44 protein-coding genes and 1 tRNA gene (1 of these 45 running past the window's edge) are annotated in these 57,671 nt (G+C 63.6%); 30 read left to right on the forward strand and 15 right to left on the reverse strand.

Translation table 11 applies throughout. From position 1 onward, the window contains the following. Nucleotides 1-1,077, reverse strand: the 5' portion of a protein-coding gene (locus MON38_RS13530; RefSeq protein WP_241936703.1) for a J domain-containing protein. It extends 66 nt beyond the left edge of the window; the window shows 1,077 of its 1,143 coding nt (coding positions 1-1,077); its start codon is at nt 1,075-1,077; its stop codon lies off the left edge, out of view. Between the two features lie 147 nt (nt 1,078-1,224). Here MON38_RS13530 and MON38_RS13535 point away from each other — a divergent pair, with 147 nt between their 5' ends. Genes MON38_RS13535 through MON38_RS13545 form a run of 3 tightly spaced genes read left to right on the forward strand, consistent with a single transcriptional unit; the run spans nt 1,225 to nt 3,297 of the window. Then, entirely contained in the window at nt 1,225-1,602 is a 378-nt protein-coding gene (locus MON38_RS13535; RefSeq protein ID WP_241936704.1) for a phage holin family protein, read from the forward strand. 11 nt (nt 1,603-1,613) lie between these two features. Continuing rightward, nucleotides 1,614-2,543 carry a hypothetical protein gene (locus MON38_RS13540; protein WP_241936705.1) on the forward strand — a complete coding sequence of 310 codons (930 nt, stop codon included), beginning with the start codon at nt 1,614-1,616 and terminating at the stop codon, nt 2,541-2,543. Beyond that, on the forward strand, nt 2,515-3,297 hold the full coding sequence (locus MON38_RS13545) for a geranylgeranylglyceryl/heptaprenylglyceryl phosphate synthase (protein ID WP_241936706.1): 783 nt from the start codon (nt 2,515-2,517) through the stop codon (nt 3,295-3,297). The genes MON38_RS13540 and MON38_RS13545 overlap by 29 nt, the downstream gene beginning before the upstream one ends. A gap of 11 nt (nt 3,298-3,308) precedes the next feature. Here the strand turns inward: MON38_RS13545 and MON38_RS13550 are convergent, their stop codons facing one another. After that, the gene (locus MON38_RS13550) at nt 3,309-3,695 is read right to left on the reverse strand and encodes a hypothetical protein (protein ID WP_241936707.1); all 387 of its coding nucleotides are present in this window, start codon (nt 3,693-3,695) and stop codon (nt 3,309-3,311) included. Nucleotides 3,696-4,077: 382 nt separating this feature from the next. Here MON38_RS13550 and MON38_RS13555 point away from each other — a divergent pair, with 382 nt between their 5' ends. Together MON38_RS13555 and MON38_RS13560 are read left to right on the forward strand one after the other, a co-directional pair. Further along, nucleotides 4,078-6,051, forward strand: coding sequence for a T9SS type A sorting domain-containing protein (locus MON38_RS13555; RefSeq protein WP_241936708.1), 1,974 nt, complete (start codon nt 4,078-4,080; stop codon nt 6,049-6,051). A gap of 111 nt (nt 6,052-6,162) precedes the next feature. Then, nucleotides 6,163-8,157, forward strand: coding sequence for a DUF5723 family protein (locus tag MON38_RS13560; protein WP_241936709.1), 1,995 nt, complete (start codon nt 6,163-6,165; stop codon nt 8,155-8,157). A 63-nt stretch (nt 8,158-8,220) separates the two neighbouring features. On the opposite strand, the gene MON38_RS13565 is transcribed toward MON38_RS13560, so the two are convergent. Further along, a tRNA-Thr gene (locus tag MON38_RS13565) sits at nt 8,221-8,296 on the reverse strand. Nucleotides 8,297-8,441: 145 nt separating this feature from the next. On the opposite strand from MON38_RS13565, the gene MON38_RS13570 reads away from it, so the two are divergent. Then, a complete protein-coding gene (locus MON38_RS13570) occupies nt 8,442-8,882 on the forward strand; it encodes a hypothetical protein (RefSeq protein ID WP_241936710.1) in 441 nt (146 codons plus the stop codon). A gap of 34 nt (nt 8,883-8,916) precedes the next feature. Here the strand turns inward: MON38_RS13570 and MON38_RS13575 are convergent, their stop codons facing one another. After that, complete coding sequence (locus tag MON38_RS13575) at nt 8,917-9,642, reverse strand: hypothetical protein (RefSeq protein ID WP_241936711.1); 726 nt, start codon at nt 9,640-9,642, stop codon at nt 8,917-8,919. Between the two features lie 178 nt (nt 9,643-9,820). On the opposite strand from MON38_RS13575, the gene MON38_RS13580 reads away from it, so the two are divergent. The 3 genes from MON38_RS13580 to MON38_RS13590 all read left to right on the forward strand — a co-directional run bounded on the left by MON38_RS13580 (nt 9,821) and on the right by MON38_RS13590 (nt 13,848). Further along, a complete protein-coding gene (locus MON38_RS13580) occupies nt 9,821-10,090 on the forward strand; it encodes a DUF4834 family protein (protein WP_241936712.1) in 270 nt (89 codons plus the stop codon). A gap of 215 nt (nt 10,091-10,305) precedes the next feature. Beyond that, nucleotides 10,306-12,843 (forward strand): YfhO family protein, encoded by a 2,538-nt coding sequence (locus tag MON38_RS13585; protein ID WP_241936713.1) that lies wholly within the window; start codon nt 10,306-10,308, stop codon nt 12,841-12,843. 81 nt (nt 12,844-12,924) lie between these two features. Continuing rightward, complete coding sequence (locus MON38_RS13590; protein ID WP_241936714.1) at nt 12,925-13,848, forward strand: 1-aminocyclopropane-1-carboxylate deaminase/D-cysteine desulfhydrase; 924 nt, start codon at nt 12,925-12,927, stop codon at nt 13,846-13,848. Between the two features lie 18 nt (nt 13,849-13,866). On the opposite strand, the gene MON38_RS13595 is transcribed toward MON38_RS13590, so the two are convergent. Both MON38_RS13595 and MON38_RS13600 read right to left on the reverse strand, forming a co-directional pair. Beyond that, entirely contained in the window at nt 13,867-14,352 is a 486-nt protein-coding gene (locus MON38_RS13595; protein ID WP_241936715.1) for a hypothetical protein, read from the reverse strand. 120 nt (nt 14,353-14,472) lie between these two features. Continuing rightward, complete coding sequence (locus MON38_RS13600; protein ID WP_241936716.1) at nt 14,473-15,672, reverse strand: glycosyltransferase family 39 protein; 1,200 nt, start codon at nt 15,670-15,672, stop codon at nt 14,473-14,475. 220 nt (nt 15,673-15,892) lie between these two features. Here MON38_RS13600 and MON38_RS13605 point away from each other — a divergent pair, with 220 nt between their 5' ends. Beyond that, nucleotides 15,893-16,528, forward strand: coding sequence for a DUF4230 domain-containing protein (locus tag MON38_RS13605; RefSeq protein ID WP_241936717.1), 636 nt, complete (start codon nt 15,893-15,895; stop codon nt 16,526-16,528). 24 nt (nt 16,529-16,552) lie between these two features. Here the strand turns inward: MON38_RS13605 and MON38_RS13610 are convergent, their stop codons facing one another. Further along, the gene (locus MON38_RS13610) at nt 16,553-17,059 is read right to left on the reverse strand and encodes a regulatory protein RecX (RefSeq protein ID WP_241936718.1); all 507 of its coding nucleotides are present in this window, start codon (nt 17,057-17,059) and stop codon (nt 16,553-16,555) included. A gap of 158 nt (nt 17,060-17,217) precedes the next feature. Here MON38_RS13610 and MON38_RS13615 point away from each other — a divergent pair, with 158 nt between their 5' ends. Beyond that, entirely contained in the window at nt 17,218-19,863 is a 2,646-nt protein-coding gene (locus MON38_RS13615) for a DUF5686 and carboxypeptidase regulatory-like domain-containing protein (protein ID WP_241936719.1), read from the forward strand. Nucleotides 19,864-19,953: 90 nt separating this feature from the next. On the opposite strand, the gene MON38_RS13620 is transcribed toward MON38_RS13615, so the two are convergent. From MON38_RS13620 to MON38_RS13630, 3 genes are all read right to left on the reverse strand, one after another. Next, a complete protein-coding gene (locus MON38_RS13620) occupies nt 19,954-20,181 on the reverse strand; it encodes a PID-CTERM protein-sorting domain-containing protein (protein WP_241936720.1) in 228 nt (75 codons plus the stop codon). A gap of 92 nt (nt 20,182-20,273) precedes the next feature. Beyond that, entirely contained in the window at nt 20,274-24,716 is a 4,443-nt protein-coding gene (locus tag MON38_RS13625) for a DUF4394 domain-containing protein (protein WP_241936721.1), read from the reverse strand. 163 nt (nt 24,717-24,879) lie between these two features. After that, complete coding sequence (locus MON38_RS13630; RefSeq protein ID WP_241936722.1) at nt 24,880-26,325, reverse strand: amidohydrolase family protein; 1,446 nt, start codon at nt 26,323-26,325, stop codon at nt 24,880-24,882. 262 nt (nt 26,326-26,587) lie between these two features. Here MON38_RS13630 and MON38_RS13635 point away from each other — a divergent pair, with 262 nt between their 5' ends. Next, nucleotides 26,588-29,182: a bifunctional UDP-N-acetylmuramoyl-tripeptide:D-alanyl-D-alanine ligase/alanine racemase gene (locus MON38_RS13635; protein ID WP_241936723.1), complete on the forward strand. Its 2,595-nt coding sequence runs from the start codon at nt 26,588-26,590 to the stop codon at nt 29,180-29,182. Between the two features lie 293 nt (nt 29,183-29,475). Continuing rightward, nucleotides 29,476-30,882, forward strand: coding sequence for an alpha/beta hydrolase family protein (locus MON38_RS13640; protein WP_241936724.1), 1,407 nt, complete (start codon nt 29,476-29,478; stop codon nt 30,880-30,882). 313 nt (nt 30,883-31,195) lie between these two features. On the opposite strand, the gene MON38_RS13645 is transcribed toward MON38_RS13640, so the two are convergent. After that, the gene (locus MON38_RS13645; protein WP_241936725.1) at nt 31,196-32,095 is read right to left on the reverse strand and encodes a carboxypeptidase-like regulatory domain-containing protein; all 900 of its coding nucleotides are present in this window, start codon (nt 32,093-32,095) and stop codon (nt 31,196-31,198) included. A gap of 286 nt (nt 32,096-32,381) precedes the next feature. Here MON38_RS13645 and MON38_RS13650 point away from each other — a divergent pair, with 286 nt between their 5' ends. Beyond that, nucleotides 32,382-32,975, forward strand: a complete 594-nt coding sequence (locus MON38_RS13650; RefSeq protein ID WP_241936726.1) for an OmpA family protein — start codon at nt 32,382-32,384, stop codon at nt 32,973-32,975. Between the two features lie 186 nt (nt 32,976-33,161). Beyond that, nucleotides 33,162-34,595: an alpha/beta hydrolase family protein gene (locus tag MON38_RS13655; protein ID WP_241936727.1), complete on the forward strand. Its 1,434-nt coding sequence runs from the start codon at nt 33,162-33,164 to the stop codon at nt 34,593-34,595. 87 nt (nt 34,596-34,682) lie between these two features. Here the strand turns inward: MON38_RS13655 and MON38_RS13660 are convergent, their stop codons facing one another. After that, nucleotides 34,683-35,513: a carboxypeptidase-like regulatory domain-containing protein gene (locus tag MON38_RS13660; RefSeq protein WP_241936728.1), complete on the reverse strand. Its 831-nt coding sequence runs from the start codon at nt 35,511-35,513 to the stop codon at nt 34,683-34,685. 287 nt (nt 35,514-35,800) lie between these two features. Between MON38_RS13660 and MON38_RS13665 the strand changes: the two genes are divergently transcribed. From MON38_RS13665 to MON38_RS13725, 13 genes are all read left to right on the forward strand, one after another. Next, nucleotides 35,801-36,076: a FeoA family protein gene (locus MON38_RS13665; protein ID WP_241936729.1), complete on the forward strand. Its 276-nt coding sequence runs from the start codon at nt 35,801-35,803 to the stop codon at nt 36,074-36,076. A gap of 5 nt (nt 36,077-36,081) precedes the next feature. Then, nucleotides 36,082-38,238: a ferrous iron transport protein B gene (feoB, locus tag MON38_RS13670; RefSeq protein WP_241936730.1), complete on the forward strand. Its 2,157-nt coding sequence runs from the start codon at nt 36,082-36,084 to the stop codon at nt 38,236-38,238. 257 nt (nt 38,239-38,495) lie between these two features. Continuing rightward, nucleotides 38,496-39,746 carry an efflux RND transporter periplasmic adaptor subunit gene (locus MON38_RS13675; protein ID WP_241936731.1) on the forward strand — a complete coding sequence of 417 codons (1,251 nt, stop codon included), beginning with the start codon at nt 38,496-38,498 and terminating at the stop codon, nt 39,744-39,746. 12 nt (nt 39,747-39,758) lie between these two features. Next, nucleotides 39,759-41,237: a TolC family protein gene (locus MON38_RS13680; protein ID WP_241936732.1), complete on the forward strand. Its 1,479-nt coding sequence runs from the start codon at nt 39,759-39,761 to the stop codon at nt 41,235-41,237. Next, entirely contained in the window at nt 41,234-41,962 is a 729-nt protein-coding gene (locus MON38_RS13685; RefSeq protein ID WP_277881471.1) for an ABC transporter ATP-binding protein, read from the forward strand. Before MON38_RS13680 ends, MON38_RS13685 begins: the two co-directional genes overlap by 4 nt. 133 nt (nt 41,963-42,095) lie before the next feature. Then, nucleotides 42,096-43,358: an ABC transporter permease gene (locus MON38_RS13690; RefSeq protein ID WP_241936733.1), complete on the forward strand. Its 1,263-nt coding sequence runs from the start codon at nt 42,096-42,098 to the stop codon at nt 43,356-43,358. Nucleotides 43,359-43,510: 152 nt separating this feature from the next. Then, nucleotides 43,511-44,713 (forward strand): ABC transporter permease, encoded by a 1,203-nt coding sequence (locus MON38_RS13695; protein WP_241936734.1) that lies wholly within the window; start codon nt 43,511-43,513, stop codon nt 44,711-44,713. Nucleotides 44,714-44,762: 49 nt separating this feature from the next. Then, the gene (locus tag MON38_RS13700) at nt 44,763-46,001 is read left to right on the forward strand and encodes an ABC transporter permease (RefSeq protein ID WP_241936735.1); all 1,239 of its coding nucleotides are present in this window, start codon (nt 44,763-44,765) and stop codon (nt 45,999-46,001) included. Nucleotides 46,002-46,082: 81 nt separating this feature from the next. After that, nucleotides 46,083-47,288: an ABC transporter permease gene (locus MON38_RS13705; RefSeq protein ID WP_241936736.1), complete on the forward strand. Its 1,206-nt coding sequence runs from the start codon at nt 46,083-46,085 to the stop codon at nt 47,286-47,288. A 241-nt stretch (nt 47,289-47,529) separates the two neighbouring features. Then, a complete protein-coding gene (locus tag MON38_RS13710) occupies nt 47,530-48,231 on the forward strand; it encodes a head GIN domain-containing protein (RefSeq protein WP_241936737.1) in 702 nt (233 codons plus the stop codon). Between the two features lie 153 nt (nt 48,232-48,384). Next, complete coding sequence (locus MON38_RS13715; protein ID WP_241936738.1) at nt 48,385-49,827, forward strand: sigma-54-dependent transcriptional regulator; 1,443 nt, start codon at nt 48,385-48,387, stop codon at nt 49,825-49,827. Nucleotides 49,828-49,999: 172 nt separating this feature from the next. Beyond that, nucleotides 50,000-51,310, forward strand: coding sequence for a sensor histidine kinase (locus MON38_RS13720; RefSeq protein ID WP_241936739.1), 1,311 nt, complete (start codon nt 50,000-50,002; stop codon nt 51,308-51,310). Between the two features lie 120 nt (nt 51,311-51,430). Then, complete coding sequence (locus MON38_RS13725; RefSeq protein ID WP_241936740.1) at nt 51,431-52,795, forward strand: ammonium transporter; 1,365 nt, start codon at nt 51,431-51,433, stop codon at nt 52,793-52,795. Nucleotides 52,796-52,903: 108 nt separating this feature from the next. Here the strand turns inward: MON38_RS13725 and MON38_RS13730 are convergent, their stop codons facing one another. The 3 genes from MON38_RS13730 to MON38_RS13740 all read right to left on the reverse strand — a co-directional run bounded on the left by MON38_RS13730 (nt 52,904) and on the right by MON38_RS13740 (nt 55,473). Beyond that, nucleotides 52,904-53,611, reverse strand: coding sequence for an SAM-dependent methyltransferase (locus tag MON38_RS13730; protein WP_241936741.1), 708 nt, complete (start codon nt 53,609-53,611; stop codon nt 52,904-52,906). Further along, the gene (locus MON38_RS13735) at nt 53,611-54,393 is read right to left on the reverse strand and encodes an alpha/beta fold hydrolase (RefSeq protein ID WP_241936742.1); all 783 of its coding nucleotides are present in this window, start codon (nt 54,391-54,393) and stop codon (nt 53,611-53,613) included. The genes MON38_RS13730 and MON38_RS13735 overlap by 1 nt, the downstream gene beginning before the upstream one ends. Before the next feature lie 168 nt (nt 54,394-54,561). After that, on the reverse strand, nt 54,562-55,473 hold the full coding sequence (locus MON38_RS13740) for an NmrA family NAD(P)-binding protein (RefSeq protein ID WP_241936743.1): 912 nt from the start codon (nt 55,471-55,473) through the stop codon (nt 54,562-54,564). 142 nt (nt 55,474-55,615) lie between these two features. On the opposite strand from MON38_RS13740, the gene MON38_RS13745 reads away from it, so the two are divergent. Beyond that, nucleotides 55,616-56,011 (forward strand): winged helix-turn-helix transcriptional regulator, encoded by a 396-nt coding sequence (locus MON38_RS13745; protein ID WP_241936744.1) that lies wholly within the window; start codon nt 55,616-55,618, stop codon nt 56,009-56,011. A gap of 168 nt (nt 56,012-56,179) precedes the next feature. Next, nucleotides 56,180-57,568 (forward strand): carbohydrate porin, encoded by a 1,389-nt coding sequence (locus tag MON38_RS13750; RefSeq protein ID WP_241936745.1) that lies wholly within the window; start codon nt 56,180-56,182, stop codon nt 57,566-57,568. Nucleotides 57,569-57,671 lie beyond the last annotated feature (103 nt).

Genomic DNA, 57,671 nt, shown 5'->3' on the forward strand with positions numbered 1-57,671 from the left:
CTCGCAGGCGGCCGTCGAGTCGCCGGTGTGGGCGGCCAGCTTGCCGAGCAGGAAGTGCGTGCGGCCATCCTTCGGATTGGCCCGAATCACCTCGAAATAGTCGTTGCGGGCCGCATCGTAGCGCTGCAAAGCCGTGCGGGCCACGCCCCGCAGCTGCACATAGTGCCAGAGCTGGCCCCGGCCGGCGCGCTGGCGCTGGGCCAGGCCAGCTGTGAAATCGGCTTCGGCTTTCTCCGCTTGTTGCAAATCGAGCAACCGGACCTCGCCGCGGGCCAGCCGGGCGGCGCTGCGGGTGCTGTCAAATTCCAGCGCCTTCGTGAAGCTTTGCTCGGCGGCTTCGGGCTGGGCCAGCCGGGCCTCGCTGCGGCCCAGGTAATAATAGGTAGCGGATTTATCTTGAGGGGATAAATCGGCGGTTTGCAGGGCGGTCAGGAAATCGGCCCGGGCGGCGCGCGGGTCGCGTTGGAGCAGCAGCTCCAGCTCGCCGTGGTGGCGCAGGGCGGGCGCGTAGTCGGGCCGGAAGTGCAGGGTTTCTTCCAGAAAGCTATAGGCCGCGCCGAGGTTGCCGCCAGCGTAGGCGCGCAGTCCGTTTTCGTAGTTGCTGCGGGCCGAAACCCGGTCCATGGTCACCTTCACCGTCAGGGCAACGAGCACGATGCCGCCGATGAACAGCAGCGTCAGCAGCCAGTCGCGGCCGTTGAAGCGGGGCTGTTGCTTGGGGATGCGCTGGTAGTGGCGCTCGCGGCTGCCGGCCGGCGGGCGGGTGCGCAGGGGCGCGGGCGGCGGCATGGGCACGCCGTACACGTGCTGCGTGGCGGGGCGCTGCTGCTGGCGGCGGCGCTCTTCCTCCAGCCGACGGGCGGCCTGGGTGAGCTGGAAGTCGTAGGTGGCGCGCTTGCCGGGGTCGCCCAAAACGCCATACGCCACGGCTACGGCTTTGAACTGCTCTTCGTAGCGCACGTCGCCGCCGTGCTTATCGGGGTGGTACTGCACCACCAGGCGGCGGTAGGCCCGCTTGATGTCGGCCGCCGAAGCGGTGGAGGCCACGCCCAGGATTTGGTAATGATTCTGACTCACGCTGGGCTGCAAACACAAAGCACGCCGCAAAAGTCAGCCGCGCCGCGCAATTTTCCGTAGACCCGGCACTGGCCGCCGCATTTTTAGGCTTCCCGCCCAAAGCAGCCGCGCCAACCTCTTCTTCCCGCCACTTCTATTTCGCGCCGTATGTTTTCCGACGACGACCCCTCCAAAACACCCCGCAACGACAGCCTGATTGGCAACCTGACCGGCTACCTCGACACCCGCATCGACATCGTGCGCCTCGAGCTGCAGCAGAAAGCCTCTTCCGTCCTCGTCAGCACCATTCACGGCGCGGCCCTGGCCATGCTGGGCCTGCTGTTCGTCATTTTCGTGAGCATCTTCGCCGGCCTGGCCCTCAATTCGGCCCTCGACAGCCCGTATTGGGGTTTCGGCGTAGTGGCCGGGTTCTACCTCGTGCTGCTGGTGCTCGTGCTGGTGGGCGTAGACAAAGCCGCATTCCAGGGCATCGCCAACAAGGCGCTCAAGGACACCATCTATAAATCCGACAAACGTCAAGCTTAAGCCCACCTGCCATGAGTGAGTTGCAAAATCCCCTCTTCGACGAAGAAAAAGAATTTCTGGAGCGCAAAAAGCTCGAGTACGAGCGTGCCCTGCGCGGCGATGTTGAGCACATCAAGGAGCAGTCGGCCACAATCGGCAAGGTGGCCGCGGTGGGTGCGGGCCTGGCCGGCACCATCTGGCTTATCAGCAAAGCTTTCGGTGGCAAAAAGCGCCGCCCTGAAGGCAAGCACCGGCCCGACGGCCGGCCCGAGCCGAAAGGCAAGGAAAAACCGCAGCCCAAAGACAAGCGCAAGTCAGCCGCCGCTTCGGCCATGGTTTTCATCGACCATTTCGAGGACGGCGACCACGAGTTTGGCGGCGGCGTAGCCCGGCCGAGCTCCACGCCGCAGTCGGCTCCCATCACGGCCCAGCCGGTTGGCGCGCTGTCGAATTCCTTTTCGCGTCCGGCCGAGCAAACGTCGGCTCCCAAACCGGCCGCTCCGGCTCCCGCGCCCAAGGCGGCCGAAAAGCCCGCGCCGCCCAAGCCGGCCCCCGCACCGGCCAAATCGGCTAGCGCTGACGAAGACCCATTCCAGGATTTGCCCTATGACGACAGCCGCCGCCTACCCGCTTCGAAGTCGTTTGACAAAGATTCGAAGGATGCCAAAGGCGTGCCTACGCCGGCCATGGCGGAGGCGCCGAAGCATTCGGTAGCTCGCGTGGTAGGTTCAGTGTTGCAGCAGTTTCTGCAGTCGGATACCGGCAAGGTACTGGTGGCTCAGGCGGGCGCATTGGCGCTGGCTGCCGTGACAAAAAAGGCGGGTGAGTTTTTCCCGGCCGACAAAAATGCCGACCTTGCAGACTCCACCGACGTGACCAAGGCTCCGGCCGATGCCGCGCCGGTTGCTTCACCAGCTCCTTCTGCTTCTCCGGATGCGTCCAAATCCCCCCAGTCTGTATGATGCGCTGCTAACCCGTCGGGCGCACGGCCGCAAGGCGCTGGCTGTCCTGCTCGACCCTGATAATCTGGATGAAGCCAGCCTGCTGCACCTGCTCGCCCTGAGCGAGGCGCACCCGGTCGACTACTTTTTCGTGGGGGGCAGCCTGGTGCTAAGCGAGCACCAGGCTGCCCTCATCACGTTGATAAAAGCGCACTCCGACGTGCCGGTGCTGCTCTTCCCCAGCCACAGCATGCACCTCGACGGGCCCGCCGATGGCCTGTTGCTGCTCTCGCTCATCTCGGGCCGTAACCCTGATTTTTTGATTGGCCAGCACGTGGTGGCCGCGCCGCGCCTGCGCGCCAGCGGCCTGCAGCTGCTACCCACCGGCTACATGCTCGTCGATTCGGGCCGGCAAACCACCGCTTCTTATATGAGCGGCACCACGCCGCTGCCGCACAACAAGCCCGGCATCGCGGCCTGCACGGCTATGGCCGGCGAGCAGCTGGGCCTGAAGCTGATGTACCTCGACGGTGGCAGCGGGGCCCAAAACCCGGTTTCCAGGGAAATGATTGCTGCCGTACGCGCGGCTGTAGAAACGCCCATTATCGTGGGGGGTGGGCTGAACTCGGGCGAGAAAGTGTACGCTGCGCTGGCCGCCGGGGCCGATGTGGTAGTCGTGGGCAACCACATCGAGGCCGAGCCGGAGTTTTTGGGTGAGGTGGCCGGCGTGGTGGCTTCGTTCAACCGGGCAGCGGTGCCCTTGGCTCGCAACTAATTAGGCGGCACTTACGCCGGATACTTCCGCTGCCTGTGTGCGGCACGGCAGTCCAGGGTGCGATTGAGCCGCACCAGCAGCCAGGCCGTGCCGCCGGCCGCCAGCAGGCCGCCCACCAGCGCCAGCCCGAAAGCAATGCCTGGAGCCATGCCAGCGGCGGCCAGCAGCGAAATCAACAGGCTGGCCCCAATAAGCGCGAGCGGGCCGCGCAAACCCGTGTCGAGGTTGCGCACCAGGCCCCACAGCGCGAAGCCGCCAAATAGCAGCACCAGGCCGGTACCAACCCAAACGCAGGCATCGGCCTGCTGGTGGCCGTCGAGCTTCAGGGCCCAGCCCATGGTTGTGAGGGCCAAACCGAGCAGGATAATTAGCCAAGCGGGGTTGACCAGGTATTTCATAAAACTAAGCGGCCGGGGGCACTATGCAATTCAAGTGAAAAAGAGATGCAAGGTGATGCCTGATTCAGCTTTATAAAATACCTGGAAATAGGTATTTTATCCCATTTAGCGAATTTCAATTGGGAAGCTGCGTGCGTGCCGTATGGTCATTTGTTGGGGGCTGCACCGAGCCGTCAGGGTAGCGCAGTCATAATAGCCGGCGGCGCAAAATACCCTGAATTGGGTATTGCTGGGGGAAAGTCTGTGGCAGTAATGGGTTGATTATGAGAAAAATACCTGCTTCTGGGTATTGTAGGTATGTCGGGTAGCGCGAAATTTTGTGGTTGCAAATGGGCCCTTATGCAGCGGGTTTCCACTATTCAATCACCTTATCGTTTCAACCATGCAACAACTTTATACAACTGCGCGCGCCACCTGGGCCCGCATCATTACGGGCAGCGCCGGGCTGCTGCTCCTGGCCGGGCTGACCGCCACCCCCGCCACGGCGCAGCAGCTCAACTACGACTACCTGAACGGCCAGAACCTGGCCGGCGCCTACCAGGACCTCGGCACCACGGGCACGGCCATTGCCGTGGCCAACGCCGACGATGCCAACTCGGCCGCGCAGCCCATTGGCTTCTCGTTTGGGTTTAATGGCCAAACGTTCACGCAGTTTGTGTTGAATACCAACGGCTTTGTGAAGTTGGGCAGCGTGGCTCCGACTTCGGCGGCCAATTTTCTGCAATACGCCCAAACGGCCACCGTGAACGGCCAGACGGTGTTCCCGGGTGGCCCCATCGGAGGCTCCGACACCACGATGGTGAACGTGCTGGCGCCCTTTGCCACCGACCTGGCGGCCGCTGCCAGCGGTGGGGCCGAGTTTCGCGTGGCTACCACCGGCACGGCTCCCAACCGGATGTGCACCATTCAGTGGAAAAACGTGCACGACAAGCCGCGCCGGGCTGCGGCCGCCGACACGACCATTGTGGGCACGCAGTACGAAAGCTTTTCCTTTCAGGTGAAGCTGTACGAAACCAGCGGGCAGATTGACTTCGTGTACGGCGCGGCCACGGCCGGCAGCGGCACCGACAACTTCCGCACCGCCGTGGTGGCCATCAAGGGCCGCTCGGCTCAGGCGGGCAACCTGCTGACGGTCAACAAAGGCTCGACCGGATTGTGGTCGGTGGCCAAGTTTTACAGCACCAGCACCTGGCTGAACGTGCGCCGCAGCGTGCTGCCCGATGCCGGCCGCACCTTCCGCTTCCGTGCCAATGCCACCCAGGATGCCGCCGTGAACGCCGTGTTCACGTTGGGCCAACTGCCGGTGGGCACGCCGCACGCCGTGCGCGCGTCCATTCGCAACGTGGGCACCCAAACGCTGCTCAACCTGCCCGTCCGCCTCGATGTGAACGGCCCGGGCCGCCCGTCGGGCTCCGCCGGCACCACGGCTTTCACCTTCAACAACACCCAAACCATTGCCAGCCTGGCGCCCGGTGCCTCCACTGTGGTCACCTTCGCGGCCTACACGGCGGGCACGCACCTGGGCACTAACACCATTATGGTCAGCCTGCCCACCGATGCTTACCCCGACGGCAACGTTGGCTCCGAGCCTCAGGTGCAAACCAACAACTCGTACAACTACGGCCCGCCGGCCGTGGCCACTTCGGGCCTGGCCATTGGCTACTACGGCTTCGACACCCGCCCGGGCATCACGGCGGTGAAGTACAACGCGCCCCGCGCCACCACGCTGCTGTCGGTGACGGACTTTATGCCAGCCGATGGCAACTCGACCGGCCAGACCATTTACGCCGTGGCGCTGGATGTGAACGGCAACATTCTGGCCCGCACCGTGGACTACAACGTGCGCGCCGGCGACCTGGGCAACACGGTCACTTTCACGTTTGCCACGCCCGTGGCCCTGCCGGCTGGCGATTTCATGGTGGGCATTGCGCAGCTGGGCAGCCCGGTGGCGCACTATCCGGTGGGCCGCCTCTTCGAGAGCAACCCACGGCCGGGCTCGTTCTACGACCGTAGCACGGTTACGAGCGGCGCTTTCAATGACGTGTCGACGCGCGGCTTCGGGCCGTTCCTGATTGGGGCCAACACCACCAACTCGGTGCTGGCGGCCACCGAAGCAGCCCCGGCCGTGGTATTTGGCCTGCTGCCCAACCCGGCGCACGACGCGGCCCAGCTGCAGCTGGCCACGGCCGCGCCCACGGCCCAGGCCGTGCAGGTCCTCGACGTGCTGGGCCGCGCGGTGCGCACCCTCACGCTGGCAGCCGGCGCTACCCGGGCCAGCCTGCCCGTGGCGGACCTGCCCCGGGGCCTGTACCTGGTGCGCGTGGGCGCCACCACCCAGCGCCTGGTGCTGGAATAGGGTTGTGGGCGACTGTTGTAGTTTCTGATTTCACCTGATTTCTGCCGGGCCCCCGCCGGGCGGCGCAAGCCGTTGGGCGGGGGCTTTGAGCAGCTACTCCTTTTTTCTGCGATGAATAACTCGAATTTTTGGCTGCGGCACCTGCCGGGGCTGGCGGCGCTGTGCCTGCTGGGCGGGCTGCGCCCGGCCGCCGCCCAGGGCTGGACGGGCCTGGCCCAGAGCAACTACGGCGGCACCAACGCGCTGTACCTGAACCCGGCCAGCCTGGCCGACTCGCGCCACCGCTTCTACCTGAACGTGGTGGGCGTGGATTTCAACTTCTACAACTCCTACCTGCAGCTCGACCTGCCGGGCCCGGCGCGCGAGTTCATTGATGGCACCCGGCCGTTTCGGAAAGAATACCTGAACGAGCAGCTGGCCGGCCGGCCGGTGTTTGCCAGCATCACGGGCGAAGGGCGGCTGCCCTCGCTGCAGCTGGCGCTGGGGCCCCGGCAGGGCATTGCCTTCACCAACCGGGTGCGGGCCTTTGTGCAGGCCAACAACGTGAGCGAAAGCCTGGCGCGCCTGGGCCGCTACGGCTTCGACCAAGCCGACGAACTGGGCCTGGCCGACCGCCTGCTCACCGATAACCGGTTTGTGCTCACGGCCGGGGCCTACCACGAATTTGCCCTCAGCTACGCCCGCACTCTCACGGCCAACCAAACGCATTTCTGGAAAGCCGGGGCTACCGTGAAGTACCTGGTGGGCCTGGGCGGCGGCTACCTGCAGAACGACGGCACCAGCTACCAGGTATACGACAGCGACAGCATCCAGGTGCAGTCGCGCAACCTGAGCTACGGCTTCGTCAATCCCGACCTGTACAACCAGAAAGGCTTCACGGCGGGCAGCCTGTACGGGGCGCAACAGCCGGGCCGGGGCTTTGGCCTCGACGTGGGCGTGACCTACGAATGGCGGCCGGATTTCGAGCAATACCAGTACCGCATGGACGGCAAGGACTGGACCGACAACTCGCGCAACAAGTACCGCCTGCGCGTGGGCTTGGCCCTCACCGACTTGGGCAGTATTTCCTACAACAACGAGCAGTACGTGCACCAGGCCAAGCTGGCCAACACCCGCACCGTGCAGCTGGGCCAGCTCGATACGGTGAAAGTGAACAAGGCCGACGACCTGGCCCCGGTACTGCAGCGCCTGGTAGGCCTCGAAAGCCAGAGCCGCCGCTTCGGCAGCGCGCTGCCCACCACCGTGCGCCTCAGCGCCGACTACCGGCTGTTGAAGCACCTGTTTGCCGGGCTGCTCTGGACGCAGAACCTGCTGCCGGCCACCACCGTGGGCCAGCGTAGCATCAATAGTCTGGCCCTCACGCCCCGCATCGAGTTCAGCCACCTCGAAGTGGCCACCCCGGTGCTGCTGGCCAACAACTACCGCAAAGTGCAGGTGGGGGCCATGCTGCGGCTGGGCCCGCTGGTGCTGGGGTCCGATAACATCGGTGGCTTGTTTGGCCTCACCACCACTACCGGGGCCGATTTATACCTGTCGCTGGGCTTTGCCCTGCACCGCCACAAGCTGCACGACAAAGACGGCGACCAGGTGAGCGACAAGCTCGACAAATGCCCCAAAATAAAAGGCCCCTGGGAGCTGAAAGGCTGCCCCGACACCGACGGTGACCTCGTGCCCGATGCCGCCGACGAATGCCCCAGCGTGGCCGGCCTGGCCCGCTTCAAAGGCTGCCCCGATACCGATGGCGACGGCATTCCCGACAAGCTCGACGCCTGCCCCACGGTAGCAGGACTGGTTGAGAAAAACGGCTGCCCCGCCACCGGCGCGGCGCCGGCCAGCCCCGTGGTGCCAGCCGATTCTACCGCCAGGCCCATTGCCCCGTCTCCCGTTGCCCCAGCCGAGCCTGCGGAACCGCAGCCTGCAGTACCGACGGCTACGCCAGCTGCTGAGGTTCCGGCCAGCCCGCGCCCAGCTGCTCCGTTCAGTCCCGCGCCGGTGGTTCCGGCCCCTAATACGGCCGCGCCGGATGCCGATGGCGACGGTATTCCCGATGCCCTCGATGCTTGCCCAGCGATAGCCGGCCCGGCCGATAAAAAGGGCTGTCCATAAAAAGGGGCGGCTCCAAAACAAAAAGCCCCGAGAGTGCGAGTGCACTTTCGGGGCTTTTTGTTTTGGAGCCGATTATTGGACTCGAACCAACGACCTGCTCATTACGAATGAGCTGCTCTACCAACTGAGCTAAATCGGCTTGTGCCCGACCAACGGTTTTGGAAGGGGCTGCAAAGATAAGCACCGCGCCGGAAGCCACGCAACCGCATTTGCAGAAAAATTTGACAACCACGCTTCAGCCGTCGCGTTTGAAACCGCAATCCATCATTTCTGCCCTGTTGCTTATGAAACTGCTTCCCTCCCTGGCCGCCGGCTTTGCTGGTGCCATTGCCCTCACGGCCCTCCACGAAACGGCCCGCCGCCTGCGCCCCGCCGACGCACCCCGCATGGATGTGCTGGGCATGCGCGGCCTGCGCAAGCTACTCGGCAAAGCCGATGCTCCGCAACCCGACGACGACACGCTTTTCGACCTCACGATGGCCGGCGACATTCTTAGTAATGGCTTCTATTACACGCTGGTGGGTAGCGGCCGGCATGCCTTGGCCCGTGGCCTGGCGCTGGGGTCGCTGGCAGGTGTAGGCGGGGTGCTGCTGCCCGGCCCAATGGGCTTAGGGGAAGCGCCCACCAACCGCACACCCCAAACCCAGGCCATGACGGTGGCGTGGTACACCGTGGGCGGGCTGGTAGCCGGAGCCGTGGCCCAGGCGCTGCGAAAGCACCGCTGAACCTGCCGGTAATATGCTGCCGGAATGCTAGCTGCTACTGGCTGCTGGTGCAGCTGTTGTAACGCCGCACCAGTTGCGGCAGGTTCTTCGGTTGGTAGCGCTTGGCCTGCAGGTCGGGCATGAGGGCGGGGCAATCGGCAAAGTAAGTGGTGGCCTCCTTGGGAAAAACCCATTGGCTGGCGATGACGAAGTTGGACTGACCGCGCCGTCGCAGCAGCAGCGCCACGCCGGTGCCGCCGCGGGCGTCGACCGCATTCAGCGGTGGGTACTCCCGCGTGTTGAGCGAATATGGGAAGCGTGGAGCAGCTAGCGCGGGATGCGATGCATGAGTCCCATTCGGGGCGCTACCGCTGGAGGAAAACGCGGCGGCCATGCGCCCCTGCCGCTCATTGTAGCTGCGCAGGTAGCGGTATTGGTACAGCTCGGCCGGGCCGCTCACCAACTGGCGCAGAAACAGCGCCTCGGGAGTGCTGCCGGTGCGCCCCAGGTTCATCGTAACCGCTATATATCGCACCGTGTCCTGCTCAGTAGTATAGCCATAGGCCTTGAGCGTTCGGGCATCGAGCAGTTGGCGCTGGCTGCCCTGGGCCGTAATAAAATCGACCTGCCGCTGCTGCGCCGTGGCATCGTGCAGCACAATGGCCCCGCGCAGGCTGTCTTGCCCGGCCGTGATGATGTAACCGGGGGCAATATTCTGGCCGAAGGCGGCCCGACCGGCCAGGAGCAGGACCGGTACTACCGAAGCGCGGGAGAGCGACATAGGAACGAAATGAAAGGCGAACCGTTTGGGGAAAGGAAACGGCTGCCAAGCTAAGCAGAAAATCGGGCCAAAGCAGTTGGGCTCGCTGGGCCGGCCGACGTTGCCATAAAGCAATTGCCTTCTGGCAACGTCAGCCGACACTGGCCGTACTTTGCGGCCAGGTTTACGTTTTTGGTATATGAAATTCTGGCTCATCTTCATTCTGATTTTTTTCGCGGTTCGCTACTTGTTGCCCATCGTGCTGCGGTTGGCGCTGGGCAGCTTCGTGCGTAAGCAGATGCGCAATAGTGGCTTCGTGGTGCCACCCCAGGGCCCGGCGGCCGGCAGCGGCCCGGCCACGCGGCCCGGCGAGGTACGGGTGGACTACGTGCCACCCACGCCGCCCGAGCGCGACAAGGCCAGTGGCTTCAAAGGCGGCGAATACGTTGATTTTGAAGAGGTGAAATAATTGCAGCGCGAAGGATTGGAACGTCATGCGGAGCGCAGCCAAAGCATCTCTAACGTGCAAGTAATTATTTACTCTCGCGGTATAGATGCCTCGGCTGCGCTCCGCATGACGTTCTTCTTTTTCCGTTCCTGTGGCTTCTGCTTTTCTCTTCTAGCAGCTTCGCGCGGTTCTACTGTACCTTCGGGGCCATTTTCATTTTCCCCCGAATTGCCCTGATGGCTGCTGTTGTTCCTGTTGCTTCTGTTTCGCCCGTGCCGCTGTGGCGCCGGGCCGTGCCGCACGTGCTGGCGGTGCTGTTTTTTGTGCTGCTGGCCTGCCTGTACTTTTCGCCCATCGTGTTCGATGGCAAAACGCTGGCCCAGCACGACATCACCCAGTTTCAGGGCGGCGCGCACGAAGCCCAGCAATACGCGGCCGTGATGGGCAAGGAGGCGCTCTGGACGAACTCCATGTTCTCGGGCATGCCCACCTACCTTATCAGCCTGCACTTCCCGGGCGACTGGTCGGGCTACCTGCAGAAGGCCCTCACGCTGGGCCTGCCCGCCGTGGTAGCCAACCTGTTTCTGGCGCTGCTGTGCGGCTACATTTTGCTGGTGGCGCTAGGGTTGCGGCCGTTGGTGGCGGTGGCGGGCGCGGTGGCGCTGGGCTTTTCGAGCTACAACCTCGCCATTCTGGCCGCCGGCCACAACACCAAGAGCATGGCCCTGGCCTACGCGCCGCTGGTGCTGGGCGGCCTGCTCGTGACGTACCGCCGCGACAAGTGGCTGGGCGCGGTGCTCTTCGCCGTGGGCCTCACGCTGAACGTGCACGTCAACCACCTGCAAATCACCTACTACCTGCTGCTGCTGGCCGCTATTTTTGTGGTGATTGAGCTGGTTGCTGCCGCCCGCGCCGGCCGGCTGCCCGAGTTCGCCAAGCGCACTGCCCTGCTGGGCCTGGGCGCGGCGTTGGCCGTGGGCGTGAGCTTCGGCCGCCTCTACACCACCGCCGAATACAGCAAGTACAGCAACCGCGGTCCGAGCGAATTGAAGTCGCTCGCGCCCACCGCGCCCGGCCAGGCCCCGGCCCCCAAAACCGAGGACGAAGGCACGGGCGTCGACCGCGACTATGCCTTCCAGTACAGCTACGGCGTGGGCGAAACTATCACGCTGCTCATTCCCAACTTCTACGGCGGGGCCAGTTCCATGCCGCTGGGCACGAGCTCGAACCTGGCCAAAGCCGGCTTGCCACAGGAATACCTGGCCAGCATGCCCACTTACTGGGGGCAGCAGAGCTACACGGCCGGCCCGGTGTACATGGGCGCGGTGGTGTGTTTCCTGTTCATTCTGGGCCTGTTTGTGGTGGAGAAGCGCACGCGCTACTGGCTGCTGGCGGGCACCATCCTGTCGATTCTGCTGGCCTGGGGCAAGAACTTCGAAACCTTCAACTACCTGATTTTCGACCTGCTGCCGGGCTACAACAAGTTCCGCGCCGTGAGCATGGCCCTCGTGATTGCGCAGCTGGCCATGCCCATTCTGGGCGCGCTGGCCCTGAGTCGGGTGCTGCGGCCCCGCGCCCCGCTGGCGCCCACGCTGCCCGGCACCAAGGCTCCGCTGCCAGCCGATGCTTCGGCCTTGCTGCCCAAGGTGCTGTACGCGGGTGCTATCACCGCCGGCCTGTGTGGGCTGGCTTACATCGCCAGCTTCAGCTTCGATTTTGCCGCGCCGATTGATGGCGAGCTGACCAAGCAAGGCTTCACGCCCGAGTTGCTGAGCGCCCTGCGCGCCGACCGCGCCGACCTGCTCCGCAACGACGTGTGGCGCGGGCTGCTGTTCATTGGGGCGGCGCTGGGCGTGCTGTATTTCCACCTGAAAGGGCAGCTGAAAGTGGTGCCCGCCGCTGCCATTATGGTGCTGCTGGTGCTGGTGGACCTGTGGGGCGTGGACAAGCGCTACCTCGGCGAGAACAAATTCCAGAGCCAGACCATTGCCGAGGAATTCCAGCCCACTGCCGCCGACCAGATGATTCTGCAGGACAAGGGCCTGAGCTACCGCGTGCTCAACATGCAAAACCCCTTCAACGAGGCGCAGACGTCGTACTTCCACAAGAGCATCGGCGGCTACCACGGGGCCAAGCTGCGCCGCTATCAGGATTTGATTGAGCGCCAGATTTCGACCGGCAACCAGCAAGTGCTCAACATGCTGAACATGCGCTACCTCATCACCGGCGATGCCAAGCAGCCGGTGCAGCGCAACCCCGGCGCGCTGGGCAACGCCTGGTTCGTGAGCAGCCTCAAAACCGTGGCCAGTCCCGATGCCGAAATGGCCGCCCTCAGCGCCATCAGCCCCGCTACCGAGGCGGTAGTGGATGCCAGCAAATTCCCGCAGCAGAAAGCCGCTACCTACGACATTGCCGGCTCCAGCATCAGCCTGGCCTCCTACAGCCCCGATGTGCTGAAATACCGTGCTACGGCCGCCCACGATGGCCTAGCGGTGTTCTCCGAAATCTATTACGCCGACGGCTGGCAGGCCTACCTCGACGGCAAGCCCGTGCCGCACTTCCGCGTCGATTACGTGCTGCGGGCCCTGCCGGTGCCGGCTGGCTCGCACACCATCGAGTTCAAATTCGAGCCTAAAGCCTACGCCGTGGGCAATGGCGTGTCGCTGGCGGCCAGCGTGGTGCTGCTGCTGGTGCTGGTCGGCGGCATCGTGTACGTGGTGCGCCGCAAGGAGCGCAGCGGCGACGAGCTGCTCGACGCGCCGGTGCTGGCGTAACTTTCAATCGAAAAGTAAGGAAAAGGGGATGGAGGAAACGCTAGTTTCTTCGGTCCCCTTTTTCGTTTTGCCATTGGCCTGATGCCTGCTCCGCAACTTTTGCAGTTACTTGACGAGCCCATTGCCGCGGCCCGTGGCGTGCGGCTCATGCTGTGGCGCGATGACCTCGCGCACCCCGACCTGCCCGGCAACAAGGCCCGCAAGCTGAAGTACAACCTCGCCGCCGCCCGGCAGCAGGGCCACCGCACGCTGCTCACTTTTGGCGGCGCGTATTCCAACCACATTGCCGCCGTGGCGGCCGCTGGCCGCTTGTTCGGCTTCGAAACCATTGGCCTGATTCGGGGTGACGAGCCCGCGCCTGGTACTGCCCTCAACCCCACGCTGGCGCAGGCAGTGGCAAACGGTATGAAGCTGCACTACCTCGACCGCAGCGCTTATCGTCGCCGAGCCGAGCCGGAGTTTTTAGCCGAAATGCTCGCCAGGTTCGGCCCGGCCTACGTGCTGCCCGAAGGTGGCACCAACGCGCTGGCCCTGCCCGGCTGCGCCGAGCTGGTGGCCGAAATCAGGCAGCAGGTAGCTTTTGATGCGCTGGCCGTGGCGGTGGGCACGGGCGGCACGCTGGCGGGCCTGCTCACGGGCCTGGCCGGCGCGGAACAAGTCGTAGGCGTGGCCGCGCTGAAAAACGGCGGTTTTCTGCGGCAAGAAGTAGATGCCCTGACGCTGGCCGCCACCGGGCAAGCCTTCTCAAACTACGCCATTCAGACCGATTACCACTTTGGCGGCTACGCTAGATATTCGACCGATTTACTGGCTTTTATCGCGCAATTTCAACGGCAGCATGGGGTGTTGCTCGACCCCATTTATACCGGTAAGTTGCTGTTTGGAGTGCTCGATTTGATTGCGCGGGGCCACTTTGCGCCGGGCCGCACGGTGGTGGCTATTCACACTGGCGGGCAGCAGGCGTGGGCCGGCTGGGAAGCGCGGTTTGGCCCCGTGCTGAGCTAACGTTGCCGCCGGTGGGTACTATTGAGGCTCGGCAGCAGCGTAGTGGGCCGGTGCCGCAACCAGCGCCCTGCGCGTCCAGTAAGCGTTGACTTGCTGTTGGTTGCGGCGGTGGGGCAGGGCTTCCAGTGCGCCACCGAAAATCACCAGGTTGCCGTACTGGCTGGTGGTGAGCACGCGCGCTAGCTGCCGGTGGTAGCGGGCGGCCACGGTAGTAGCGGCGGCATTGGCATCAACTCCCGCGGCGGGGGCCGTCTGGAGCTGGTAGAGCTGCCGCAGCTGCACCCGCGTGGGCTGTGCCAGCTGGCGCTGCTGCGTAGGCGTGAGGCTGAGCAGGTCGGTGAGGTAGGCCGTATAGGCCACTGCTGCCAGCTCCACGGCATCAACCGTATCGGGGGGGGCAATGCTGCGATGCTGCATCACCACCGGCACCGGCGGCAGCACCGGGCCGGGGCCAGCCGGCAGGTGTACTAAATGGGCGGCAACCAGGGTAAGGAGGTGATGCATAAGATACAAAGCTAAGCCAAGAAGATAGGTGAATAGCAGAATGCGCAAACCTAAGCGGAGGTGTTCCGGCTCGCCGTTCTGATTAGTTGAACCAACGCAATTACTCGGCCAAACGGTTTTCTAGCCGTCGGTATTGTGGCGGTTGCGGCCGGCCGGCATCGAGCGGCCGCGGGCGTCTGCCCAGGTTGCTATCTCTAAGGTAGCTAACACAAACACGACCGGCAATATCGGAGCCAGGAAGCGCACGTCCCAATCGTCGACGGTGAGCATGATGATGGCCGTTTGCAGCAGAAGTATTCCGGCTAAAAACACGCGCGCCGGCCGCCAGACACCGCGTCGCTGCGCCCCCCGCGCCGCCAGAAAGTAAGCCGGCCACAGTACCAGCACGCCCAGCACGCGGTGCGCCAGCGAGTAGTGCGGCTTGAGGTAGCTGACGAACACAAACAGCTTGCCCAGCATCAGCTGGCTTAGGTACACCGGGTTGTGCACCGCGAAGTAAAGCACCCGCGCCGCCGGGCCGGTGCCGGGCGGCGGCATATCGAGCGGCGCGGCCTGGTGCACGGCCCACAGCTGGTAGCGGAAAATCAGTTCGCCGCGCTGGTAGGTGTCCATCAGATAAAACGTGGCAAGCTGGTGGTTGAGGGCGCTCCAGAGCAGCGGGGCCAGCAGCACCAGGCCCAGCAGCGCGGCGCGCCAGGGCCGGCGGTCGGGGCGGCGGCGCAGGGCATCGAGGCCGGCCAGCGCGGCAGCCAAACCCACCACAAAGCCGTTGGGACGGGCCAGCGCCGCGAGGGCCAGCACCAGCAGCAGCAACGCCCAGTCGTGCGGCTGGCCGGCTTTTACCTTGGTGAAGGCGCCAAACGACAGCGCCGTCAGGCTGATAAACAGCGACTCGGTGAGCAGAAAGACGTTGAACTGCTGAATGTCGGGCCAGGCGATAAAGGCCAGCGTGGCCAGCGCCGCCGCACCGCGCCCGCCCCGTGCCAGCCGCCGCGTGCCCCGATAGATGGCCCGCGTAGCCAGCGCCGACACGGCCATCTGGCCCGCCACGATGCCCGGCCAGCCCAGCCCCAGCCGCAGCCACAGGCTTTGGAACAGTGGGTACAGCACGTAGCGCAGGTTGTGGCCCGGCTCGAAATAGCCGCGCTCGGCAATGCCGCGGGCGTATTCGAGGTAGCGGGCGCTGTCGTTCACGAAGTGCGGCCCGTGGAACTTGCGCCAGAAAAACAGCTGCACCAGCACCCACAGCCCCGCCAGCAGCGCCCGGTGGTGGGGCCAGAGTTTTAGCGTGAGCAGGCGAATAGGGGAGGGAGGGCGCATACGCCCGCAAAGCTAGGGCGGCAACTTCCGGTAGTTTGAAAAACGTCATGTCGAGCGCAGCCGAGGCATCTCGCGTGGGGTAGTAATCCAGTCGTTGGCTACGCCGAACTTCGATTGAAAAAGGATTAGTGGTGGTACGCGAGATGCCTCGGCTGCGCTCGGCATGACGTTCTTTTATTCGCTTGACCACTTCACGGCCCAGCTTACGTATTCCCCTTCTATGACCCTCACCCGCCTCGTCCGCCGCCTGCTGCCGCTGTTGTTTCTGCTCACCCTCGGGTGGTTTCTATGGCGCAAAATCGGCCCCGCGCTCAGCGACCTCAACCCGCTGAATACTGAGCCCAAAGTCACCGTGACGCACAACACGGTGCTGACGCAGATTGAAGGGCTGGGCAAGCTGGAGCTGGTGCGCTACAAATTCAAGGACATTGTGGAGTACCGCCGGGCCAGCCGCTACCCGCTGCTGCCCGATGCCAAAGTGGCCCTCGTGGTGGGCGGCGAGGCCGTGGGCTGCCTCGATTTGCGCAAAATCCGTCCGCAGGACGTGGCGTTCGAGGGCGACTCGGTGGTGCGCATTGCGCTGCCCGCGCCCGAGCTGTGTTCCTTCCAGGTGCGGCACGACCAAAGCCGCGTGTTTAGCACCGAAAACGGCTTTTTTCAGGATGCCGACCTCGTGGACCAGGGCTATAAGTACGCCGAAACGCAGGTGCGCAATGCCGCCCTGCAAGCCGGCATCCTGGCCCAGACGCAGCGCAACGCCGAGCAGATTCTGGTACCTATGCTTCGTACGCTCACCGGCCGGCGCGTAATTGTGGGCCAGCAACTAGTGCTACCGAAGTCGGGGCCGAAGCAGTAATTGTAACGCTGCGTAGCGCTATGGCTATTCCTCATCTTCCGGCACTTTGCCCAACTCATCGAGGGCCATTTTGATTAAATCCTGCTCGTAGCCTTTGCCGGTGAGGTATTGCGCAATTTTCATGCGGCGCACGCGCGGGTTCTTCTCCTTTTCCTGGCGGTCTTTCTTCTCGGCCACTTCGACCAGGTTCTGATAATACTCCTCGCCGTCGATTTCCTTCAGGCCCGCTTTGATGCAGTATTCGCTAATGCCTTTTTGCTTGAGTTCCTGCACGATGCGGCGGCGGCCCCACTTCTTCTGGCGGTAGTGGCCGCGCACGAACGCCTGGGCGAAGCGCTGTTCATCAAGCAGTTTTTCGCGGCTGAGGCGGATGATGATTTCGCCGGCTTCGTCCTCGTCGAGGCCGTAGGATTTCAGCTTTTGCTCCACCTCCTTGTGGGTGCGCTCCTGGTAGGCGCAGAAGGCGGCGATTTTTTGCAGGGCCTCGCCGGGCGTGTACTGCTTGGGCGCTTTGTCGGGGTTTTTGAACATCGGGGCGGGTTTCGGGAAAGCAAGTAACAGCAAACCGGTGGTCCGCGTTTCGTGGCGGTTTAGCTGGGGCGCCGGGCAACCCTTGGCCCCCTGAACGGCATCTGTTGCGGCAAGGGTCGTAACTTGGACGGGCCTGGGGTTGCCTTTTCTACTGTTGTATGTCGTTGGTTTCGGTACGTGTTTTCTTGGTTGTGGTGTTGTTGAGCTGGCTGCCCCTGGGGGCGCGGGCCGGCGTTGTGAAGGGCCTCGTGAGCGGGGCCGACCAAACCCCGCTGGCCTTCGCTAACGTGGCCGTGCGCGGAGCCGCCACCAGCACCGGCGCCAACGAGCAGGGCCGCTACCAGCTACGCCTGCCGGCCGGGCAGTACGAATTGGTGTTCCAGTACGTGGGCTACAAGCCGCGCATCGAGCCGGTGCGCGTGCCCGGCGGCGACTCGGCCGTGGTGCTGAACGTGAGCCTGCAGCCCGAAAACTACAACCTGGGCGAGGTGCTGGTGCGCTCCTCCGACCGCGACCCGGCCTACGCCATTATTCAGCAGGCGCAGCAGTGGCGGGCCTACCACCGGCGCGAGGTGTCGGCCTACCGGGCCCGCATCTACATCAAAAGCGTGCTGCGTGTGCTCGATACGCCCGCCAAAATCATGGGCCTGTTCAAAATCGGCCCCGACATCAAAAAGGGCATTCTGTATCTGTCTGAAACGCTGTCCGAAATCAGCGTTATCCAGCCCAACCAGGTGAAGGAGCGCATGCTGTCGAGCCGCATCAGTGGCGACTCGCGCGGCCTGAGCTTCAACCGGGCCAGCGCCGGGCGTAACCTCACCTTCTACGAAAACCTGGTGAAGCCGGGCTTTGCCGAGCGCGGCTTCGTGTCGCCCATCGCGGCCAATGCCATGCTGTTCTACAAGTACGAATTGGTAGGCAGCACAACGCAGGACGGCGTGGTGGTGCACAAAATCAAGGTCATTCCGCGCCGCCGTGCCGACCCGGTGTTCGACGGCTACGTCTACATCGTGGACGGCTCGTGGCGCATTCATTCTGTCGATTTGCACCTCGGCAAAGAGGCCCAGATTGACTACACCGACGACGTGCACATCACCCAGCAGTACGCACCCATGCCCGGCAACCCCAACGTGTGGCTGATGCAGTCGCAGCAGGCGCGGGCCAACCTTTCGGGCCTGGGTTTCAAGGGCCAATTTGATATTACGGCTGTGCTCTCGAACTACAACGGCGTGGTGGCCACCTACCCCACGCCGCCCGAGCCCAAGGCCGCCCCGCCCGTGGTGGCCGAGGGCAAGGACGCCCCTGTGGGCCAGGAAACCGCCGCCCAAATCCGCAAGCGCAAGCCCGACTTGCGCGGCCTGAATGCTCAGGTGCGCCGCCAGGTGAAGCAGGCCCAGCGCGATTCCATCAAAAACGACCCGTTTGCCCGCATGCCGCGCGGCGAAGTGCAGCTGATTGAGAAGGGCGTGAACGAGCGCGACTCCAGCTACTGGGACCAGGTGCGCCCCGTGCCCCTCACGGCCGAGGAAAAGCAGGACTACCGCGTAAAGGACAGTACCGAAGTCATCCGCCGCTCGCGCCCTTACCAGGACTCGATGGACCGCAAGCGCAACGAGTTCCAGCTGGCCAGCCTGCTCCTCGGCGGGCCGGGCCACGTCAACAGCTTCAAGAAACAGTCGTTTGCGGTGCAGCCGCTGCCCCAGATTTTCCAGTACAACACCGTGGAAGGGGCCGTTTTGAATGCCCAGGCCACTTTTCGGCAGTACACCGACGACCGGCGGTTTATCACGCTCACGCCCACTTTGCGCTACGGGTTCAGCAGCCGGCAGCTCAATCCCAGCCTGGAGCTGGCCTGGCAGCTTGACCCCGCCAAGCGCCGGCTAGTTGGCCTGATTGCGGGGCGCACGATAGAGAATTTTGATAAGAACTCGCAGCTTACGCCCCTCATCAACACGGTGTACACGCTGTTGGCCAACTACAACTACGCCAAGCTCTACCGCCGCGATGGGATGGAGCTAAGCTACCTCTCCGAAGCCCTGACCGGCCTGACACTGCGCGCCACCGCCGCCTACTTCGACCGCCACGAGTTGTTCAACACCACCGACCGGCTCATTCACGACGTGCCGGGCCGGGCCTTCACGCCCAACACGCCGGTGAGCGATGAGTTGCCCAACACCAGCTTCGGTCGCAGCCAGATTCTCACGGTGGGCTTGTCGGCCGATTTCAAGCCCGGGCAGCATTACATCAACCGGCCCGATGGCAAGTTCAACCTCGGCTCGAAGTGGCCCACCTTCAACGTGCAGGGCCGGCTGGCCGTGCCCGGCATATTCGGCTCCGATGTGCGCTACCTGCTGCTGCAGGCCGGCGTGCGCCACAACCTGTCGCTGGGGCTGGTGGGGGCCAGCGCCTTCCGCGTGAACGTGGGCGGTTTCGTGGGCCGGCAGCAGGGCCTGACGTTTATCGATTACCGCCATTTCGCCGGCAACCAGACTATCCTGACCGGCAACTTCACCAACTTCCAGCTGCTCGACTACTACCGCTTCAGCACCAACAACACCTACCTCGAAGCCCACTTCGATCACCACTTCAACGGCTTCATCTTCAATAAAATCCCGCTCTTCCGCAAGCTGAAATGGCAGGAAGTGGCGTCGCTCAACTACCTGCACACCGCCCAGGCCGGCCACTACGTGGAGCTGGGTGCGGGCGTCGAGCACATCGTAAAGGTGTTGCGGGTAGATTTCTACACCGCCCTGCAAAGCGGCCAGCGGCTGGGCACGGGCCTGCGGGTGGGATTTGGGTTTTAGCCACTAATCAGGCAGTTGCCGATAAGAAGGGAGCCCCCGAAACAATGTTTCGGGGGCTCCCTTCTTATCGGCAACTGCCTGATTTAAAAGTTACTTTGACTTGGCCTGCCGGGCGTTGCGCAGGCGCTTCAGGCCGTAGGCCGCACCGGCTGCCAGCAGCAACGAAGCCCCGCCATCGATGGGAACCCCGGTGGGGGTGCCAGGGGCCGGGCCGCCCGAGCCGGGGCCTTGGGCCAGAGCAGGGGTGAAAACACCGGCCAGCAGGCACACACCCGCAGCGCTAAGAAAAAGGCGAAGAGTTGGAATAAAGGAATTCATGGATTAGGGGAAAGCAGGTTAGGAGACAAACACTACCTCTGGCCAGCCCCGGAAACCCAACGGGCATCCGGGGCTGGCCCTCGGCTGCTACTTTATTCGACTACCAAGCGCTTGGCTACCAGGCCGGCGGCCGTGCGGGCCACCACCGAGTACACGCCCGGGGCCAGGCTAGCAATGGGCAGCTCCAGTGCTTCGGCGGTGCCAGCGGCCAGGGTGCGGCTCAGTACCACGCGGCCTACGTTGTCGACTATCATAACGGCGGTGGCTTGCTGGCCGCGCAGGGCTACCGGCAGCAGCAGCGTCGCCGTGCCGTGGGCCGGGTTGGGGAATACCGTGGCCAGCTGCGCCAGGGCCGCCGGGGCCGAAGCCAGCACCTGGCTTTGCTTGCTGAACACCACGGCGTAGCGCCCGCCAGCCGCGCCGTTGGCGGCCAGGGTCAGGGCCACGCTGGGCGTGGTGGCCAGGTTCACGTAAGTGCCGGTCAGGCCATCGCGCAGGTAGGCGAAGTAGCCGGTGGGCAGGTTGGCCAGGTTATCCACCATCAGGTTGTAGGTGCCGGCGGTGGCTACGGCCACGCGCAGCGGCACCACGACATCGGCACCGGTTAGGAGCGGCAGGCCGTTGATGGCCAGCGTTTCGCTACCGGCTTCGGTGGCCAGCAGCAGGCCGTTGGTGGAGGGTAAGTAATGGGAATCAAAACCAGCGTCGAAGGCAGTTGTAGCGCCTTGCTCAAAATACAGCACGGCCTGGTTGGCGGCGGTGGCGCTGCGCAGGGCGAGCGTCAGCTCGGGACGGGTGCCGGTGGTGCGCTGGAAGGGCGTGTTATCGGGGGCGTCAAGGCGGGCGGCATTCGTAAAACTCACGTTGCCGGTTTGGCCTGCGGCCACCCGCACGAAGAAGCCCTGGCCCACTGGCAGCACATTGGTGCCCGTGTTGGTGCTGGCGCCGTTCACGTAGCTCGTGTAGGTACCCGTGTACTGGCCGTTGCTCTTGAATACATACAGCGCACTCTCTATGCCCGTGGAGGCACCCAACACGGTGTTGTAGTTAATGGCGCCCGGATACGGGTTGCCCAGCAAGTGGTAGCCGGCGTTGGATTGCGCGCCGCGCGCCAGCGCACCGCTTGAGTAAGCGCCGTTGTTGAGCGTACCCGTAAAATCGACCAGGTTTGTGCCGCCGATGTTGACCGTGTAGCCGCGGCCCACAACCAGCCCATCGGTGAGGGCACCGGGCGAAAGGAAGCCATTGTCGAAGTCACCTACTGCATAAGACAAGTTGCTGGTAGCCAGGCGCGACTGGTCGTAATAGAAAACGGTTGGATAAGGCTGCACCATGCGGGGGTCAGCGGCCGAATTATAAGCCGAATTAACCACCGGCAAATAGCTTGGCGTGGTAAAGTCGCTCACCGTGTTGCCGCTCACCGGCGTGCTGTAGTGCCGGTAGCCCGGGCCCGGGTTGGTGGGCGTAATGTAGCGCTGCACCGTGGCCGCGCCCGCTACCGCCGCCCCGCCGTTGTTCACCACGTAGGCCGTGCCCGTGGCGTCCGAAAGCAGGGTCAGCGTCTGGCTGGCGGTGGTGAAGGTGCCGTTCAGCACCAAACCGCGCCGGATGGAAACCGGGCCGCCGATGGAAGCGCCCGCCGCACCCACCGTCAGGTTGGGGAAGGTAGTGAGTGTGCCGCTGATGGTTTGGGCCGCCGCGCCGGCCAGCGTGATGCGGCCGGTTACGTTCGTGCCCGAGGAGGTGATGGTGGCCGAGTTGTTCACGATGTTGCCACTCACGCTCAGTACCGAGCCATCGGCCAGGGTGAGGACGGCGCCGGTGTTCAGCGTCACGGCGTTAGCCAGTTGGTTGCCGGTCACCACCGGGTCGTTGGCCACGTCGGGAATTGTTACGTTGTCGGTGGCGGTGGGCACCTGGGCGGGGCTCCAGTTGCCGGCCGTGCCCCAGTCGGTGCTCACGGCGCCGGTCCAGGTCAGGCCCGCCGCAATGGTGGGGCCGGGCGTGAGGAAGGCGGCCAGGCCGGTCAGGTTCGTGCCCGAGCCGATGCGGCCAACCAGGCTGGCGTTACCCGCCGTCAGGTCCACGGTGTAGAGGTTGTCGGTGCTGCTGCCCGAAGCGCCAGCCGCCAGGAAGGCGGCATTGCCGGGCAAGGCGGCGTTGCTCAGATCGCTGTAGATGTCGAAGTCCGCGCCGAGCGCGGTGTTCAGCGCCACGCCCAAGCTGCCCTGGTCCACGTAGGTGCCGGCGTTGGCGTTGGTAGAGCGCAGCAGCACGCTGCGGGCCTGGTCGATGCCGTAGAGCGTGGTGCCGGTGTTGGCGTTGTTGTCGTTGTTGGTGTACGCCACCCCAGTCAGCACCGGCGTGCCGCTGGGGTTGCTCAGGTTGGTATCCACCGTCACGGCCCCCGTCGCGGGGTTCACGCGCAGGTTGGCCTGGTTCGTGCCCGAAGTCACCCGAATCAGGTTCACCGTGGGGTTGAAGTCAAAGCCGATGCTGGCCGCCGTCGTGCCCAGGTTATAGGAATTCAGACTGCCCACGGCCGCCAGCGCGCCAGTGCTGATATCCAGCTTGTAAAGCTGGCCCTGCTGGGTGTTGACGTTGTAGCCCAGCGCGAATAGCTCCCCGGTGGCGGGGCTGAAGTCGGTGCCCACCAGCACTTGCGAGCCGTCGACGGGCAGGCCGGTGATGTTCACGGCCGTGCGAATGACCGTGGGGTTGTCCGAGGCAAACGACACCAGGTTGCCGCCGGCCACGCCGTAGAGCAGGCGGACACCAGGCATCAGCTGGGCCGAAGCGTCGGCCCCCGCCAGTTGCGCCGAGATGTCGCGTACCGGGATACCCAGGCCGATGGCCCCCACCAGCGTGGTTGCCCCCGAGCCCAGCGCCAAGGTGTAGAGGTTGCTGGTTGTCTGGCCGTTGGGGTTGGCCGTCAGGTAGGCTTCGTTTACCAGGCTGGAGCGGTCAAAGTACACGTCCACGTCCACCAGGGCATTGGAGCTGCTCAGCGTCAGGCCGGTGAGCGGGCCCGTAGTATTCAGCGTGCCGGCGTTGGGCGGGTTCTGAATTGCCAGGGTGCTGAGCGCCTCATCGATATCGTAGAGCGTAGTGCTGGTGCTGCCGGGGTAGCTGTTGGTGTAGCCCACCGAGCCGATGCGCGGCGTCTGGCTGGCGTTGGCATCGCCGGCGGCGTAGGTCAGCTGCCCGTCGGTGGCCGCCAGCGCCCCGTTGTTGGGGTTGAGGCGGAAGTCGGCGCGGTTGGTGCTCACCACCCGAATGCGGTCCACAGTGGGGTTAAAATCGAAGCCGATGTTGTCGGTGGCATCGCCCAGCGCCAGCGTGATGGGGCCGCTGCCCACCGGCGTGGCCACGGCCGTCGTCAGGTCGATGGTGTACAGACGCGATTCGCCGGTGCCGGCGTTGTAGCCCAGGCCAAACAGCTGCCCGGTGTTGGGCCGGAAGTCGGTGCCCACCAGCGTTTGCCCGGTCGCGATGCCCGTGATGGCCACCGAGGAGTTGATGAAGCCCGGCGTGCCCGAGTTGAAGCTGAGCAGGTTATTGTTAGTGCTCACCGCATACAGCTGCCGCCCGCTCACGGCCGGGGCCGTGCGGTCAATGCGAATGGCAATGTCGGTGATGCCCACGCCCGTGCCCTGTATGGCTCCGGAGAATGTGGTGGCGCCCGTAGCCAGATTCAGCCGGTAGACAAACAAGATAAAATTGCCGTTGCCATCCACCAGGTTCACGCTCAGGTACGACTGCTGGTCGTTGGGTCCGAAGGTGTAAATGTCGAGGTCGGTGCTGGTCCCGGGCGAGTTGATGGGCGTCGGGTTACCACCCGCTGTTGGGCTGATGGGGACTACCGTTGCCAGCGAGCCACCGTTCGGGTTGTCGGAGCGCACCAGCGTGGAGCGCTGCTCGTCGATGTAGTAAAGGGTGGTAGTGGCTGCCCCGATAAACGAGTTGGTATAGGCCGCCGTCCCGATGTAGGGGTTCTGGCCGGCATTGGCATCGCCCGCCACGTAGGCCAGGTTGGTGTCCATCGGGGTAGCCAATGTCCCGTTGTTGGGATTGAGGCGGTAGTTGGCATCGTTGGTGCCTGCCACCCGAATGCGGTCCACGGTGGGGTTGAAGTCGAACGCAATGCGCTCGGTGCTGCCCCCCAGCTCCAGGCGCACGGCGGCCGCGCCCACGGGCGTGGCCACGGCCGTCGTCTGGTTGATGACGTAGAGGCGGGCGTTGTTGCCGGCCGTGCTGGCATCGTAGCCCAACGCAAACAGCTCGCCCGTGGCCGGCCGGAAATCTAGGCCGACCAGCGCTTGCCCGGCCGTGATGCCCGTGATGGCAACGCGCGTTTGCGAAGTAGCCGGGGAAGCTAGGTTGACAGAGGTCAGGTCGGTGCCTGAAAGCCCGAAAATCGTTTGGGCCTGCGCGGCAGCCGGGGCAGCCAGCATCAGCGCAAAGCCCGCCGCAGTACCTATCAAACGACGAAACCGCCGGCGCGCTGCCAGCGGTGAAAGTAGGGGTGTGGACATGAAAGAAGGGGGTAAGAGTGAAACGATACAGACAACATTTTCACGCGCCGACACCGTGGCCCGCTACCTCCGTACGTGGCTACCGCCCTATTTGGATTATGGGCTTGATATTTTTAATCCCGAATTAATTTCCCTGCCCGCTTCGCGCTGGCAACAAGGCATTTTAGCGGTTCCGCACTGCCCGCAGCAGGTTCTGCAGCGAAGCCACCGGGTAGGCTTTGCCCCGCGAAATCACCGCGTCGATGCTCTTAACGTTGGCGATGTTTTCGAGCGGGTTGCCGGTGAGCAGCAGCAGGTCGGCATCCTTGCCAGGGGCAATGGCGGCCGTGTGGTCGGCCACGCCCATGAACTCGGCCCCGTTGATGGTAGCCGTTTGCAGGGCCTGCAGTGGCGTAAGGCCCGCCTGCACCAACAAAATCAGTTCTTCCTGCAGCGAAGCCCCGGGATACACGAAGGAGTTGAACGGGCCGCTGTCGGAACCCGCCAGCAGGCGCACGCCGGCGGCCTGCATGGGCGCAATCAGGCTGGAGAAACGGTTTTCGAGCTGGCGGCTGAGCGCCTGCGCGGCCGGCGACTGCTGCCGGGCGCTGGCCAGCCGGCGCCGGTAGGTAGCCTGAATCTTCGGGTCGATGTAGGCCAGCAGCGAGTCGCGGGCGTGGTCGTTGGTGGGCAGCCCGGCCAGCGTCTGGCCGATGAACAGGGTGGGCACGGCGGCCGTGTGCCGCTTGGCCATGAGGGCGAAAATGCGCGCCGCCGCCGCCGGGCTATACGTCGCATTCACGGCCGGTAGGGTGGCAAACAAACCCAGCGGCCGGGCCGTGCCCTGGCTGGCGCGCACCAGCGCCGTGAGGCTGTCTTCCTTGCTCGAGCAGGCCTTGAGCACGTAGTAGAGGTGCTCGGTGGCATCGAGCCCGCGACCGATGGCCTCGGCCAGCGTCACGGTGTAGGGCATGTGGCCGGTGGTTTTCAGGCCGCGCCGCTGGGCCTGCCGGATGGTTTCGAGGTAGGCGCGGCCCGAAATCTTGCTGTCGTAAATCTTCACGTAGTCCACCTTCAACTGCTGCAGCGAGTCGAGCGCGTGCCGAATCTGGGCCGACGTTTCTACTTCCAGCGAACCGGGCCAGGTGGCGCCGGGGCCGTCGATTTTCGGGCCCGAAGTGAAGATGCGCGGGCCGGGCAGCAGGCCGGCGTCCATCTCGCGCCGCCACTCAAAAATGCGCGGCGTGAGGTCGCCCCCGCAGTCGCGCACCGTCGTGATGCCGTGGGCCAGGTACAGCGTCAGGCTTTTCTTGTTGGCCGCGGCCAGGCTGTCGCCGCCCCGGAAGTGCACGTGCATGTCCCACAGGCCCGGTATCAGGTAGCGGCCGTTGCCGTTTACGTACTGCTTGGCGGCGTAGCTATCCTTGTCGGCCACCTGCACCTGCACAATTTTGCCCTTCGCAATGGCCACCACCTGGTTGGGGGTGAGGCGGCCCGTGCGCACGTCAATCAGCGTGACATGGTTGATAACTACGTCGAAAATCTCCAGCCGCGTGGGGCGGGGCTTGCGGGCGCAGGTAGTGAGCAGCACGGCCAGGCTCAGGCCGAAAAAAAGGCGAAACAAGTTCATGCAAAGGCAGCGAGGGCGGGCAAGTCCGGCAATAACGGGAATGCTTGGCAAATTGATTTTTGGCGCGCCTGTCATGCTAAGCGCCGCCAAGAACCTTATTACGGCCGGCGGGGCTCCGCTACCGGAATTTTTCCGCCGTGATAAGGTCCGTGGCGGCGCTCAGCATGACAGATTTTTCCAATACCTGCGACAATTCCAACGCTACCCAGTTACCACCCGCTAAGCCGTTCGCCCCGCATTTTTGCCGGACCTTTGCGGCATCATGCCGTTCCCCCTGTTTCGCACGCTGCCGGCCCTGCTGGGCGGCCGCCTGCTGCAAGCCCCCGCCGATGCCGCCACCGAAGCCCGCCACCTGCTGCTCGACAGCCGCCGCGTGGGCCTGCCCGCGGGCGCGGTATTCTTCGCCCTGCGCGGCCCCAGCCACGACGGCCACCGCTACCTGCCCGAGCTGTATGCCCAGGGCGTGCGGCTGTTTGTGGTGGAAGAAAACGCGGCTTTGCCTGGCGGTTTGGGGGCGTACCCCGGAGCCGGCTTGCTGGCCGTGCTCAGTCCGTTGGCCGCTTTGCAGGCCCTGGCCGCCGCCCACCGGGCCGAATTTGCCGGCCCGGTGCTGGCCATCACCGGCTCCAACGGCAAAACCATTGTGAAGGAGTGGCTGGCCCAACTGCTGAGCCCCGACGAGGACATTTGCCGCTCGCCGCGCTCCTACAACTCGCAGGTGGGCGTGCCGCTCAGCGTATGGGAACTGAACCCGGTGCGCCACACGCTGGGCATTTTCGAAGCCGGCATTTCGGAAGCGGGCGAGATGGCCCGGCTGGCGGCCATCATTCAACCCACCGAAGGCCTGTTCACCACCTTCGGTACGGCCCACGATGCCGGCTTCGCCTCGCCGGAACAGAAGCTGCGCGAGAAGCTGCAGCTTTTCACCGGCCCACAGCTTCAGCGCCTGTTCTACTGCGCCGACCAGGCACCGGTGCGCTCTGCCGTGGCGGAGTTGAAAATTCCCGGCTTCACCTGGACGCGCCAGCCCGAACAGCCGGCCGACCTGCATTTCACTCTCGAGGCCGCCGCCGCCGGAACAACCCGCTTGCATGCCAAGTACCCGGCTGCCAGCCTCATGTCCGAGTTCACGCTGCCTTTTGCCGACGAGCCTTCCCTCGAAAACGCCCTGCACTGCCTGGCCGTGCTGCTGCACCGCCAGGTCGAGCCCGCCGAAATCCAGCGCCGGCTGCTGCGCCTGCACCCAGTGGCCATGCGCCTCGAAATGAAGCCCGGCCGCCACGGCTCCTACCTGCTCGACGATACCTACAACAACGACCTCGCCGGCCTGGCCCTGGCCCTCAACGCCCTGGCCCGCCAGAGCCGCCCCGGCCGCCGCACCCTCATCCTCAGCGACGTGCTCGAATCGGGCCTTAGCCGCGCCGAGCTCTACGCCCGCGTGGCGGCGCTGCTGCCGGCGGCCGGCGTGAGCCGCTTAGTCGGCATCGGCGAGGAAATAAGTCAGTTAAAAGTTGAAACTGAAGAGTTAAGAGGGAGTACTTCAGCCATTGGTTCCATCGAAGCCGCAGGCCAACTCTTAACTCCTAACGCTCAACTTTTAACTGAATTTTACCCCAGCACCGAGGCTTTCCTCGCCCAGCTCAACCCCGCCGATTTCGCTCAGGAAACCATTCTGATTAAAGGTGCGCGGCGCTTTGGGTTCGAGCGCATCGTGGCCGCCTTGCAGGCCCAGCAGCACGGCACGGTGCTCGAAGTCAACCTCGATGCCCTCAGCCACAACCTGCAGCACTACCGCCGCCAGCTGCGCCCGGGCACCAAGCTTATGGTGATGGTGAAGGCCTTCGCCTACGGCGCGGGCTCCTACGAAGTGGCCAGCCTGCTCGAATTCCAGCGCGCCGACTACCTGGCCGTGGCCTATGCCGACGAAGGCATTGCCCTGCGCGAAGCCGGCATCAGCCTGCCCATCATGGTGATGAACGCCGCGCCCGACTCGTTCGACCTGCTGCGCCGCTACCGACTCGAGCCCGAAATCTATTCCTTTGAGATGCTGGATGAGTACCTCGCCACCTTCGAGTCACCCGCTTCCCATTTCCCACTTCCCACTCCCCGAATCCACCTCAAGCTCGATACCGGCATGCGCCGCCTCGGCTTCGACGAAGCCGACCTGCCGGCCCTGCTGGCCCGCCTGCGCCCCCACGCCGCCCACCTGCCAGTGGCCAGCCTGATGACCCACCTGGCCGCCGCCGACGAGCCCGCCCACGACGATTTCACCCAAACCCAGTTGAGTACCTTTCGGCGCATGGCGGCCGCCATCGAAGCCGCGCTGGGCCACGCCGTGCTCAAGCACGCGCTGAACTCGGCCGGCATCCTCCGATTCCCCGACGCGCAGTTCGACATGGTGCGCCTCGGCATTGGCCTTTACGGCGTGGATGCCAGCAACACGGCCGACCCCGCCGCCTTGCGGCCCGTGAGCCAGCTGCGCACCACCATTTCGCAGATTAAAACCCTGCCCGCCGGCCATACCGTGGGCTACGGCCGGCGCGGGCAGGCCAGCAGCGGCGAGCGGCGCATTGCCACGCTGGCCATTGGCTACGCCGACGGCTACGACCGTCGCTTCGGCAACGGCGCGGGCACGGTGCTCATCCACGGGCAGCCGGCCCCGCTGGTGGGCTCGGTGTGCATGGACATGTGCATGGTCGACGTGACCGATATTCCGCTGGCCCGCGCCGGCGACGTGGCGCTGGTTTTCGGCGAGGGGTTGCCGCTGCCCGCCCTGGCGGCCCGCATCGGCACCATTGCCTACGAGCTGCTCACCAACGTGAGCGAGCGGGTGAAGCGGGTGTTTGTGAGCGAGTAGAAATGCCGTACCGCCGAAGAGGACGTTTGATAAACGCTCTCAATCGGCTTTTTCCTGTTTTCTCCTCCGGAAAGGCCGTTCTTACTCGCCGCCTGTGAACCTGGTTTCAACCGGCTTTAGTGCTGACTTACCGCCAAAACCCAGGTATTTTTTTGCTGATTTGTCGGCGTGCCTAATGTTGGCAAGGTATTTATTTTGCTACTTTACAGTTGGCTTGGCCCGTCTTCATTTGTCTGGAGTGCCGGCACTAGCCTTTGCATCTATTTTTCTGTATGAAAATCAATAGTTTACCCATGTTTCGTTTGCTGATGACCTGTGGCTTGCTGCTGGCATTGGCGCTGCCGGGCCGCGCGGGCGCTGCGCAGGGTGCCCCGGTCGCTCAGGATGCCGACCCGCCTTCCCTCGACGGCCTCTGGAAAGGCCCGCTGAAAGTACCCGGCGGGCAGCTCGAAGTCATTTTCCGTCTCATGAAGCTCACCGGCGGCGACTACTTCTGCAGCCTCGATGTGCCGCTTCAGAAAGTGAGCCGCATGAACGTGAAAGCCGAAGTGAAAGGCGATTCCATTCGCCTCTTCGCCGAAGAAGCCGCCAGCCGTTTCATCGGCCGCATCATGCCCGGCGGCAAGGAGATGGTGGGCTTCTGGCAGGCCCCCGGTTACAAAACGCCCATGACGCTAACTTTTAGCGCCCAGCCGGCCTTCAATGCCAAAAACGTGCGCCTCACCCCGCCCTACCGCGAGGAAGAAGCCACCTTTAGCAACCTCGCTGTGAATGCCCGCCTTAGCGGCATGCTCACCATCCCGGCCGGCCAGGGCCCATTCCCGGCGGTGGTATTGCTTAGCGACAGCGGCCCGCACGACCGCGACGGCACCGTGGGCGACTTCGCTCCGCTGGGCCAGCTGGCCGACTACCTCACCCGCCGCGGCATCGCCGTGCTGCGCTTCGACGACCGTGGCGTGGGCAAGTCGAGCGGCACGCCCGCTGCCACCACCGCCGACCTGGTAAGCGACGCCCAATCGGGCCTCAACTACCTGCGCACCCGCCCCGAAATCGACCTCTCGCACCTTGGTCTCATCGGCCACGGCGAAGGCGGCAACGTGGCCCTACTGGCCGCCGCGCAGCCCTTGCCGCCCGCTTTTGTCGTCACGCTGGCCGCTTACGGCCTGCCCGGCCGCGACATCGTGGTGCAGCAACAGGCCACCACGCTTCGCACCCTCGGCACCGAGAATGCCCAGATTGAAGCCGCGACCAAGCGCCAGCTGGCCATGCTCGAAATTATCCGCCAGACCACCGACAACGCCCAGGCGCAGGCCATTGTAGCCAACATGCTGAAGCAGAACAACGCGGCCATCGACAACGCCACCGCCCAGGCCAGCGCTACCGAGATGACTTCGCCGCACTACCGCTATTTCCTGGCCTTCAATCCCATCGAGAAGCTGCCCGCCGTGGCTTGCCCCGTGCTCCTGCTCAACGGCACCGCCGACCTCACCGTGAACGCCGATGCCAACCTGAATGCCCTCGAAAAAGGCCTGAAAGTGAGCAAGAAACCGGTGGCCGTGCACAAAATGCCCGGCGTAAATCACTTGTTCCAGCCTGAGCAAGCCAAATGGCCCATCATCAACGGCCAGCAGCAGCCCAACTTCTCGCCCGAGTCCGAAGAAATCATCCGCGAGTGGATTATCGCGCAGTCGAAAAAGTAAGCCCGAATTCGATTGCCTGGCACTACAGAAAAGGCCCCGCTTTGCAGCGGGGCCTTTTTGCTGTTACCTATTCTGTGTTGCTGGCGCGCGTCTGCGGCGCACGCCAGCTGGTTTCGAACCTACGGCTCGGAACGCACGACTCTCATTCAACGCTTTACAAACAATCCACTATCTGTGCCACGGAGCCTGCCCAATTGGTTCGCGTTGCAGATGCCCGCCAGCAGTTGAAACCAGCAACTATCTAGCGCAAATCCTCACAAAAAAAACCCGTCGGCATCACCGACGGGGCTTTTCGCTCGGCTGTGCCGCGCGGTTACTTATACATGTCTACTTCGGCCTTAATCATGGCGTTGTAGCGGCGGCCGGCGCTGTTGGCCAGCGTCAGCAGGTTCCAGCCCTTGCCAATGGTGTAGCTCCAGGTGCGGCTCTCTTTGAACTCGAACGTCGGACGCATAATCTGGCCGTAGGGCGTGTAGTTGTCCATGAAGTTCGTGGTGTAGAACTTGTCGCCGCCCACAATCCATTCCATGGCCACGAAGAAGCCTTCTTCGGGCGCTTTGATGTTGTAGGTGCTCAGGTCGATGGTGTACCACTCGCCGCCGCGCGACGCCGACACTACCACGTTTTCCGTCAGCAGGTCGGTGTTGGGGGCGTTGTAGTTGCCGTCGGCCTTGTAGATGCGCACGCGGAAGGGCTCGCGCGGGAAACCGTTCTCGCCGATGTAGAACGACACCGTGCGCACGTTGCCCAGTTTTTTTTGCTTCTCGTTTTTCACGAAGAAAGCGTACTGGCTGCCCGGCAGGCCCTGAATCATGCCTTCGCCCGGGTTTTTGGCATCGGAGCCCAGCTCCAGGGCTTTGATTTTATCCTTGCTCACCACCTTCACGTCACCGAGTTCGATGAAGCGCTTGTTCAGCTCCACAATCAGGTCTTCGGTGCTGCCGCGCTTAATGAATATGGCGCTACGGTCGTAGCCTAGCGTCATCACGATAAGCGAGTCCTGGCTGGTTTTTTCGAGGCCGGCCAGCTGGAAATAGCCATACTCGTTGGTAAGGGCTCCCGTGCCTTCTTCGCGCAGGGAGATGGAGGCAAACGGTACCGGGTCTTTGGTTTTGGCATCCACGACGCGGCCGGTAATGCGGTTTTCCTGCGCCCAGCTCAGTGCCGGGAGCAGCAGCAGAACCCATAAAGCGAGAAAAGGTATGCGTTTCATCATCGCCAAGAATAATTATAATGGATGTAGTCTGGCAAATTTACAAATTCCGCTTCACATATGGTAGTGGTGAAGGCGCGGAAACGATTGAAGGACGGCGGGTAGAATAAACTTTTTTCGGCCTCTAAACCGCCAGAAAGGGCGTTTATGGCGCTGAAAAAGGCTTTTGATAGGTTGCGGGAATTGTTTGAATTGGTTCCGCGCGGTGTTAAAATTAACTCATCGACGGCAATTCCGTACCGGAAGCCAAATAATTTCTTTCACATTTTGTGACCTGTTCCCCATGATGAAGTTCCTCCTTCCCGGCTTAGCCGCCACTTTGCTGCTCGCCAGCTGCGAAACCAAGCATTCCGAAACCAAAGACCAGCTCGGCGAAGCCGGCCAGGACACCGCCGTAATGGCTCGCGACGGCCAGACCGCCAGCCAGATGGCCGGCAATGCCTGGGACATGACCCAGGCTAAGCTCGCCGATGTGAAATTCGACGAAGTGACCACGCCCGGCGTAACGGTGCGCGGCGATAGCACCTACAGCGTGTACAGCGTGGATGAAACCGTGTTGTTTGACACCGACAAGGCCGACATCAAGCCCAGTGCCGCCGCCTCGCTGCAGCAGATTACGGCTTCCATCGGCAAGCGCTACGCCACCCAGCAAGTGCGCGTGATGGGCTTTGCCGACTCGCGCGGCGACAAAAGCTACAACCGCGAGCTGAGCGAGAAGCGCGCCGAAGCCGTGAAAAGCTACCTCGTCGACACCGGCAAAATCGATGGCGCCCGCGTGAGCGTTGAGCCCATGGGCGAAACCCAGCCCGTGGCCACCAACGCCACCGCCGCCGGCCGCCAGGAAAACCGCCGCGTCGAGATAGCCGTGCGCACCCGCTAGCCCGCCGGCAGTTGCTGCTTCTGCAGTGCAAGGCCCGTCCTGTTTTCAGGGCGGGCCTTTGGCGTTGTGGGCGATGGGGCGGGCCGGCCTAGCGATGAGCTTTTTCGAGGATTGAATGGGGGAAATTTCGTTACTCAGCCGGCTTTTCCGTACCTTGCAACTGCCCTTGTCGGCACTGAATACTTTATGAGAAAAAAATACATAGCACTGTTTCTTTCATTATTGGCCGGCGCTACGGTGGAGGCTGCCGCCCAAACTGCTGGTGCCGCTGCCGAGCCCCTGCCACTGGGAGGTCTCTGGAAAGGCAAGCTGGCGGTGCTGGGCGGGCGGTTAGATTTGACTATTAGCATTGTGCCCTTGGCCGGCGGTAAGTTCTTTGCAGCTCTTGATGTGCCGGCCCAAAAGGTCACTCGCATGCCCACGGACCTGGCCGTGCGCGGCGACTCCGTATTGTTTGCAATGCCCGGTGCAGGCAGCCGCTATGCCGCCCGTTACGTGGCCAACAAGCGCCAGCTCGAAGGCACCTGGACGCAGTCGGGCGTGAAATCGCCGCTGGAGCTGCACTACGCGCCCATGCCCACGCTGGGCAGCGGCACGGCCACCCGCCTGGCTCCGCCCTACCACGAGGAGGAGGTGATGTTCAACAACCCGGTTTCGCGCCTGAACCTGGGCGGCACTTTCACCGTGCCCCCGGGTAAGGGGCCATTCCCGGCCGTGGTACTGGTAAGCGACATCGGGGCGCAGGACCGCGACGGTACCATCGGCAACTTCCACCTGCTGGGCACGCTGGCCGACTACCTCACCCGGCGCGGCATTGCCGTGCTGCGCTACGACGACCGCGGCGTGGGCAAATCAGGCGGCAACTCGGCCCTGGCCACCACGGCCATGCTGGTGAGCGACGTGCAGGCGGGCATGAACTTTCTGCGCTCGCGCATCGAAGTGAACATTGGCCGCATTGGCGTAATCGGCCACGGCGAAGGGGGCGATGTGGCCCTGCTGGCAGCCGGCCAGCCCTTGCCGCCCGCCTTCGTGGTGTCGATGGCCGGCTACGGCCTCACCGGCGAGCAAACCTTGCTGCAGCAGCAGGTGGCGCAGCTGAAAGCGAAAAAGCTGGACCCCATGACGGTGCAGGCCGCCTACGAGCGCCAGAAAACGATGTACGAAATCATCCGGCAGAGCACGCCGTCGCAGGCGCTGTCCATCGTGAGCAACATGATGCGGCAGGACCAGCCCGAACTCACGCCCGAAGCCGCGCAGAAGGCTGCCGCCGAGCAGCTCACGCCCTGGCGGCGCTATTTCCTCACCTTCGACCCCGTGGCCGAGCTCGACCAGGTGAAATGCCCGGTGCTGCTCCTCAGCGGCACCGACGATGCCGAAGCCCCCGCCGACCTGCACCTGAATGCGCTGGAAAAAGAGCTGCGCAGCATCAGCCACAGCACGGTGGTGCGGAAACTGCCCGGCGCCAACCACCTGTTTCAGCCCCCCAAAACCGAGTGGGTGCTGATGAACGGCGAGATGCAGCCCATTCTGGCCCCCGTCGCGGCCGATGCCATCCGCGAGTTCATCGAGGGGCTGGGGCCAAAAAAGCCCGCCGCCGCGGTCGAAGCCAAGGCCAAATAACTCGCGGCAGGCATCTGAAATAAAAAAGGCCCTGCGGTGAGCAGGGCCTTTTTTGTGAGCGGTAGCAGCGGCTTAAAGCCAGCCGACTTACTTAATCATGTCTACCTCGGCCCGAATCATGGCGTTGTAGCGCAGGCCCTGGCCGTTGGAAGCCGTGATGAGGCTCCAGCCCTTGCCCATGGTGTAGTTCCAGGTGCGGCTTTCCTTAAACTCGTAAGTCGGACGCATAATCTGGCCGTAGGGCGTATAGTCGTCCATGAAGTTGGTGGTGAAGAACTTGTCGCCGCTCACCACCCACTCCATCGCTACGAAGAAGCCTTCTTCCGGGGCGATGATGTTGTAGGGCGTCAAATCCACCGTGTACCACTGGCCGCCCTGCGGGGCCGATACTACCACGTTTTCCGTCAGCAGGTCGGTGTTGGGAGCGTTGTAGTTGCCGTCGGCCTTATAGAGGCGCACGCGGAAGGGCTCGCGCGGGAAACCGTTCTCGCCGATGTAGAACGACACCGTGCGCACGTTGCCCAAGCGCTTCTTCTTATCGTTTTTCACGAAGAAAGCGTACTGGCTGCCCGGCAGACCCTGAATCATGCCTTCGCCCGGGTCGTCTGACTTCGAGCCGAGGCCCAGGTTTTTTACCTTACCGGCCTTCACGGTGACGTTGCCCAGGGCCACGGCGCGCTTGGGCAGCTCGATGGTGAGGCTGGCCACGGCTACGCCCCGCTTCACGAGCACGGCGCGGCGGCCATAGCCCAGGGCCACAACCACCAGCGAGTCGGCGGTATTCTGCGTTGGGGCCGGCACCACGAACTGCCCGTGCTCGTTGCTGAGCGCGCCGATTTGTTCGTTTTTAAGCCCAATAGAAGTGAACGGTAAAGGCTCTTTGGTATCCTTATCGACAATAACTCCTTTAATCTCCACCTTTTGCGCATTGGCAAACGGGACAATGGCAACGAAGAATAATGCTATAAAAAGTAGTCTTGCGTACATAGTTTATCGGGTAGTTCGGACAAAATTACAATTAACGGCTGAAAGTTAGCCGTTTTTTTAACCGCAAGCAAGTCTGCATCGTTTTAGGATTCTACAAAGATGGACGAATTGCCTGAAATCGAATTATTAGGGGATAAAAAAAATTGCGGGGCTGGTAAGAAAATGTCGGTGTACCTTTGTTTGTATTCTTTCTAAATAAGATTTTCACCGTTTTTCCAGTGGCTCTATTTCGGCGTACTCCTGCTTCGGTTCCGGCGACTACCGCGCGGCGCACCGTGCGCGACCTGCGGGTGGGCGAAACCGGCACCGTGTGCTGCCTCGAAGACCCCGAAATGGCGCTTAAGCTGTTGGAGATGGGGTGCGTGCCCGGCGTGCAGGTGCGCCTGAGCGGCCGCGCCCCCCTCGGCGACCCGCTGATGCTGGTGCTCGGCGACCAGGAATACACGCTCTCGGTGCGGGCCAGCGAGGCGGCCACCATTTTACTGAAGGAATAGCGCGCATGGCGGCACTCGCAGGCAATCCGGCTCCCACCAAGGTCGCCGGCCTTCCGGCCGACCCGCGCCCCCTGCGCATTGCCCTCATCGGCAACCCCAACAGCGGCAAAACGTCGCTATTCAACCAGCTCACCGGCCTCAACCAAAAAGTAGGCAACTTCCCGGGGGTAACGGTAGACCGTAAAACCGGCGTGGCGCAGCTCACGGCCACCCAGCGGGCCGAAATTATTGACTTGCCGGGTACCTACTCGCTCTACCCGAAGAGCCTGGACGAGAAGGTAATAACCGACTTGCTTTACGATAAGGCCGCCGACAACTACCCCGATTTCGTGGTGGTGACGGTGGATGCCAACAACCTGCGCCGAAGCCTGCTGCTATTCACGCAGCTGGGGGATTTGGGGTTGCCGGCGGTGCTGGCGCTCAATATGATGGACGTGGCCGAGCGCCACGGTGTGAACATTGATTTGCCGGCGCTGGAGCGGGAATTGGGCGTGCCCATCATTCCGATGAATGCCCGGAAAGGCATTGGCGTGGCGGCCCTCAAGATTGTGATGGCCCAGCGGCTGGATGCGCCGCCGGTGCGCTTCTGGGAGCCCGATGAGAAGCTGCTGCCGCTGGTGCGCCAGATTCGCTACTACTTTGACCTGCACAACGACTACCTGGCGCTGCACTACGCCCAGCAGTACCGCCAAATTAGCTTTCTGACGGCCGAGGAAAAGACGCACATCCAGGAGCTGACGCAGCAGGCGGGCTTTGACGCTACCGCTGCGCAGGCGGCCGAAACCATCGGGCGCTACGGTCGCATCAACGAGATTCTGCTGGAAACGGTGACGGTGGTGCGGACCGAAAAGCGGGAGCCGGTGAGCAACCGCATCGATAAGGTGCTGACGCACCGGGTGGGCGGCTATTTGATTTTTCTGGCCATTCTGTTTCTGCTGTTTCAGGCCATTTTTGCCTGGGCGCAGTACCCGATGGACTGGATTGACCAGGGCATTTCGGGGCTGAGCGCCGTGATTCAGGACAATTTCTCGGGGCCGCTGGTGCGGCTGCTGACGGAGGGCGTGTTGGCCGGCCTGGGCGGCGTGCTGGTGTTCATTCCGCAAATTGCGCTGCTGTTTGGCTTCCTGGCGGTGCTGGAGGAAACGGGCTATATGGCCCGAGTTACTTTCCTGATGGACAAGCTGATGCGGCCATTCGGCCTGAGCGGAAAGAGCGTGGTGCCATTGATTTCGGGCTTGGCCTGCGCGGTACCGGCCATCATGGGGGCGCGGGTGATTGAGAGCTGGAAGGACCGGATGATTACGATTTTCGTGACGCCGCTCATGTCGTGCTCGGCGCGCATTCCGGTGTACACGGTGCTGGTGGCGCTGGTGGTGCCCGACCGCGCCGCGTGGGGCATTTTCAACCTGCGCGGCGTGGCCTTGATGTCGCTGTACCTGCTGGGGCTGTTCTCGGCGCTGGGCTCGGCCTGGGCCTTGAAGAAGCTGCTGAAGGCGCGGGAGCGGAGCTACTTCATCATGGAATTTCCGGTGTACCAGTGGCCGCGCTGGAAGAACGTGGCGCTGACTATCTATCAGAAGGTGAGCGCATTCGTGTTGCAGGCGGGCCGGGTGATTGTGGCCATTTCGGTGCTGCTGTGGGTGCTGGCCAGCTACGGCCCGGGCCAGCAGCAGGCCACGGCCGAAGCGCAGGTGCGGCAGGCAGCCACTGCCCGCGGCTGGAACTCGGCTGAAACCAGCCGGCAGGTGGCGTCGGCGCGGCTCGAAACTTCCTACGCTGGCAAGTTTGGCCACGTACTGGAGCCAGCCATCCGGCCGCTGGGCTACGACTGGAAAATTGGCATTGCGCTGCTCACGTCGTTTGCGGCGCGGGAGGTATTTGTGGGCACGATTTCGACCATTTACAGCGTGGGGCAGGATGCAGATATGGGCACGCTGCAGCAGAAACTCAGTGCTGAAAAAGATGCCAATGGCCAGCCGTTTTTCACGCCGGCACGGGCGTTTTCGCTGCTGGTATTCTACGTGTTTGCCATGCAGTGCATGAGCACGCTGGCCGTGACGTACCGCGAAACCAAAAGCTGGAAGTGGCCGCTGGCGCAGCTGGTTTATATGACGGGGCTGGCCTACGCGGCGGCATTTGTGGTGTACCAGGTGCTGGCGTAGAGACGCCTAGTGGCGTCTCGTCGTTGAGCGAGGTTGTTTGGGTTATTGATTTGGTTCGGGCCGTTCAATAACGAGACGCAAGTATGCGTCTCTACATCGGCTGACTGTCCGGTTTGCGCGCAGGTGTTCAGAAATGGACACCTTTTTTAATGCGCTCAAATGCGGTTTTGTGGTTATGATTCATGGAATCAATAGCTTATACAAGTGGCACGCGGCTTGGCAACAGATAGCGGAAACACTCTTCTTTCTGCACGAAAATGGACAGAGCCATTGCCGATTCTATTCAAAGCCAACGCAAGCGCCGCCGCTGGCTCGTGGTGGCTGCTGGCGTGCTGCTGGCGCTGGGCGCGGTGCTGGCCTTTCGCACGGTGCTGAAGCCCCGTCTGCGGCGCGCGGATATGCTGACGGCCACCGTAGAAACCGGCGAGGTGGAAGCTTCGCTCACGGCCGCCGGCACCGTGATTCCGGGCCGGGAGGCGGTGCTAACCAGCCCGATTCAGAGCACCATCCGGCGGGTGGCGGTGGCGGTGGGGGCGCGGGTGAAGCCCGGCGAAACCATTCTGGAGCTGGACAAGGAGTTGGCCAATTCGAGCCTGGCCAAGCTCGATGATGAGCAGCTGCGCAACCAGAACAAGAACTCCCAGTTGCAGCTGACGCTGGAGCGCAGCCTGACCGATTTGCGCGCCCAGGCCCAAGTGCAGGCCGTGAAGGTGCGCAGCCTGCAGTCGGCCTTGCGTGATGAGCAACAACTCTTGAAAATTGGGGGCGGCACGGCCGAAAATGTGCGCCAGGCCGAACTGAACCTGACCGTGGCCCAACTGGAAGCCGACCGCCTGACGCGCCAGATTCAGACGCAGCAGCGCTCGAACGCGGCCGATGTGCGGGAGCTGGGCTATACGGTGTCGATGCAGCAGCGCAGCATTGCGGAACTGGCCACCAAGCTGCGGCAGGCCGATATCAGCAGCCAGCAGGCGGGCGTACTGACGTGGGTAAACGACAACCTCGGCACCACCGTGCAGGCCGGCGACGCGCTGGCGCGGGTAGCAGATTTGAGCAGTTTCCGGGTGCGGGCCACGATTTCGGACAGCTACGCTGATGCCCTGCACCAGGGCGACCCGGTGAAGGTGCGCATCAACGACCTCGACCTGCGCGGCACGGTGGCCAGCATCAGCCCGAGCGTGGACAAGGGTGTCGTGACGTTTTACGCCCAACTCGACAACCCCCACCACCCGGCGCTGCGGCCCAACCTGCGGGCCGACGTATTCGTGATAACCCGTGCCCATCACGGCGTGCTGCGCGTGAAAAATGGCCCGTTTTACCAGGGCGGCAAAGAGCAGCCGGTGTTCGTGTTGACCAACGACGGGCGCGTGGTACGCCGCACGGTGCGCTTCGGCGACAGCAATTTCGACTTCGTGCAAATTACCGGCGGCCTGCGGGCGGGCGAGGAAATCGTGGTGTCGGACATGAAAGAGCATCTGGACACACCGGAGCTGACTCTCAAAGACTAAGGCGGCGCGACAATGAAACTCCGAATCATTCAGCTTCTTTTGTTGCTCGCGCCGCTGGCGTTGCTGCGGCAGCCGGTGGCAGCCCAGGTAGCGCAAACTGCCGCGCCCGCCCTCACGCTGGGCGAGGTAATTGCGCAAGCACTGGAGCACTCGGCTGCCGGCCAGCAGACTCTGACCAACCGCGAAACCGGCTACTGGGCCTGGCGCGGCTACCAGGCCAATTACCGGCCGCAGTTGGGCCTGGCGGGCACGCTGCCCAATTTCAGCCGCGTGATTACGCCCGTGGTGCAGCCCGACGGAACCACCGATTTCCGGGCCGTGCGCATCAACAACTCCAACCTGGCTTTGACGCTGAGCCAGAACATCGGGCTGACCGGGGCGCAGGTGTTTGTGGGCGCGGAGGTGCAGCGGTTCGATGATTTCAACGGCGGGCTGAAGCGGTATAATAATCAGCCCTTCACGTTGGGTATTGTGCAGCCGCTGGGCCAGTTCAATAACCTGAAATGGGCGCGGGCCATTGAGCCGCTGCGCTACCAGGAAAGCCAGCGGGCCTACGTGGAGGAGCGCGAAACCGTGGCCCAGCGCGTGACGGAGCTGTATTTCGACGTGCTGCTGCAACAGGTAAACGCCGCCGTGGCCGGCCAGAACGCCCAGGCCACCGCCGAGCTGCTACGCATCGGCCGCGAGCGTTTTGCACTGGGGCGGCTGTCGCAGAGCGACTTGTTGCAGCTGGAACTGAACCTGCTCGATGCCCGCCAGGCGCAGAATCAGGCTCGGCTCGATGCGGAGATTGCGGCCGTGGCCTTGCAGGCTTACACCGGCCAGCCGGCCGCCGAAGGTACCCTGGCGCTGGCCGTGCCCGCGCCGGCCCCACAACCGGCCGTGGCCCCGGCGCAGGCTTTGGCCGAGGCGCGGCAGTTTCGCAGCACCACGCTGGCGCTGCGCCGCAGGCTGCTGCAGGCCGAGCGCGACGTAGCCCTGGCGCGCGGCACTACTGGCTTCCAGGCCAGCCTCACGGCCAACCTGGGCTATGTTAACCAGGCCCCCAACTTCACCGATACTTACCTGAACCTGCAGAACCAGCAGCAGGTGCGGCTGGCGTTTTCGCTGCCACTCGTGGACTGGGGCCGCCGCCAGGCTATTGTGAAAACCGCCGAGCTCACCCGCGACCAGACCCGCCACGATGTGGCGCAGGAAGAGCGCAGCTTCGAGCAAACGGTGCTCACGCAGGCCGGGCAGCAGCCCGCGCTGGCCGAGCAGATTCAGTTAGCGGGCCGGGCCGACTCGCTGGCCCAGCGCCGCTACGACATTGCCCGCGCCACCTACCTGCTGGGCCGCATCAGCCTCACCGATTTGACCCTGGCCTCGGTGGCCAAAGATGGGGCGCGGCGCGGCTACATTTTCGCCCTGCGCGCCGGCTGGGTGGCTTATTACCGCCTGCGGGCCCTCACTTTATTCGATTTCGAAACCCAAACTCCCCTCCTCAAATGAGCCCGGAAACTGACCTCCGCCAACCCACGGCCGCCACGTTTGAAAACGCCGCGCCAGTGCTTCGCCTCCGCGACATCGAAAAAGTCTATCAGACCAAAACCATCGAAACGGTGGCGCTGAACAGCGTGAACCTGACCGTGAACCGCGGCGAGTTTGTGTCCATCATGGGGCCGAGCGGCTGCGGCAAATCGACGCTGCTGAGTTTGATGGGCCTACTCGACGAGCCCACCAGCGGCGTGATTGAGGTGGATGGCCGGGCCGTGACTTCCTACTCCGATAAGGAGCTGGCGGGGTTGCGCAACCTGAAAATCGGCTTCGTGTTCCAGAGCTACCATCTAATAAACGACCTCTCGGTGGTCGACAACGTGGAACTGCCGCTGCTGTACCGCCAGGGCATGGGTGGCGGCGAACGCCGCCAGCGCGCCCTGGCGGCCCTCGACAAAGTGGGGTTGAGTGCCCGCACGGGCCACTTTCCGGGGCAGCTCTCGGGCGGGCAGCGGCAGCGGGTGGCCATTGCGCGGGCACTGGCCGGCGGGCCGGAAATCATTCTGGCCGATGAGCCGACCGGCAACCTCGACTCGGTGATGGGGGAGGAGATTATGGACCTGCTGCTGGCGCTGAACCGCGAGCAGGGCGTGACCATCGTGATGGTGACCCACGACATGCAGCAGGCCCTGAAGACGCAGCGCGTAATTCGGTTTTTCGACGGCAGCCAAGTTAGCTAGCTACCTCGGGGCAAAGGGCAAAAGGTATGAAGCAAGCACAAAAAGGTATGTGGCAGGTACAAAATCGATTTCTGCAACTGGTATACCCTCTTGGTTCCGAACCCATCATCTCACTGTAATAACGCCAGAGGCCATGCTGCTCTCTTATCTAAAAATCGCCTGGAAGGTGCTCATGCGCCGCAAGTTCTTCACCTTCATCAGCTTGTTTGGCGTGAGCTTCACACTGATGATATTGCTGGTGGTGATGGCCATGTTCGACCACCTGGTGGGACCGGGCACGCCGGTGAAGCGCGTGGACCGCATACTGGTTGTGAACGTCATCCGGCACCAGCGCCAGGACAACCACGGCTGGATGAACATGCCGGCCAGCATTCATTTCGTGGACGACTACGTGCGGAAAATGAAAACCCCGGAGCTGGTGGGCATCAGCACGGGCTCTTCCAATGCCACGGCCTTCACCAAGAGCAAGCTGCTGCCGCTGGACGTGGCCTACACCGATGGCAACTTCTGGCAAATCATGGACTTTGATTTCCTGGGCGGGCGGCCGTTTAGCAAGGCCGAGGTGCAGCAGGCCCAGCAGGTGTGCGTGATTAATGAGGCCACGGCCCGGGCCTATTTCGGCAGCACCGACGTGGTGGGCCGCCCCATCGAAATCGACCTGAAGCGCTACCGCGTGGCGGGCGTGGTGCGCAACGTGTCGGCCGCGAAAGTATATGCTTACGCCGACGTGTGGATGCCCTACACGCTGAGCAGCGAGTATTTCAAGGACAACCGCCTCAACGGCGTGTTTCTGCCGGTGCTGCTGGCGCCCTCGGCGGCGGCGGTGCCGGCCATGCGCGAGGAATACCGCCAGATGATGCGGCGGGTGGAAATCCCGAATCCGAAGGAAGTGAAGGCCGTGTACTCCTACGCCGACCCCATTCTGGCGGGTGTTACGCGGGTAATGCTCAACCATCAGGACCAGACCGTGGACGACGACAACCTCGGCACTTTTTACCTGGTGGTAAGCGGGCTGGCGCTGCTGTTTATGCTGCTGCCGGCCCTGAACCTGGTGAACCTGAACGTGACGCGCATTCTGGAGCGCTCGGGCGAGATTGGGGTGCGCAAGGCCTTTGGGGCCACGGGCGGCAATCTGGTGGGGCAGTTTCTGGTCGAGAACGTGGTGCTGGCCCTGGTGGGCGGGCTGCTGGGGCTGGCGCTGGCCGCCGGGGCCCTGGCCCTGGTGAACGAGGCCCATCCCGTGGCCTACGCGCACTTCGCCCTGAGCTGGTCGGTGTTTGGCTGGGGGATGCTGCTCACGCTCGTTTTCGGGCTGATGAGCGGCGTGTACCCGGCCTGGAAAATGTCGCGCCTGAACCCCGTGGCCGCGTTGCGCGGCAGCGGGGAGCAGAAGTAAACTTCCAAACAGCGGGGTAAGAGAACGTCATGCTGAGCTTGCCGAAGCATCTCTACCTAAAGACTAATTCAATCGGCCCAACGAAGCGGTAGAGATGCTTCGACAAGCTCAGCATGACGTGCTGTTTTTCTTCCTGCTAATTTCTCCAACCCATGCTCCGCCATCTCTTCACCCTCATCTGGAACCGCAAGCGGGCCAATCTGCTGCTGATTTCCGAAATCTTTTTCTCCTTCGTGGTGCTGTTTGGGGTGGGCGCGGTGCTTATCACCTCGGCCAAAAACTTCCTGGCTCCGCACGGCTTCAACTACGAGCAGGTGTGGCGGCTGGAAGTGCGCGCCGGCCAGAAACTGAAAATGCCCCGCGCCGAGCTCGACGACGTGCTGCGCCAGGTGAAGGCCCTGCCCGGCGTGCGCACGGTGGCCCTCACCAGCGGCAACGTCCCGTTCATCTTCAACACCAACACCTCGGTATTTCAGTACCAGGGTAAGAAGTCGCCGGTAACCAACTATTACGCCGCCGACGACCAGTACAACGAAGCCATGCAACTGCACCTGCGCGAGGGCCGCTGGTTTGCGCCCGCCGACGACGGCAGCAACCACCGCCCCGTGGTCATCAGCCAGGACCTGCGCGAAAGCCTGTTTGGCAACGGCCCGGCCCTGGGCAAAATCTTCACCTGGGAAAACCCCGGCAAAGAAGCCATCAAGCCCGAGGACCAATTCCAGGTAATGGGCGTAGTCGAGCCGGTGCGCATGGACAGTGACTTCTCAGCCGCAATCCCCTCCATGTGGCAACGCCTGCTGCCCTACGACACCACCCACTGGGAAACGGCCAACGTGCTGGTGCGCGTGGCCCCCGGCTCGGGCGGCGAGCTGCAGGAGCAGATAGCCCGCACCGTGGCCGGCGTGACGCGCCAATGGACCAGCCAGGTGCGCGTGATGGACGACGAGCGCCTGCACCGCCGCCGCTACACGCTGGTGCCGGTGGTGGGCCTGTGCATCATGGGCCTGTTTCTGATTATTAATGTGGCGCTGGGGCTGTTTGGAGTGCTGTGGCACAACATCAGCCAGCGCCGGGCCGAGATTGGGCTGCGCCGGGCCATGGGAGCCACGGGCGCGGGCATCGGCTGGCAGTTTCTGGGCGAGATGATGGTGGTGACCACGTTTGGCGTGGTGCTGGGCGGGCTGCTGGCGGCGCAGTTTCCGCTGCTCAATGCCTTCGACCTGCCCGCGCAGCCCTACCTGCTGGCCATTGCGGCGGCGGCCGGGGCGGTGTACCTCATCACGGCGCTGTGCGCGTGGCAGCCCAGCCGGCTGGCGGCGGCCATTCAGCCGGCGGTGGCGCTGCGCGAAGACTGATAAACCGGCCGTTCGGGCGCCTTTTCTGCTTCCTTTTCCCTAACTACCTATGCTCCTCAACCACCTGAAAATGGCCTGGAAGGTCCTGCGGCGGCGCAAGTTCTTCACCCTGCTTAGCCTCGTCGGCATTGGGGCCACGCTCATGAGCCTGCTCGTGGCCGTGGCGCTCTACGATGCCGCCGCCGGCCCGCACCCGCCCGAAACCCACCCCGACCGCCTGCTCACCTCCACCCTAATGACCCTGGACATGGGCGGCGGCCCCATGCGCATGCGCCCCAGCCACTGGCTGCTGAGCAAGGCCGTGGCCCCCGTGCGTGCCCAGGCTGCGGTGGGCATTGCCAGCGTGGAGCCCCTGCCGGTGGTGGCCTATGTGCAGGGCCGCAAGCTGCCGCTGAATGTAAAAGCCGCCGATGCCGGCTTCTGGCGGGTGCTCGATTTTCGGTTTCTGGAAGGCGGGCCGTATACGGCCGGGCAGCGGGGCGAAGGCATTCCGGCCGTCGTCAGCGCGCACACGGCTCGGGCGTATTTTGGGGCGGCGCGGGGCGTGGTGGGCCGCACGCTCGTCATCGACCAGAAAAACTACCGCGTGCTGGGCGTGGTGGAAGACGTGCCCGCCGTGCGCTTCCACGCCTACGCCGATGTGTGGGTGCCCTTCGACCCCACCGCGATGGATATGCAGGCCGACAACCCGTTCGGCACGGCCGAGGCCCTGGTGCTGGCCCCTAGCCGCGCCGCGCTGCCGGCCGTGGCCGCCGCCTTCCAGCAGGGCCTGGCCACGGTGCCGGTTGAGAAAGGCATGAAGGCCGACATGAAGCTGGAGCCATTCGCCGAGTCGGTGGCCGGGCAGGTACTGGCCCGTTATAATTGGACGCCGAACCCTGCCCGTCTTTTCCGCTGGCTGAGTGCAGTGTCTGTGGCGCTGCTCCTGCTGCTGCCCGCCCTCAACCTAGTGACGATGAACGTGAGCCGCCTGCGCGAGCGCACTACCGAAATCGGGGTGCGCAAGGCGTTCGGGGCCACGGCCGGGGCGCTGGCGGGCCAGTTTCTGATTGAGACGCTGGTACTAACGCTGCTGGGCGGCCTGGTGGGCCTAGCGCTGGCCACGGCCTTGCTGCACGGGCTGGGCGGGCGCTATTTGTCCGCCTACGGCCGCATCGAGCCCAACCTAGCGGTGTTTGGCTGGGCGCTGCTGGGCAGTCTGGTTTTCGGGCTGCTCTCGGGGGCGTACCCGGCCTGGCGCATGGCCCGCCTGCCGGCTGTGGAGGCGCTGCGCAGCGCGCCGGGGTAGCGCGGACTTTTAGTCCGCGTTTGAGCGAATTGAATTGCTATCCAACTACCCACTCGCGGACTAAAAGTCCGCGCTACTGCCATGTTCGAACACCTGCTTACCCTCATCTGGAACCGCAAGCGGGCCAATGCGCTGCTCATGGCCGAGCTGTTCCTGTCCTTCATGGTGCTATTCGGGCTGGGCAGTCTGGTGGCGGTGGTGACGCTGGCCATGCGCCAGCCGCCGGGCTTCGCCTACGCCGACGTGTGGGAGCTGCGCCTGACCACCAACAACGACCAAACGCCCCAGAACCCCACCTTGCGCCGCCTGCTGGCCCAGCTGCGGGCCACCCCGGGCGTGGACGACGTGAGCCTGGCCGCGTTCAGCACGCCATTTTCGGGTTACATCATGAGTAGCAACATCCGCGTCGAAGACAAGCCACTGGTGAGCGGGGCCGAGGTGCAGGCCGACGACCATTTCGCCTCGCTGCTGCACCTGGAGCTGCTGGAAGGCCGGTGGTTCGACCACCGCGATGATGCCGACAAGCTGCCGCCCATCATCATCAACCGCGAGCTGCGGCAGGTGCTGTTCGGCACCGGTCCGGCGCTGGGCCAGGTGGTGCGGTCGAGCCACTCTTCCAACCTCAAAGAGTTCAATGAGGGGCGCGTGGTGGGGGTCACCGGCTCGTACCGGCCGGGCGGCGACCTGGGCGCGCCCGCGCCGGCCGTGTTTGTGCGCCAAGTGCTGCCCGATAGCGCCGCTGGCCTGACCATGTTTTCGCACACGCTGCTAGTGCGGGTGCGGCCCGGCAGCGGGGCGGTACTGGAGGAGAAGCTGGTGCGCACGGTGGCAGCCGTCACCAAAACCTGGAGCACGAGCGTCATTTCCCTGCCCGACAGCCGCGCGGCCAGCCTCGAAACGGCCCTGGCGCCCATCTGGGCAGGGGCGGCGGTGTGCGCGTTTCTGCTGCTGAACGTGGCGCTGGGGCTGTTCGGGGCCCTGTGGCAGGCCATCGGCCAGCGCCGCGCCGAGATTGGGCTGCGGCGCGCGGTAGGTGCTACCGGCCCGGGCATCAGCCGGCAGTTTGTGGCCGAAACCCTGGTGCTCACCACGCTGGCTGTGGGGCCGGCGCTGCTGCTGGCCGCGCAGTTTCCGCTGCTGAATGCGTTTGGGCAGCCGCTGGCGGTGTATGCCGTGGGCATGGGCGTAGCGCTGGTACTGGTGTACGGCTTTGCGGTACTATGCGCGTTGCAGCCCAGCTGGCAGGCAGCGAGCATCCGGCCGGCGGCGGCGTTACGCGAGGAATAGGGGCGGGGTGGCAGCCAGTCATGCAGAGCGCAGCGAAGCATCTTTACCGCGCAACGCAATCGATTTACTACTGCGGTAAAGATGCTTCGCTGCGCTCTGCATGACCCCTAAATCTACTTTCTTTCCAACAACCCCGTAACGAACCGCTGCCCCGCCCGGTACCCCGGGCAACCCCGGCCGGCTCGGCGGCATCTGTCGCGCCAGTACCTTCGGCTTTTCTCACCTTTTTTCTGTTTCAGTTATGAAAAACTTTCCCGCCACTGCCTTTTTCTGCCTCCTGAGCACTGGCGCTGCCTTCGCCCAAACTGCGCCCCAGGTGCGCTCCGTAGCCAGCTTTCACGCTGTGGAAGTAAGCAATGGCATCGAGCTGCGCCTCGCGCCCGGCAGCACCCAGCGCGTGGAAGCCAGCGCCGACGATGCCGACCAGCTGGCCCGTCTCAAAACCGAAGTGCGCGACGGCGTACTGAAAATCAGCTACGAGCGCGAGCTCAGCGAGTCGATGGGCTTCAGCAAAACTCGCCACCTGCGCGTGAATGTCACTGCCACCAGCCTCACCGCCCTGCACGCCAGCAGCGGCGCGCACGCCGAAGTAGTGGGCGCGTTCACCACCCAAAAGCTCGATGTGGAAGTATCGTCGGGCGCTAGCCTGAAGGCCAATTTCAGCAGCACCGACATGCGCGCCCAGGTGAGCAGCGGCGGCACCGCCACGCTGGCCGGCACCGCCCAGCGACTTGATGTGGGCGCCAGCAGCGGGGGCGTGTTCAAGGGCGATGCCCTCACGGCCCGCGCCTGCGACGCCTCGGCCAGCAGCGGCGGCAACCTCTCGGTAGCCGTGCAGGAAACCCTGACGGCCAACGCCAGTAGCGGCGGCGACATCCGCTACGCTGGCTCGCCCCGCGTGAGCAAGCACACCAGTAGCGGCGGCAGCGTGAAGGGGCGGTAGCATTTCCAACCGCTTGCCCGTCATGCTGAGCGCAGCCGAAGCATCTCTACCGCGCAGGTAATCCAATCGATGGAATTAGGCTGCGCGGTAGAGATGCTTCGGCTGCGCTCAGCATGACGTTCTTTTCGTCCAATTCTGGTTTAAGTAACCACCATGTTTCTCATCGTCGACGACGACCTCGCCATTCGCACCTCGCTGAAGCTGCTGCTGAAGCAGGCCGGCCACGCCGCCCAAGCCGTGGCCACGCCCGCCGAGGCCCTGGCCGCCGTGCGCGAAGCCCCGCCCGAGCTGGTGTTGCTCGACATGAACTTCTCGCTGGCCACCACCGGCCACGACGGCCTGACCCTGCTGCGCCAGCTGAAAGCCGTGGCTCCGCAGGTACCCGTCATCCTCATCACCGGCTGGGGCAGCATCGAGTTGGCCGTGGCTGGCATGAAGGCCGGCGCGGCCGAATTCGTGACCAAGCCCTGGCACAACGACGCGCTGCTCCAGACCATCGGCACGGTGCTGGCTCTGCAACACGCCCCGGCCGAAACTGCCGAAACCGCCGCCGAAGCATTGGCTGATTCTGCTGGCTCCGTGCCTGCCTCCGCCGCTAACCCGCGCCGCCAGCTCGACCAGCAATTCCATTTTCAGCCCATTGTGGGGCACGATGCCCGGCTGCTGCACGTGCTGCGCCAGGTGGGCCAGGTGGCCGCCACCGATGCCGCCGTGCTCATCGAGGGCGAAAGCGGCACCGGCAAGGAGCTCATTGCCGAGGCCATTCACCGCAACAGCCACCGCGCCCGCCAGCCCTTCGTGAAGGTGAACCTGGGCGGCATTTCGAGCAGCTTGTTCGAAAGCGAGATGTTCGGCCACCGGCGCGGGGCCTTCACCGATGCTAAAACCGACCGCGTGGGCCGTTTCGAGCTGGCCAACGGCGGCACTATTTTTCTGGATGAGATTGGCGAGCTGGAAATGGCCAGCCAAGTGAAGCTGCTGCGCGTGCTGCAGGACCGTACCTACGAGGTGCTCGGCGACTCGAAGCCGCGCCGGCTCGACATCCGCGTCATCGCCGCCACCAACCGCAACCTGGCCGAAATGGTGGCCCAGGGCCGCTTCCGCGAAGACCTGTTCTACCGCATCAACCTGATTGCCGTGCGCCTGCCCGCCCTGCGCGAGCGCCCGGCCGATATTCCGCTGCTTACCCAGCACTTCATTGCCCAGCTGCGCGCCACCTACCAGCGCCCGGCCCTGAAAGTAGGCGCCCGCGCCCTGCATTGGCTGCGCGAGCAACCCCTGCCCGGCAACATCCGCGAGCTGAAAAACCTGGTGGAGCGCGCCGTGCTCGTGAGCGGCCACGAGGAGCTGGGCCCCGAGGATTTCCAAGCCAATGCGCAGCCCGCGCCCGCCCGCGCCTCTGCCGGGCCCGGCCCCGAAGCCAGCGAGCTTCCCGCTCCCGGCTCGATGACGCTGGACGAACTGGAGGCCCACATGATTCGGCAGAGCCTGGCGCACTACGAAGGCAACATCAGCCGCGTGGCCAGGGCGCTGGGCCTGAGCCGGGGCGCGCTGTACCGGCGGCTGGAAAAGCACGGCATCCCGTTCGACGCGTAGGGGCGGGTTATTGAAACAAAAAGAACGTCATGCAGAGCGCAGCGAAGCATCTTTACCGCAATAGTAAATCCTGCTGATTGGATTGCGTTGCGCGGGCAAGATGCTTCGCTGCGCTCTGCATGACGTTCTTTTAGCCCTCCTTGCTGCACTCGCCTGCCACCTGTTGTTACCCATGTCCCTCCGCGTTCAGTTCCTGCTTTTTGCCAGCCTCATCCACATCGTGCTCATTGCCGTGGCGGCCCAGTTGCGCACCACCAACGTGCCGCTGTTTCTGGTGAGCGAGATTATTCTGCTGCTTAGCATTGTGCTCACTACCAAGCTGTACCGGGGTTTCGTGCGGCCGTTTCAGTTGATTGCGGCGGGCACGGCGGCCATGCAAGCCCAGGATTTCAGCCTGAAGTTTGTGCCCGTGGGCCAGCACGAAATGGACCAGCTCATCGGCGTGTACAACCAGATGATTGACGCCCTGCGCCGCGAGCGCGTGAGCCAGCACGAGAAAAGCGTGCTGCTCGAGCGCCTCATCCAGGCCTCGCCCGCCGGCATTCTTATTCTCGATTTCGAAGGCCGCATCGAAAGCGCCAATGCCGCCGCTGCCCGCTTCATCGGCCAAGCCGTCAAGGAATTGTCCGGCCTTCGGCCCGCCGAGCTGCCCGGGGCCTGGGGCCCGGCCCTGGCTGCCCTGCCCGACGGCCAGCCGCAGGCTCTGCGCCTCTCGGGCCTGGCCACCTACCGCGCCACCGCTGCCCATTTCATCGACCGCGGCTTCACCCGCCGCTTCGTGGTGCTGGAGGAGCTGACGCAGGAGCTCATCAAGCAGGAAAAGCAGGCCTACGAGCAGCTGATTCGGATGATGGCGCACGAAATCAACAACTCCATCGGGGCCATCAACTCCATCCTGCACAGTTTCCAGCACTACGCGCCCCAGCTTGCCCCCGCCGACCGCGCCGATTTCACCGAAGCCCTCGACGTGAGCACGGCCCGCAACACCCAACTGGCCAATTTCATCGGCGACTTTGCCCGCCTGGTGCGCCTGCCCCCGCCCGCCCCGCGCCCCACCGACGTGCGCACCCTGCTCCGCGGCATCGCCCGCCTGCTCCAGCCCCAGAGCGCCGAGCGCCGCATCCAGTGGCACATCGACTTGCCCGATGCCCCTCTGAGTATCAACCTCGATGCTCAGCAGTTGGAACAAGTTCTGCTGAACGTGGCTAAAAATGCCCTCGAAGCCATTGAGTACGACGGCAATATCTGGGTGAGTGCCACACTTAACCCAGCCACGCTTACCATCGAAAACGACGGTCCTGCCCTCACGCCCGAAGTGCAGCAGCGGCTATTCACCCCGTTTTTCAGCACCAAGCGCGATGGGCAGGGCATTGGCCTCACGCTGGTGCGCGATGTACTGCTGGCACACGGCTTCCGCTTTCATTTAGGCACGAATGAAGCCGGGCATACTGTTTTTAATATCATTTTTGAAAAACAGGTGTAATTGAAAGGCCATTCAAGGTAAATTATAGGTTATTTGGATAAGGTAGCCTTCGAGTTAATAGGGTGTTGATTAAAATTGTTGCTTAACTTCGCTAAGTGGGATTTGAAATCAACCTCTATTATGACTCGTAAGCAACTTATCGCTACTGCCTGCCTGGGCTTATTGCTATTGCTGGCCGGTATCGCTGCCTTCCTGCCGCAAAACCATCCCGAAGCCCAACCCAACGCCTTCGAGCCCGCCGACCTAGCCTGGATGCTCTCCGCCTCCGGCCTCGTGCTGCTGATGACGCCCGGCCTGGCCTTTTTCTACGGCGGCATGGTGAGCAAGCGTAACGTCATCTCGACCATGCTGCAGAGCTTTATTGCCTTGGGTGTCATTTCGTTGTTGTGGTACGTGGTGGGATTTTCGCTGTCGTTTGGCGACAGCATCGGGGGCGTGATTGGCAATCCGCTCACGTTTTTCATGTTCAACAATGTGGGCACGGCCCCGCACCCGCGCCTGGCGCCCAACCTGCCGCTGGTGCTGTTTGCGGCCTTCCAGCTCAAGTTTGCCATTATCACGCCGGCCCTCATCAGCGGGGCGTTTGCCGAGCGCATCCGGTTCTGGGGCTACCTGCTGTTCATGTGCCTGTTCAGCCTGCTCATCTACTGCCCGCTGGCCCACTGGACCTGGCACCCCGACGGCTTCCTAATGAAGTGGGGCGTGCTCGACTTCGCCGGCGGTACGGTGGTGCACATCTCGGCCGGCTTTGCAGCGCTGGCCGGGGCGCTGGCCTTGGGCCGCCGCCACTCGCACCTCGAAGGCCACACCCACGTGCCGCCCAATGTACCCTTCATCCTCATCGGTACGGGCTTGCTGTGGTTCGGCTGGTTTGGCTTCAATGCCGGTTCGGCGCTGGCGGCCAACGCCACGGCGGTGCAGGCCTTCTTCACCACGCACCTGGCGTCGGCCGCCGCCATGCTAACGTGGATGATGATTGAAGCCGTGCGCGGCCAGCGCCCTTCGGCGGCGGGCGCGGCCATTGGCGCGGTGGTGGGCCTGGTGGCCATCACGCCGGCGGCGGGCTACGTGAGCTACGGCCCGGCGCTGTTCATCGGCGTGGTATCGGCCGCCATCAGCGCCGGCGCGGTCGATTTGAAAAACCGCACGACGCTTGATGACACGCTTGATGTCTTTCCCTGTCACGGCGTGGGCGGCATCGTGGGCATGATTCTCACCGCCATTTTCGCTAAAGACGGCGGCTTGGCTACCACCGGCTCCTACACGCTATTGCTGCACCACCTCGGTGCGCTGGCCTTCATCTCGGTGTTCACCTTCGGCGGCTCCTACCTGCTCTATAAGTTCACCAACGTACTCATTCCCATTCGGGTAAATGCCACTCACGAAGCCGACGGCCTCGACCTGAGCCAGCACGGCGAAACGGTATTGCCCGCCCCCCAGGAGGATGGCCTGGTAGTGGAGCCGCGCCTCATGATGCGGGCCTAAACAGCCCCGTTTGTCATCCTGAATGCAGTGAAGGACCATATCACGCTGGAACAAGTCGTTCTAAACGTGATAAGGTCCTTCACTGCGTTCAGGATGACAAACGGTGCGCTACGTGCCGATGATAAACACCGTCGGAATCTTGTGCAGCTCCGGGGCCGGCAGCCGCTTCCAGTCGCTGACCGTCATCGTGCGGATGAACTCGCCCGCCCCGGTCACGTCGGCCGCCACGCACAGGCGGGTGCCGGGCTGCAGGTGCGCCAGCAAATCGGCAAACAGCGCCCCGTTGCGGTAGGGCGTTTCGATGAACAACTGAGACTGCTGCCGCTGCTGGGCCTCCTTCTCCAGCGCCTTGATTGCCGCGACGCGGGGCGCTTTCTCAATGGGCAGATACCCGTGGAACGCGAACTGCTGCCCGTTCAGTCCCGAGGCCATGAGCGCCAGCAGCAACGATGACGGCCCCACCAGCGGCACCACCCGCAGGCCCTGCCGGTGCGCCTCCCGCGCCAGCGCAGCGCCCGGGTCGGCAATGCCGGGGCAGCCCGCCTCGCTTAGAATGCCGGCATCGATGCCCTCTTTCGCCAGGGGCGCGAGGGCGGCTTTTACGTCCGCATCGGTGCTGTCTTTGTCGATGACGACGAAGCGGATATCCTCAATGACGCGGTGCGGGGCCACGCTTTTCACAAAGCGCCGGGCCGTGCGGGCATTCTCCACCAGAAAGTAGGGGAGGGCCGCCACGGCCGCCACCACCTGTGGCGGCAGCACCTGCGGAGCCGTGTCGTCGGCCAGGGGCGTGGGGATGAGGAAGAGCGTTTTCATTAGCTCAGCGCAAACGCCTTCACCATTTCAAAAATCTCCTCCGGCTTTTCGGCGTGCACCCAGTGGCCGGCATCGACCACCGTGGCTACCTGCGAGTGCGGAAACAGCGCCGGAATGCCGTGCAGCTTATCCTCGGTAGTGATGTAATCGGACTTGCCGCCCCGAATGAACAGGGCCGGCTTCAGAAACGGCGCGTGGCCAGTGGTTTCCTCGCCCACGGCGGGCAGCTGCGCGGCCAGCACGTCGAGGTTGATGCGCCAGGCGAAGGTGTTATCTTCCTTGCGGTAAAGATTTTTCAGCAGAAACTGCCGGGTGCCCACGTTGGGCACGTGCTTGGCCAGTGCGGCATCGGCTTCCTGCCGGTTGGTGCAGGTGGTGAAATCGACCGCCTTCAGGCCGGCCACGATGTCGTCCTGGTGCTCCATGTCGGAAAAGCGCGGGGCGATGTCGACCACGATGAGCTTGGCCAGCCGGTCGGGGTTATCCAGGGCGAGGCGCATGGCCACTTTGCCGCCCATGCTGTGGCCCATAAGCGTGGTATCGGGCCCGAGCTGCAGGTGGTCGAACAGGTCGAGCACATCCTGCGCCATGAGGGCGTAGGTATGCTCCGGCGAGTGAAACGAGCGGCCGTGGTTGCGCAAATCCACGCTGACGACGCGCAGGCCGGCTTCGGTGGCCCAGCGGCGCGCCAGGCTCTGCCAGTTATCAAGCGTGCCAAATAGGCCGTGAAGAATAACCAGCGGGCGGCCCTGCCCTTGGTCGAGGTGATGAAGTAGCGGCATGGGGCAAAAGTAGGGCGTAGGGCAGGGACAGCCGGTTATAAACAGACGAAAGCCCGTCATGCTGAGCGCAGTCGAAGCATCTCTACCGTGCAAGTAATTATTTACTATTGCACGCGAGATGCTTCGACTGCGCTCAGCATGACGGGCTTTATCCACTTAACCGCGCTACTATGCGCCTGCAGTGGCCGCCTTGAAAGCCGGCGCAAACACGGCCTGCGCAAACTCTTCCACCGTGGTAGGCGTGGTGCTGGCAGCATCGCGCGGGCCGCTGGCCATCGATTTGCCCTCGTTGATGTTGCGCGTCATCTCATCGTAGAGGTCAGCCTGATTCTCACTCAAGCCTGCACCCACCATGCCTTTCTTGGCATCTTCGTAGGAGAAGGCCACGTAGGGCAGCTCGGGCCGGCCAATGGCCTGGCCGATAGCGGCCGTCGCCTCGGCCAGCGAGTAGTCGCGCGGCCCCAGGATGTACTGCACGGCGTGGTTGTCCAGCTGGTCGGCCGTCAAAAACTCGGCGGCTTTGGCGGCGATGTCCTTGGTGGCCACCATTGGGAATGCGGCGTCCGCCTTCGTGGCCGAGCCAGCGATGCCCATGTGCTGAATCAGGCCCACGTTGGCCAGCAGGTTTTCCATGAAGTAGGCCGGGCGCAGGTGCCTCACCTTCAGGCCTTCGATGGCGTTGAGACGGGCTTCCTGGCGGTGCAGGCCCACTACGGGGCCGGTGCCGGCAGCTTCGTCGGCCCCGATGCTGCTCAGGTGCACGGCTTGTTGCAGGCCGGAGTCGCGCACGGCCCGGGCGGTGGCTTCGCCAATTTCATCCATGAAGCCCAGCACGTTGGGCGAAGTGGGGTTGGGCGGAATCATCAGGAAAGCTGCGTCAGCCCCACGCAGGGCTTCGGTGAGGAAAGCCGCATCGTGGGCATCGCCGGCTCTGGTGATGGCTCCTGCCTGCGCGAGGGCATCGAGGCGGGCGCTGGGGCGCGATACGGCCGTGACTTGGTGGCCCTGCTGTAGCAGGCTGTGCACGAGGGCGGTGCCAATGTTGCCGGTGGCGCCGAGGACGGTGATTTTCTTGGACATAAAAGCAAAAGGTTGGACCGGGGCATTGTTGCGCGGCGGCGATGCAAAGGTGATGGCCTAACTTTGCTTTTCGCAAGTACCTACTGAAAAGTAGGGTACTTACTAAAAAGTAAAAATCGTTGTTAATCAGATTGATAATTTTATGTCGAAACTTACCAAGCAGCAAATGGCCGAAGCCTACTGGACTTCGGCCGATGCCGAGCGCAACCTGACGTGCCCCGTGCGCACTACGCTCAACGTACTGGGCGGCAAGTGGAAGCTGCTGATTATCTCGTGCTTAATTCACGAGCCCCGGCGCTATGGCGAGCTACGGCGCCTCATGCCCGAAATCACGGAGAAGATGCTGATTCAGGAGCTACGCGAGCTGGAAAATGATGGCATCGTGGCCCGCACCGTGCACCAGACCGTGCCGCCGCGCGTCGACTACAGCCTGACCGAGCAAGGCCAGCGTGTGCAGCCGCTGTTTGGTGAATGGGTAGGCTGGGGCAAGCAGTACCTGGCCCGCACGGGCGACTGCGGTATGGGCAGCCCGGATTAGGCCCGCTGTTTCTGGGCCGGCACCGGCAGGCTTTCAAGCCTATCCTAAGAATTCATGCGATTGTCATCTGCGGGGCTTTTGCTTCGCCGGTTGGTAGCGCTAGGTGGCGTAGGAGATGCGGCAGTTTGCTTATTCTTGCCAGTTCTTTATCTCTTACTTCCCAACGTTTTGCGTTTCGCGTTCTTCTTGCTGCTGGCGGCTTCGCCCCTGGCCGCGCTGGCCCAGGTTACGCCGGCCGGCTCCACCACGCCCCCCACGCCGCCTACTGCCGCTTCGGCCCAGGAGCCCCTGCGCCGGCCCGTCGAAGAAGCCCATAACTGGAGCCTGCACTTCCAGCAAACGTTTATCGACCAGTGGCATAACAACCTGACCACGCCCTACGCCGGCGACTACAGCCTCGCCGACCGGGAGTCGGCCAAGCTCTCGTTCACCAGCACGTTCTTCATCGGGCGGCGGCTGTGGAAAAACGCGGCCGTGTATTTCAACCCTGAGGTTGCCGGTGGCAGCGGCCTAAGCAGCGCCCGGGGCATCGCGGGATTCCCGAACGGCGAAACCTTCCGCATTGGGTTGGCCGACCCGGTGCTGTACCTGGCCCGGCTCTACGTGCGGCAGGTATTTGCCATTGGTGCTGAAACCGATGTGGACGTGGACGACCTCAACCAGGTGGCCGGCCCTACGCCCCGGCACTACGTTGCCCTGAACCTAGGCAAGATGAGCGTGGCCGACTTCTTCGACCAGAACAGCTACTCGCACGACCCGCGCACCCAGTTCATGAACTGGAGCCTGATGAGCGCCGGGGCCTGGGACTACGCCGCCAACACCCGTGGCTACACCGTGGGCGGCGTGCTGGAGTACGTGACCCCGGATTTCTCCCTGCGCTTCGGCTCGACGCTGCTGCCTACCTACGCCAACGGCCCGCTGCTGGACTACCGCTACGGCAAGGCTCACGCCGAAACCCTGGAGCTCACCAAAACCTATCATCTGGCGAAGCGCCAGGGTACGCTGCGGGTGCTGGGCTTTCGCAACGTGGCCCCGATGGCTACCTACCGCAGTGCCATTCTGCTGGCACAACTCGACGGCGGACGGCCCGACCTCGAAACCATGCGCCACGACGGCCACACCAAAGTCGGCTTTAGCCTGAACGCGGAGCAGGAAATTGCCAAAAACGTGGGCCTGTTTGCCCGAGTGAGCTACAACGATGGCCAGAACGAAACCTGGGCCTTCACCGAAATCGACCACAGTGCCAGCCTGGGCGTGGTGAGCACCGGCGCGCGCTGGAACCGGCCCGATGACCGCCTCGGCGCGGCCGTGGTCGTGAACGGCATCAGTCCCGAGCATCAGGCCTATCTGGCAGCCGGCGGCTACGGCTTCATCATCGGCGACGGGAGGCTCAACTACGGCCTCGAAAAAATTGGCGAAGTGTACTACAGCATCGACCTGCACCGCTACCACGCCGCCATCAGCCCCGATTACCAGTTCATTCTGAACCCGGCCTATAACAAGGACCGCAGCGGGCCGGTGCACGTGGTGGCCGTGCGCCTGCACGTCGAATTCTAAGAAAACCGGACTGGAAAAGATAGAAAGGAATAACTTCGGGCAACCGCGGTAACGTTCGCCGCATCATGGCGGTAACCGGGTTTACTCACTCACCCTTTCATCT

The sequence above is a fragment of the Hymenobacter cyanobacteriorum genome, assembly GCF_022631375.1.
Lineage (GTDB): Bacteria > Bacteroidota > Bacteroidia > Cytophagales > Hymenobacteraceae > Hymenobacter > Hymenobacter cyanobacteriorum.

What these genes read in the sequence shown, in the direction of transcription:
- MON38_RS13560 (WP_241936709.1), top strand. Translation starts at nt 6,163, where the DNA reads ATGAATAACTCGAATTTTTGGCTGCGGCACCTGCCGGGGCTGGCGGCG.
- MON38_RS13655 (WP_241936727.1), top strand. Translation starts at nt 33,162, where the DNA reads ATGAGAAAAAAATACATAGCACTGTTTCTTTCATTATTGGCCGGCGCT.
- MON38_RS13720 (WP_241936739.1), top strand. Translation starts at nt 50,000, where the DNA reads ATGTCCCTCCGCGTTCAGTTCCTGCTTTTTGCCAGCCTCATCCACATC.
- MON38_RS13550 (WP_241936707.1), bottom strand. Translation starts at nt 3,695, where the DNA reads ATGAAATACCTGGTCAACCCCGCTTGGCTAATTATCCTGCTCGGTTTG.
- MON38_RS13615 (WP_241936719.1), top strand. Translation starts at nt 17,218, where the DNA reads ATGTCGTTGGTTTCGGTACGTGTTTTCTTGGTTGTGGTGTTGTTGAGC.
- MON38_RS13730 (WP_241936741.1), bottom strand. Translation starts at nt 53,611, where the DNA reads ATGAAAACGCTCTTCCTCATCCCCACGCCCCTGGCCGACGACACGGCT.
- MON38_RS13745 (WP_241936744.1), top strand. Translation starts at nt 55,616, where the DNA reads ATGTCGAAACTTACCAAGCAGCAAATGGCCGAAGCCTACTGGACTTCG.
- MON38_RS13740 (WP_241936743.1), bottom strand. Translation starts at nt 55,473, where the DNA reads ATGTCCAAGAAAATCACCGTCCTCGGCGCCACCGGCAACATTGGCACC.
- MON38_RS13625 (WP_241936721.1), bottom strand. Translation starts at nt 24,716, where the DNA reads ATGTCCACACCCCTACTTTCACCGCTGGCAGCGCGCCGGCGGTTTCGT.
- MON38_RS13690 (WP_241936733.1), top strand. Translation starts at nt 42,096, where the DNA reads ATGCTGCTCTCTTATCTAAAAATCGCCTGGAAGGTGCTCATGCGCCGC.
- MON38_RS13610 (WP_241936718.1), bottom strand. Translation starts at nt 17,059, where the DNA reads ATGTTCAAAAACCCCGACAAAGCGCCCAAGCAGTACACGCCCGGCGAG.
- MON38_RS13705 (WP_241936736.1), top strand. Translation starts at nt 46,083, where the DNA reads ATGTTCGAACACCTGCTTACCCTCATCTGGAACCGCAAGCGGGCCAAT.
- feoB (WP_241936730.1), top strand. Translation starts at nt 36,082, where the DNA reads ATGGCGGCACTCGCAGGCAATCCGGCTCCCACCAAGGTCGCCGGCCTT.
- MON38_RS13710 (WP_241936737.1), top strand. Translation starts at nt 47,530, where the DNA reads ATGAAAAACTTTCCCGCCACTGCCTTTTTCTGCCTCCTGAGCACTGGC.
- MON38_RS13650 (WP_241936726.1), top strand. Translation starts at nt 32,382, where the DNA reads ATGAAGTTCCTCCTTCCCGGCTTAGCCGCCACTTTGCTGCTCGCCAGC.
- MON38_RS13570 (WP_241936710.1), top strand. Translation starts at nt 8,442, where the DNA reads ATGAAACTGCTTCCCTCCCTGGCCGCCGGCTTTGCTGGTGCCATTGCC.
- MON38_RS13575 (WP_241936711.1), bottom strand. Translation starts at nt 9,642, where the DNA reads ATGTCGCTCTCCCGCGCTTCGGTAGTACCGGTCCTGCTCCTGGCCGGT.
- MON38_RS13535 (WP_241936704.1), top strand. Translation starts at nt 1,225, where the DNA reads ATGTTTTCCGACGACGACCCCTCCAAAACACCCCGCAACGACAGCCTG.
- MON38_RS13715 (WP_241936738.1), top strand. Translation starts at nt 48,385, where the DNA reads ATGTTTCTCATCGTCGACGACGACCTCGCCATTCGCACCTCGCTGAAG.
- MON38_RS13735 (WP_241936742.1), bottom strand. Translation starts at nt 54,393, where the DNA reads ATGCCGCTACTTCATCACCTCGACCAAGGGCAGGGCCGCCCGCTGGTT.
- MON38_RS13585 (WP_241936713.1), top strand. Translation starts at nt 10,306, where the DNA reads ATGGCTGCTGTTGTTCCTGTTGCTTCTGTTTCGCCCGTGCCGCTGTGG.
- MON38_RS13700 (WP_241936735.1), top strand. Translation starts at nt 44,763, where the DNA reads ATGCTCCTCAACCACCTGAAAATGGCCTGGAAGGTCCTGCGGCGGCGC.
- MON38_RS13725 (WP_241936740.1), top strand. Translation starts at nt 51,431, where the DNA reads ATGACTCGTAAGCAACTTATCGCTACTGCCTGCCTGGGCTTATTGCTA.
- MON38_RS13685 (WP_277881471.1), top strand. Translation starts at nt 41,234, where the DNA reads ATGAGCCCGGAAACTGACCTCCGCCAACCCACGGCCGCCACGTTTGAA.
- MON38_RS13555 (WP_241936708.1), top strand. Translation starts at nt 4,078, where the DNA reads ATGCAACAACTTTATACAACTGCGCGCGCCACCTGGGCCCGCATCATT.
- MON38_RS13675 (WP_241936731.1), top strand. Translation starts at nt 38,496, where the DNA reads ATGGACAGAGCCATTGCCGATTCTATTCAAAGCCAACGCAAGCGCCGC.
- MON38_RS13635 (WP_241936723.1), top strand. Translation starts at nt 26,588, where the DNA reads ATGCCGTTCCCCCTGTTTCGCACGCTGCCGGCCCTGCTGGGCGGCCGC.
- MON38_RS13590 (WP_241936714.1), top strand. Translation starts at nt 12,925, where the DNA reads ATGCCTGCTCCGCAACTTTTGCAGTTACTTGACGAGCCCATTGCCGCG.
- MON38_RS13605 (WP_241936717.1), top strand. Translation starts at nt 15,893, where the DNA reads ATGACCCTCACCCGCCTCGTCCGCCGCCTGCTGCCGCTGTTGTTTCTG.
- MON38_RS13645 (WP_241936725.1), bottom strand. Translation starts at nt 32,095, where the DNA reads ATGAAACGCATACCTTTTCTCGCTTTATGGGTTCTGCTGCTGCTCCCG.
- MON38_RS13595 (WP_241936715.1), bottom strand. Translation starts at nt 14,352, where the DNA reads ATGCATCACCTCCTTACCCTGGTTGCCGCCCATTTAGTACACCTGCCG.
- MON38_RS13680 (WP_241936732.1), top strand. Translation starts at nt 39,759, where the DNA reads ATGAAACTCCGAATCATTCAGCTTCTTTTGTTGCTCGCGCCGCTGGCG.
- MON38_RS13540 (WP_241936705.1), top strand. Translation starts at nt 1,614, where the DNA reads ATGAGTGAGTTGCAAAATCCCCTCTTCGACGAAGAAAAAGAATTTCTG.
- MON38_RS13545 (WP_241936706.1), top strand. Translation starts at nt 2,515, where the DNA reads ATGCGTCCAAATCCCCCCAGTCTGTATGATGCGCTGCTAACCCGTCGG.
- MON38_RS13580 (WP_241936712.1), top strand. Translation starts at nt 9,821, where the DNA reads ATGAAATTCTGGCTCATCTTCATTCTGATTTTTTTCGCGGTTCGCTAC.
- MON38_RS13695 (WP_241936734.1), top strand. Translation starts at nt 43,511, where the DNA reads ATGCTCCGCCATCTCTTCACCCTCATCTGGAACCGCAAGCGGGCCAAT.
- MON38_RS13630 (WP_241936722.1), bottom strand. Translation starts at nt 26,325, where the DNA reads ATGAACTTGTTTCGCCTTTTTTTCGGCCTGAGCCTGGCCGTGCTGCTC.
- MON38_RS13640 (WP_241936724.1), top strand. Translation starts at nt 29,476, where the DNA reads ATGTTTCGTTTGCTGATGACCTGTGGCTTGCTGCTGGCATTGGCGCTG.
- MON38_RS13620 (WP_241936720.1), bottom strand. Translation starts at nt 20,181, where the DNA reads ATGAATTCCTTTATTCCAACTCTTCGCCTTTTTCTTAGCGCTGCGGGT.
- MON38_RS13600 (WP_241936716.1), bottom strand. Translation starts at nt 15,672, where the DNA reads ATGCGCCCTCCCTCCCCTATTCGCCTGCTCACGCTAAAACTCTGGCCC.